This window comes from Actinomadura gamaensis, assembly GCF_042652125.1.
Classification (GTDB): Bacteria; Actinomycetota; Actinomycetes; order Streptosporangiales; family Streptosporangiaceae; genus Spirillospora; species Spirillospora gamaensis.
Genome location: NZ_JBHSIT010000020.1, coordinates 55,135 through 111,579, shown reverse-complemented (window position 1 = coordinate 111,579; position 56,445 = coordinate 55,135). Strand labels below are relative to the sequence as shown.

The following is a 56,445-nucleotide window of genomic DNA, read 5'->3' as shown; positions in this document are numbered from 1 at the left end:
CGAAGCGGTTGCGCAGCCGCCGGGTGCGGCTCTGCCGGACGGCCAGCAGGAGCGCGGCGGCGACGGCCAGGACGACCACTATGGCGATGACGACCATCACGGCGGTCGACATTGCGTCCTCCTCGAAGTGTCGACTCCGTTGTGCTCGGAACGAACGGTCCGCCGATGCCCCCGTGCTCCCCGTCGAAACGGACGCCAGGTCACGGACCGACCGTGAGTGCTAAATCGGTCAGACCCGGATTGGTGCGGCAAAGCCGGATCGACCCCACAATCCGGGGTGTTCATGGTCTGATGGGGCGGTGGCCGCGCCCCTCCTCCGGCGCGGCCGGGCGAGGGGAGGTGACGCGCGGTGCGGCACGCGGCCGGACTCCTCCTCGGCATCCTGCTGACCCCCGCGCTGCTGGCCGGGGCCGCCTGGGGCTACGCGCAGGCCGCCGAGTCGTTCGACGGCGGCGACCGGGTCATCACCGACCACACCCGCGGCTACGGCGCGTTCGCGCTGCTCGCGGCCGTGGGCCTGGTCGCCGGAGTGATCATCGTGGCGCGCTGGGCGTCGCCGCTGGTCTCGCTCGTCCCGGCGCTGGCGCTGCTCGGGCTGTCGGCGGCGTTCCTCGCCGACCCCGGCGGGGTGCTCGGCCTGCCGGCCCGGATGCACGCGCCCGGCGACCTGGACTTCGGCCTGCGCATGCTGCTCGGCTCCGGCGTGGACGCGATGCTGGGCTTCGCGCTCCTCGTCCCCACCTGGGCCCCGCGCCGCTGGGGCGGACGCGACGACGACGAGCCCCGCGTCGACTACTACTCGCCCGCCGAGCGCTGACGTCCCGAACCCGAAGACAGGACGACCGGAACCGGTGCCGCCCCCCGGACCGAAAAGGCCGTCCGGCACCGGTCGGGGGAACCGGCGCCGGACGGCGGGAGCGGGACGCGGGTGGAGGCCGCGTCCCCGTGCTGGCCGAAAAGACCTCCGGTTCCTACTTACCGGCCTTCGAGACGAACTCGGTGGTGTAGGTCTTCGCCAGGTCGATCGTGTCCTTCTTGCCCTTGACGTTCGGGGAGAACTGGGCCAGGACCTCCAGGACGTTCTTCGCGCCCTCCGCGGGCATGACGCCGTCGGCGGTGAACATGCCGATCGAGTCGCCGATGGCCTTCTTGTAGAGGGCCGGGTCGCCGCCCGCGTAGTCGGCGGGCATCTTCGCGGCGATCTCGTCCGGCTTGTGGGCCTTGATCCAGCCGAGCGTCTTGACGAAGGCGTTCGCGAGCTTCTGCACGGTCTGCGGGTTGGACTTCACGTAGTTGCAGTCCATGTACAGCGACGACGCCGGGTAGAGGCCGCCGAGCGCCTTGCGGGTGCCCTCCTCGGTGCGCATGTCGAGCAGCACCTTGCCCTTGCCGGACTGGGTGAGCTTGGCGATCGTCGGGTCGGTCGTCATGCCCGCGTCGATGCCGCCGTTGCCGAGGGTCGCGATGAAGGTCGCGCCCGCGCCCGCCTTGACCGTGGTGTAGTCGGACGGCTGGACGCCCGCCTTGACGGCTAGGGCGCGGGTCAGGAAGTCGGTGGACGAGCCGGGGCTGGTCACGCCGAGCTTCTTGCCCTTGAACGCGGCGGGGGAGGAGATCTGCCCGGCCTTGTCCGCCGAGACCATCTCGGCCTCGCCGGGGACGTCGGCGAACTGCACGACGCTCTCGATGCACTTGCCCTTGGTCTGCAGATCGATGGTGTGGTCGTAGAAGCCGACCACGCCCTGCACGTCGCCGGAGATCAGCACGTTCTCGGCGATGGCCCCGGCGGGCTCGGTCAGCAGCTGGACGTTGAGTCCCTGCTCCTTGAAGTAGCCGAGCTGCTCGGTGAGCTTGGCGGGCAGGTAGATGACCTTGTCGATGCCGCCGACCATGATCTTGACGGTGCCGCCGGAGTCGCCCGACGACGAGGACGACTTGGAGCTGCGGCAGGAGGTGAGCGACAGCGCGGTCACGGCGGCCAGGGCGGCGGCGCCGACGCGGTAGGAGGTGCGCATGGGGTGGGTCTCCAGGAACGAGAGGGGGACGGAGGGGGACAGCGGCAGGTCAGACGGGGTTGGCGTCGGCGGCCGACGGCGGGCGCCAGCGCAGCAGCCGGCCTTCGAGCATCGTCAGCAGCCACTCGGCGAGCAGCGCCAGCACGGTGATGATGATCATTCCGGCGTAGATGCCGGCCGCGTCGAAGGTGCCCTGCGCGTGGTTGATCAGCAGGCCGAGGCCCTTGTCGGCGCCGCTGTACTCGCCGACGACCGCGCCGATGATCGCGAAGCCGAACGCCGAGTGCAGCGAGGCGAGGATCCAGGACGTCGCGGACGGCACGACCACCGTCCGCAGCACGGCCCAGCGGCCCGCGCCGAGGATGCGCGCGTTGTTGACCAGGTTGCGGTCCACCTCGCGGGCGCCCTGGAAGGCGTTGAAGAACACCGCGAAGAACACCAGCACGAACGCCGTGGCGACCTTGGACTGCATGCCGAGCCCGAACCAGATCACGAACAGCGAGGCCAGGATGATGCGCGGGATGGCGTTGGCGGCCTTGATGAACGGCGCGCACACGTCCGACAGGAAGCGGCTGCGGCCGAGCACCACGCCCAGCACGACGCCGCCGAGCGAGCCGAGGACGAAGCCGAGGACGGCCTCGCGCAGCGTGTAGGAGATCTGCTCCCAGATCGAGCCCTGCGAGGTGCCGTTGGTGAACCAGTCGACCAGGCGGTCCCAGATCGCGGAGGGCCGGGAGTAGTAGAACGGGTCGATCCAGTTCCGCGCGGCCAGCTCCCAGGAGCCGAGCCAGAGCGCGACCATCACCAGCCGGACGGCGTAGATCATGGCGCGGCGGCGCAGCGCGGCGGCCTTGGCCTGGGCGACGGCCCGGGCCTCCTCCTCGGGGGTGGGCGCGGCGGCCGGGGCGGGCCGCTCGGTCTCGACGTCATGCGGCACGGCCGGCTGCTCCCCTCTCGCGGGTGATCTGGACCTCTTCGCGCAGCGACTCCCACACCTCGCGGTAGACGTCGAGGAACTCGGGGGTCAGCCGCACCTCCTCGGCGTCGCGCGGGCGCTCCAGCGGGACGTCGAAGACGCTCTTGACGGTGGCGGGCCCGGCGGTCATGACGACCACCCGGTCGGCCAGCACCAGCGCCTCCTCCAGGTCGTGCGTGACGAACACGACGGCCGCGCCGGACCCGGACCACAGCCGCAGCAGCTCGTCCTGCATGAGGCCGCGGGTCTGCACGTCCAGGGCGGAGAACGGCTCGTCCATCAGCAGGACGGACGGCTCGTTGACCAGCGTCTGGGCGAGCGCGACGCGCTTGCGCATGCCGCCGGAGAGCTGGTGCGGGTAGTACTTCTCGAACCCGGCGAGGCCGACGCGGGCGACCCACTCGCGGGCCTTCTCGCGCGCCTCGCGCTTGGCGACGCCCCGGTAGCGGGGGCCGGTCGCGACGTTGTCGAGGACGGAGCGCCAGGGGAGCACGGCGTCGTTCTGGAACATGTAGCCGACGCCGTCGGGGATTCCGGTCACGGGCCTCCCGTGCACGCGGACGGTCCCGGCGGACGGCGGCTCCAAACCGGACACCAGGGACAGGGTGGTGGACTTGCCGCATCCGGTCGGGCCGACGACCGCGACGAACTCGCCGGGCGCGACGGTCAGGTTCAGGTCGCGCACGGCGGTGTGCAGGCCCGCGCCGGACCGGAAGCGTTTGGTGGCCCCGTGAAGTTCGATCACCGGGGCGTGCTGCTGGGACATGCCCGGCAGGTTAGGAAGTGACCGGGGTCACGGGAACCCTTGCTCGCGATGCCCGCGCAATTCGCATAACCGCACGTTGAGCGTGTTGCGCGGGTTCTGCTCGTTCTGCTCGCGCGGGGCTGTGCGCAGGGTAAGCCATCAGGTACGTTGACCTGCCATGCCCGTCCGCCTCCGCCTCCCGTTCGCCCGCCAGGTGCTGATCTTGCAGATCGCCGTGGTGGTCGTCGTGGGCTGCGCGGGCTACGCCCTGGTGGCCTGGCGGCTGGACGGCGAGCTGCGCGACCAGTTCGGCCAGCGGGCCCTCACCCTGGCCCGCAGCGTCGCGGCCGACCCGGACGTCGGCCGGTCCGTGGTCGCGGGCGACCCCGGCCACCTGGTCCAGGACCGGGCCGAGCGGGTCCGCCGCCGGGCCGGGGCGCTGTTCGTCGTGGTCACCGACCGGCGCGGCATCCGCTACTCGCACCCGACCGAGGCGCTGCTCGGGCAGCGCGTCAGCACGGACCCGTCCGCGCCGCTGGCCGGACGGGAGGTCGTCCGGTTCGAGCGCGGCACGCTCGGGCTGTCGGTGCGCGGCAAGGTGCCGCTGTACGATCCGTCCGGTCCGGAGGCCGCCGGACGCGTCGTCGGCGAGGTCAGCGTCGGCTTCGACGCCGGGGCGATCGACCGCGAGCTGGACGACGCGCTGAGCGGGCTGAGCGCGTTCGTCGCGGGCGCGCTGCTGCTCGGCGTGCTGGCGTCGGCGGCGATCGGCGTCCGGCTGCGCCGCCAGACCCTCGGCCTCGAACCGTACGAGCTGGTCGAGCTCGTGCACGAGCGGGAGGCCGTCCTGCACGGCGTCGGCGAGGGCGTGGTCGCGGTGGACGCCGCCGGACGCGTCGCGGTCTGCAACGCCGAGGCGGCGCGGCTGCTCGGCACCCGGCTCGAACGCGGCGTGCCGGTCGAGGAGCTGGACGTCCCCGGCCCGCTGCGCGAGGTGCTCGCCGGGCGCAGTCCCGCCGCCGACCTGTTCGTCACGGCGGGGGAGCGGGTCCTGGTCGTCAACCGGCGCGAGGTGCGGCGGCGCAACCGCGACCTCGGCGCGGTGGTGACGCTGCGCGACCGCACCGACGTGGAGACGCTGGCCCGCGAGCTGGACTCGGTGCGCACGCTGTTCGACGCGCTGCGCGCCCAGCGGCACGAGTACGCCAACCGGCTGCACACCCTGTCCGGGCTGCTGCACCTCGGCCACCACGAGGAGGCCGCCGGGTACCTGGCGACGCTGGTGACCGACGCGTCCGGCGCCCCGGCCGCCGAGCCCGTCCCGTCCGACCCGGTGTTCGACCCCTACCTCCAGGCGTTCCTGTCCGCGAAGACGGCGGTCGCGGCCGAGCGCGGCGTCCGGCTGGACGTCGGTCCCGGCAGCTTCGTGCCCGGCCGCATCATCGACCCCCTCGACGTCACGACCGTGGTCGGCAACCTGGTCGACAACGCCGTGGAGGCGGCCCGGCAGGGCGGCCGGCGGCCCGCGTGGGTCGAGGTCGAGCTCCTCGGGGACGGCCCCGACCTGCACGTCACGGTCGCCGACTCCGGCGCGGGCGTCCCGGCCTCGCTGCGCGAGGAGATCTTCCGCGACGGCGTCACCACGCGCGAGCCGACCGGGGGCCGCGCCCGCGGCCTGGGCCTCGGCCTGGCCCGCCGCACCGCCCGCGCCCGCGGCGGCGACGTGACCTTCGCCGACCAGCCCGACCGTCCCGACCAGCCCGACCGTCCCGACCAGCCCGACCGTCCCGACCAGCCCGATCGTCCCGACCAGCCCGATCGTCCCGACCGTCCCGACCGGTCGCGGCGGCTCGACCCGCCCGGTCCGGCCGGGGCGCCGGACGACGCCCGGCACGGGACGACGGGGGCGGTCGTCGTCGCACGCCTGCCCGGCGTGCTGGGTAAGGAGGCCGACGATGGCTGACCAGGTGATCCGCGTGCTCGTCGTGGACGACGACTTCCGGGTGGCGCAGGTCCACGCGGGCTTCGTCTCCTCGGTGGACGGCTTCCAGGTGTGCGGGACCGCGCACAGCGCCGCCCGCGCCCGCGAGCTCGCCGTCGAGCTGGACCCGGACCTGGTGCTCCTCGACGTCTACCTGCCGGACGCGTCCGGCCTCGGCCTGCTCCCCGAGCTGGACGCGGACGTGATCATGGCAACGGCCGCCGCGGACCCGGCGTCGGTGCGCGCGGCCCTCGGCCACGGCGCGCTGCACTACCTGGTCAAGCCGTTCGCGGCCGAGGCGCTCACCGCCCGCCTGGTCGGCTACGCCCGGTACCGGCGCGCGCTCGCCGGGCCGGGCGAGCTGACCCAGGACGCGGTGGACGAGGCGCTGCGCGAGCTGCACGCGCCCCTGTCCGCCGGGCCCGCCCGCCCGTCCGGCCGGACGCCGGTCACCGCGCAGCTCGTCGCCGAGGCGCTGCGCCGCGCGGGCGTGCCCCGCTCGGCCGCCGAGGTCGCCGAGGACGTCGGCATCTCCCGCGCGACAGCCCAGCGCTACCTCGCGAGCCTCGCGCAGCGCGGCCGCGTCCACGTCGCTCTCCGCTACGGCGCGACCGGCCGCCCCGAACACGAGTACTCCTGGTCACCCCGCTAAGGGGCGGCCGAGGGGACGGACGGGGCCGGGCGCTCGCCCCGGTAGAGGCGGGCGATGATGTCCTCGATGCCGGTCTCGCGCAGGGCGATGTCGCGGACGTCGTAGCGGGCGGCGAGCGCGGCCACCACGGACGCGGCGTTCGCGCCGTCGGGCAGGCGCAGCGTCTGGCGCGGGCCCTCGACGTCGGTCACCGCGAGGCCGTCCACCTCGACCGGCGGGACGGGCGCGGCCAGCTCGACGACCAGCTGCCGGTCGGCGCCGGCCGCCCGTCGCAGCGCGGTGAGGCCGCCGTCGAACGCCGCCCGGCCGTGGTCGATGATGATCACCCGCCGGCAGAGCCGCTCGATGTCGCCGAGGTCGTGCGTGGTGAGCAGGATCGTCGTGCCGCGCTCGGCGTTCAGCCGGGCGAGGAACGCGCGGACGGTCGCCTTGCTCACCACGTCCAGGCCGATGGTCGGCTCGTCGAGGACCAGCAGGTCGGGGTCGTGCAGCAGCGCCGCCGCGAGGTCGCCGCGCATCCGCTGGCCGAGGCTGAGCTGCCGGACCGGGGTGGCGAGGAACGGCTCCAGCTCCAGCAGCGCGGTCAGCTCCGCCAGGCGCGCCTTGTAGGCGTGCTCCTCCACCCGGTAGAGGCGCCGCACGAGCGTGAGGCTGTCGCGCAGCGGCAGGTCCCACCACAGCGTCGTGCGCTGGCCGAACACCACGCCGATGCGGCGGGCGAGGGCCGTCCGGGCGCGGGACGGGTCGAGCCCCGCGACCCGCACCCGGCCCGACGACGGGGTGAGGATGCCGGTGAGCATCTTGATCGTGGTGCTCTTGCCCGCGCCGTTCGGGCCGAGGTAGCCGAGGAACTCGCCCCGCTCGACGGCGAACGTCACCCCGTCCACGGCGCGGACGGTCGTGCGCTCGCGGCGCAGCCCGCGGCCCGTCCGCCGGCGCAGGGTGAAGGTCTTGGTCACGTCGGTCAGCTCGATCATCGCGTCCCCTCTCAGCTTCCCGTCGAGCGGTAGCGGCGCAGCCCCGCCCGCCACGCCAGGCCCGCCACGACGCACAGCGCCGCGCCGACGGCCGGCGAGGCGAACCGCGTCCAGCCCGGCAGCCCGAGCGGGTCGGGCCGCCCGAGCACGTAGAGCCCGGGCATCCAGTTCACGAACGCCAGCGGCACGACGAAGGTCACCCCGCGCACGAAGTCCCGCGCGAAGACCGTCATCGGGTACTGGGTGAGGGACGCGCCGCCGTAGGTCAGCGCCTTGGTCGCGCCGTGGCTGTTCAGCAGGACGAACTGGACCGCCGAGCACAGCACCCAGATCCCGGCGAAGATCGTCGTCCCGGCCACCACCATCAGCGGGACCATCGCGACCCGGCCCGGCGTCCACGCCACGTCCAGCCGGGGGAGCGCGAGCGCCAGCACGAGCACCGGCGGGACGAGCCGGCCGATCCGGCGCGGCGAGAAGTCCTCGGTCGCGAGCTGGATCAGCGGGCTCACCGGACGGACCAGCAGCGCGTCCAGCGTCCCCTCCCGCACGTGCTCGCCGAGCCGCTCGGTCGTGCCGAGCAGGATGTCCGACACCGCGAACGACAGCGCCGAGGTGCCGTAGAAGAACAGCACCTCCGCCGCGTCGAACCCCGCGATCCGCTGGGCGCGGCTGAACATGACGATGATCGCCGCGACGTCCAGCCCGGCCGTGGCGGCGGTGCCGAGCGCGAGCAGCAGGAGCGACACCGGGTACTGCGCCGCCGCGCGAATCCACGTCCACGCGAGCAGGCAGTACGTCGTGACGGCCCGTCCGCTGCGGGTGACGGCCCGTCCGCTGCGGCCCAGGACGCCCGGACCGGCGGTCATCTCGCGGCTAGCCACCCTGCGCCTCCAGCCTGCGCTGGGCCACGCGGGTCAGCAGCCGTCCGGCCGCGAGCAGCCCGGCCGCCCACGCCGCCTGGAACCCGAGCGCCGCCGCGAGCCCGTCACCGGTCCGGCGGCCGAGGTACACGTCGGCGGGCACCTGCACCAGCCCCGACCACGGCAGCGCCCGCGCGATCTCGCCGAGCGCGCCCGGGAACGCCACGAGCGGCACGAGCATCCCGGAGAGGAACAGCGACAGCACCAGCGCCACCGCCTGGACGCCGCGCTCGTCGTGCAGCCAGAACATCGACAGCGTGATCAGGTACCGCAGCGCGAAGCTCAGCAGGACGGCCAGCCCGACCGACGCCGCGAACGCCGCCGCCGTGCCCGGCCCCGGCCACCGCAGCGTGAACAGCAGGCCCCCGACCAGCATCGGCGGCAGCCCGCGCAGCAGCAGCGTGGAGACCGCGCGGCCGATGTCGTCGGCGAGCCACCACGCCTGCAGGTCGACCGGCCGGTGCAGGTCGATCGCGACGTCGCCGGTGCGGATGCGCTGCCCGAGCTCCATGCCGCCGAAGATCTGGACCGGCCCGATCAGCGCCTGGGTGAGGAAGGAGAAGGTCACCGCGTCCGTCGCGTCGTAGCCGCCGAGCCCGGGGCGGGCCCGCCACAGCGCGAGCAGGACCGAGGCGCGCATGACCCCGAAGAACGTGTTGGTGACGGCTTCGGCCGCCGAGCCGAGGGGATAGGCGGAGTATCGTCGCAGTGCGTACCAGGAGACCCACGGAATGACGCCCACTGGCCACGAGCCTAGGACGTCCGGCTCGAAGGTTCCATGCCTTTTCCCGTCGCGAACGTTCCCGCCCCGGACACCGCGGGACCCCGGGGACGAGCCGCCCTCCCCGGGGTCCTGACGATGCGGACGGTTACGGAAGCGGGGGCTTGCCGGTGGAGTAGATCCAGGTCTTGAAGAAGGCGGTCAGGTCCTGGCCGGAGACCTTGCTGGCGAGCGCCACGAACTGCTCGGTGTTGCCGTTGCCGTAGCGGTGCTGCGCCGCCCAGGTGCGCAGCAAGGTGAAGAACCTGTCGTCGCCGATCTTCTCCTTGAGGAACTGCAGGACCATCGCGCCGCCGCTGTAGACGCGGGAGTTGAACATGGTGTCCCGCTGCGGGTCGGCGATCTCGACGGACCAGTAGGGGCTGCCCGCCGGGTCGGGGTAGGCGTGGCTGTTGTAGACGGTGCGGACCCGGTCGTGGACGGTCGCGCCGCCGTGCAGCTCGTCCCAGTAGTACTGCGACCAGGACGCGAAGCTCTCGTTCAGCCAGATGTCCTTCCAGCGCGCGACCGAGACGCTGTCGCCGAACCACTGGTGGGCCAGCTCATGGGCGATGGTCGAGGTGCTACGGACGGCCGAGTAGACGGGCTTGCTCTGCGTCTCCAGCGAGAACCCGAGCGGCTGCCCCTGGTAGACGGCGTTGTCGGCGATCGCACCGGTCGTCTCGAACGGGTACGGGCCCCACGTCTTGGCCCACAGGTCGGTGGCCTCCGCGGTGGTGTCGGTGAAGAACTGCACCGCGTTCGGCTGGCCGGTCTTCAGGACGGGGTCGACCGCGACGTAGTTGTTCAGCCCGCCGGGCGTCCTGGACTGCTTGACGTCCCACTTGCCGATGTCGATCGTCGCCAGGTAGCTGGCCATCGGCCTGTTCTCGCGCCACCGGAACGTGCTGGCGCGCGTGGCGGCCTTACGGCGGCTGAAGGACGCCATGACGTCGCGCCTGCCCTCCGGCAGGCCGTTCGCGACGACGGTCAGGCCCTTCGGCACGGTCACCGTGTAGTCGTAGGTGGCCTTGTCGCTGGGGTGGTCGTTCACGGGGAACCACGTGGACGCGGCGTTCGGCTCGTCGCCGATGAACGCGCCGTCCGGGGTCTTCAGGAAGCCGTAGGGCGAGCCGAACACGATCGGGGAGCCGACGATGGTCTGCGGGACGCCGCCGTAGGTCACCGCGACCCGGAAGGCCGAGCCCTTCCGCAGCCCGCGCCGCGGCGTGATCTTCAGTTCCTGGCCGCGCCGCTTCCAGGTCGCGCGGTGCCCGTCCACCACGACCCTCGACACGTCCATCCCGGACAGGTCGAGGTCGAAGGAGGACAGGTTCTGGGTGGCCCGCGCCGTCATCGTGACGGTCCCGTCGAGCTGCCCGTACTCGGTGTCGTAGGCGACGTTCAGGGAGTAGTGCAGGGCGTCGTAGCCGCCGTTCCCCTCCAGGGGGAAGTAGGAGTCGCCCACGCCCTCGGCCCCGGGGGTGAACCGGGCGTGCGAGGCGGCGGAGGCGGCGGGCGCGAGGGCCACCGCGGTGACGGCGGCGAGCGCCAGGGGAAGCAGGCGGCCGGGAGTGCGGACGGTGGGCACGAGGCGGAGGGAGCGCCTTGCCATCGGGGGTGATCCTCTCCCTTGGGGATGGTGAAGATCACCTTGCCCCCGTATGGGGCGAAAGTCGATAGATGGGCCTTAATTGGACACGGCAGAAGGCCCCTCCGGGTGTAGGACGGAGGGGCCTTCGCCGCGGGACGGTCGTGGGGGCGACCACGACCGGTGGGCCGGTCCTCGCGGATCCGGCCGGGGCGCGGCCCGGCCGGATCCGGCTCAGCGGGGGCCTAGTGGAACTGCGCCTCCTCGGTGGAGCCCTTCAGCGCGGTGGTGGACGAGTCCGGCGAGATGGCGGTGCTCACCATGTCGAAGTAGCCGGTGCCCGACTCGCGCTGGTGCTTGACGGCGGTGAAGCCGCGCTCGACCGAGGCGAACTCGCGCTCCTGCAGCTCGACGTAGGCGGTCATGCCCTCGCGGGCGTAGCCGTAGGCCAGGTCGAACATGCCGTGGTTCAGGGCGTGGAAGCCGGCCAGGGTGATGAACTGGAACTTGAAGCCCATGTGGCCGAGCTCGCGCTGGAACTTGGCGATGGTCGCGTCGTCCAGGTGCGCCTTCCAGTTGAAGGACGGCGAGCAGTTGTAGGCGAGCATCTGGTCGGGGTACTCGGCCTTGACCGCCTCGGCGAACTTGCGCGCCTGCTCCAGGTCCGGGGTGCCGGTCTCCATCCAGATGAGGTCGGAGTACGGCGCGTAGGCCTTGGCGCGGGCGATGCACGGCTCGATGCCGTTCCGCACGTGGTAGAAGCCCTCGGCGGTGCGCTCGCCGGTGATGAACTCGCGGTCGCGCTCGTCCACGTCCGTGGTGATCAGGGTCGCGGCCTCGGCGTCGGTCCGCGCGATGATCAGGGACGGCACGCCGGCGATGTCGGCGGCCAGGCGGGCGGTGTTGAGCGTCTTGATGTGCTGCGAGGTCGGGATGAGGACCTTGCCGCCCAGGTGGCCGCACTTCTTCTCCGAGGCCAGCTGGTCCTCCCAGTGCACGCCCGCGGCGCCGGCCGCGATCATGCCCTTCATCAGCTCGAAGGCGTTCAGCACGCCGCCGAAGCCGGCCTCGGCGTCGGCGACGATCGGGGCGAGGTAGTGCACGTCGCCCGAGCCCTCGCTCCACTGGACCTGGTCGGCGCGCAGCAGCGCGTTGTTGATCCGGCGGACCACGGCCGGGACCGAGTTGGCCGGGTAGATGCTCTGGTCGGGGTAGGTCTGGCCGGCCAGGTTGGCGTCCGCGGCGACCTGCCATCCGGACAGGTAGATGGCCTTGAGCCCGGCCTTCACCTGCTGGACGGCCTGCATGCCGGTGAGCGCGCCGAGCGAGTGGACGTAGTCCTCCTCGTGCAGCAGCTTCCACAGGCGCTCGGCGCCGAGGCGGGCGAGCGTGTGCTCCTCCTGCACCGACCCGCGCAGCTTGATGACATCCTCGGCCGTGTAGGTCCGCTCGATGCCCTTCCACCGCTCGTCGGTGCTCCACTGCCGCCGCAGCTCGTCCGCTGCGCCCTTGAGGCGACCTTCGGTCATTGTCCTGCCCTTCCATGAGCCGGGACGGACGGCCGGACCGCGCCGTCCCGGGATGTCGTCCCCTGGGTGCTTGCCACGACTATGCCCCGGCTCCGGGCGTTAATGAACTGGCGAGTAACGAAACTTCTGCGGATTTTTCGGTATCATCAAGCCGTGACGACCTTGCGGCCAGAAGAACCCCTTAACTTGACGAGTGACGTAGATCTCGTCACCTTCGGGCAGCGGCTCCGCCACCTGCGGCGCGGCCGCGGCATGACGCTCGCCGACCTCGGCGACCGGGTCGGCCGCGCGCCGTCCCAGCTCTCGCTGCTGGAGAACGGCCGGCGCGAGCCGAAGCTGTCGCTGCTCCAGGCCCTCGCGAACGCGCTGGAGGTGCCGGTCGAGGAGCTGCTGCGCCGCCAGCCGCCGTCCCGGCGCGCGCAGCTGGAGATCGCGCTGGAGGAGGCGCAGCGCGACCCGGTCTACCGGTCGCTCGGCCTGCCGCACCTGAAGGTCGGCAAGCGGATGCCGAACGAGGTCATCGAGCACATCCTCGCGCTGTACGGGGAGCTGCGGCGCTCCCACACCAAGCCGACCGCGAGCCCGGAGGAGGCGCGCAAGGCCAACGCCGAGCTGCGCCGCCAGATGCACGAGCGCGGCAACTACTTCGGCGAGATCGAGCGGGTCGCCGCCCAGACGCTGGACGCGGTCGGCTACCGCAGCGGCGCGGTCTCCCAGGGGATGCTGATGGGCCTGGTCGGGCACTTCGGCTTCAGCCTCCAGTACGTCCGCGACCTGCCGCGCTCGGTGCGGTCCATCACCGACCTGCGGAACCGGCGCATCTACCTGGAGCGCGAGCAGCTCGGCATGCACACGCCGCGCACGATCCTGCTCCAGACCCTCGGGCACATCGCGCTGGACCACGACCAGCCCCGCGACTTCGCCGACTTCCTGCGGCAGCGGGTCGAGGCGAACTACTTCGGCGCGGCGATCCTGATCCCCGAGCGGGCGGTGGTGCCGTTCCTGACCGAGGCCAAGCAAGCGCGCGAGCTGTCGGTGGAGGACCTGGCCGACGTGTTCTCGGTGTCCTACGAGATGGCCGCGCACCGGTTCACGAACATGGCCACGCACCACCTCGACCTTCAGCTGCACTTCACCAAGAACGACGAGAACGGCACGATCTACAAGGCGTACGCGAACGACGGCCTGGTCTTCCCGCAGGACGAGGACGGCGCGATCGAGGGCCAGCGGATGTGCCGCGAGTGGGCCGGGCGGCACGTGTTCGGCGCGGCGGACCGGTTCTCCGTCTACTACCAGTACACCGACACCCCCAAGGGGACGTACTGGTGCCTCTCGCACATCGACCCGTCGCACGAGCGCGACTTCGCCATCACCCTCGGCGTGAAGTTCGAGGACTCGCGCTGGTTCCGCGGCCGGGAGACGACCAACCGGGTGAAGTCGGCCTGCCCGGACGGCGACTGCTGCCAGCGCCCGCCGCGCGAGCTGGCCGAGCGCTGGGAGGGCATGGCCTGGCCGTCCGCCCGCGCGCACTCGCACGTCCTGTCGGTGCTGCCGCCCGGCGCCTTCCCCGGCGTGGACGAGGCGGACGTGTACGCGTTCCTTGACAAGCACGCCGAGCAATAGCCGTCCCGGACGAGCAGAAACGCCCGTCCAGGCCCTGGTACAAGGGTCTGGACGGGCGTTTCACCTGTGACCCGGGACACGTGTTACCCGCGGTAACGCGAGATGGTGCTACCGTTGGTAACAGGTGATATTGGAGGAAGGGTCAATAACGATGTCCGACACCGAGGCGACGCCGTTCTCGCTGGAACTGAGCGAGGACGTCTCCGAGGTCAAGAGCTGGGTGCACGAGTTCGCCCGCGACGTCATCCGCCCCGCCGCCGAGGAGTGGGACGAGCGCGAGGAGACCCCCTGGCCGATCATCCAGGAGGCGGCCAAGGTCGGCCTCTACTCGCTGGACTTCTTCGCCACCCAGTGGCTGGAGCCGACCGGCCTCGGCATCCCGGTCGCCTTCGAGGAGCTGTTCTGGGGTGACGCGGGCATCGCGCTGTCGATCGTCGGCACCGGTCTCGCCGCGGCGTCCGTCGCCGCGACCGGCACGCCCGAGCAGATCGCCGAGTGGGTCCCGCAGATGTTCGGCACGGCCGACGACGTCAAGCTCGGCGCGTTCTGCGCCTCCGAGCCGGACGCCGGGTCCGACGTCGGCTCGATCCGCGCCCGCGCCGTCTACGACGAGGCCAAGGACGAGTGGGTGCTGAACGGCACCAAGACCTGGGCCACCAACGGCGGCATCGCCGACGTGCACGTGGTCGTCGCCTCGGTCCACCCCGACCTCGGCAGCCGCGGCCAGGCCAGCTTCATCGTCCCGCCGAACACGCCGGGCCTGAAGCAGGGGCAGAAGTTCAAGAAGCACGGCATCCGCGCCTCGCACACCGCCGAGGTCATCCTCGACAACGTGCGCGTGCCCGGCAACCTCATCGTCGGCGGCAAGGAGAAGTTCGACGCCCGCATCGCGCGCGTGCGCGAGGGCAAGAGCGCCAAGGGCCAGGCCGCGATGAAGACGTTCGAGACCACGCGTCCCACCGTGGGCGCGATGGCCATCGGCGTCGCCCGCGCCGCCTACGACTACGCCCTGCAGTACGCCACCGAGCGCGAGCAGTTCGGCCGCAAGATCGGCGACTTCCAGGCCATCGCGTTCAAGCTGGCCGACATGAAGTGCCAGGTCGACGCCGCCCGGCTGATGGTGTGGCGGGCCGCGTGGATGGCGCGCAACGGCAAGGACTTCACCAGCGCCGAGGGCTCGATGGCCAAGCTCATGGCCTCGGAGGCCGCCGTGCGCGTCACCGAGGAGGCCATCCAGATCCTCGGCGGCAACGGCTACACCCGCGAGTACCCGGTGGAGCGCATGCACCGGGACAGCAAGATCTTCACGATCTTCGAGGGCACCAGCGAGATCCAGCGCCTGGTGATCGGCCGCACGGTCACCGGCCTCCCCGTCCGCTAGCGGAGGACGGCGGGCCGGCGCTCCCGTCCGGGAGCACCGGCCCGCCGGCCCGGCACCGGTCATGCGGGGACGCCGCCGCGCGCGACGGGCGGGATCAGCCATAGCCGATGCCCCACTCGTCGCCGGACGGCCGGGGCATCGGGAGCGTGCTCGGGTCGCCCTGCGCCGGGACGCGCGGGCTGTCCGGGCGCAGGAAGTCGCCCTCCTGACTGCCGGAGCGCAGCAGCAGGTCGCGCTCCTCCCGCTCCCACACCAGCGGCTCGCCGGTGAAGGGGGCGACCTTGACCACGGTGAGCGAGCCGTCGACGTTCGGGCTCTGGCCGCCGCTGCGCACCTCGAACTCGTAGCTGAGCGAGGTGCGGCCCAGCCGCGCCACCCGCAGCTGCGTCTCCACGACCTCGTGGCGCCACAGCCTGCGGCGGTAGCTGGCGGTGTAGTTGACCCTCGGCATGACGGGCAGGTGGTCCAGGCCGAGCCGGTGCAGCAGCGTCTGCTCGGCCGACTCGACCCACCGGATCACCGTCGAGTGGTGGTAGTGGCCGGTGACGTCGGTGTCGCACAGTTCGACGCGCTGGAGCACGCTGACGCTGGACGGTTCCCCCGGCATGGTTCGTTCACCTCGCGATTCGGCAGACGGTGGAGGGATCACCACGAAACTACGGCCCGTCGTGCACGCAGAGCAAGGAGTTGATGACTCAATGTTTCGTGTGTCGCGGTGCCGGGTATCCGCGCCCGGCCCGCGCGGCCACCGCGGACGGCCCCGGTGCCCTAGGGTGATCGCACGATGACCAGCGTGAACGGGACGGCCGGGAGCACGGCGGGACGGGGGGCGGGCCGCGATCCCGACCGCCGCCGCGCGCTGCTGGAGGCCGCCGACAGGGTGATCCAGCGGGAGGGCCCGGAGGCGTCGATGGCGGCCATCGCCGCCGAGGCGGGCATCAGCAAACCCATCCTGTACCGCCACTTCGGCGACAAGAGCGGGCTGTACCAGGCGCTCGCCGAGCGGCACGCGCGCAAGCTGATCGAGGGCGTGCGCGCGGAGTTCTCCCGGCCCGTCCCGGTGCGCGACCGCGCCCGCGGCACCATCGACACCTACCTGGCGCTGGTGTCGGCGAACCTGAACCTCTACCGGTTCCTGATGCACCGGGCGAGCGCCGAGGACGCCGCGACGCACAGCGCGATGAGCACGATGATCCGCGAGCTGGGGCGGGCCCTCGCCGAGGTGATGGCCGCCGAGGTCGAGGTGGACGACCCGGTCCGCGCCCACGTGTGGGCGCACGCGGTCATCGGCATGGTGCAGACCGCGGGCGACTGGTGGCTCGACCACATGGCCGAGGTGCCCCGCGAGGCCGTCGTGGACAGCCTCGCCGACATCGTCCTCGGCGGGCTGCCCGCCGCGGCGGGCGGGCGCGTCCCCGGCCCGTCCGGCGCCTGACCAGGGCCACCGCGGCGAGGAACGCCGGTGTGGCGTGCGTCACCTTGCTCCGCCCGGACGGGCTGCCAGGATGGCGGCATGGACCTTGATCGGCTGGCCGGTCCGCTGGGCGAGGTGCTGTCGGAGCGGTTCGGGCCCGGCACGCGGGTGCGCGGGCTGCGCCGGGGAGGCGGCGGCGCGTCCCGCGTGACCTGCGCCTTCGAGGCCGTCGCCGCGGACGGCGCGGCGGTGCCGCTGATCCTGCGGCTGGGCACGCCCGGCGCGTCCGCGAGCGGTCCGCTGACGCGGGAGGCCGCGCTGATCCGGGCGGCGTCGCGGGCCGGGGTGCCCGGCCCCGAGGTGATCGCGGCGGGCGACGCGGACGGCCCGCTCGGCGTCGAGTTCGTCGTGATGGAGCGGATCGCGGGCGAGACGATCCCGCGCCGGATCCTGCGCGACCCGGCGCTCGCCGGCGTCCGGCCCCGGCTCGCCGCCCGCTGCGGGGAGATCCTCGCGGCCGTGCACCGGATCCCGGCCGGGGAGGTCCCCGGCCTGGACGGCGGCGACCAGCTCGACGCGTGGCGGGCCGTCCTCGCCGCGGCGCCGGAGCCGTATCCGGCGCTGGAGTTCGCGCTGCGCTGGCTCGACCGGAACCGTCCGGCGGCGCGGTCGCCGGTCGTCGTGCACGGCGACTTCCGCAACGGCAACCTGATCATCGGCCCGGACGGCGTGCGCGCCGTCCTCGACTGGGAGCTGGCCCATCTCGGCGACCCGCTGGAGGACCTCGGCTGGCTGTGCGCGAAGGCGTGGCGGTTCGGCGAGCCCGAGCCGGTCGGCGGGTTCGGCGGCTACGACGACCTCGTGTCCGGCTACGAACGCGCCGGCGGCGGGCCGGTGGACCGGGACGCGCTGCGCTGGTGGGAGATGTTCGGCACGGCCCGCTGGGGGATCATCTGCGTCATGCAGGCCGGCCGGCACCGCGCGGGCGCGGAGCGCTCGGTCGAGCTGGCCGCGCTCGGCCGCCGCGTCGCCGAGAACGAGTGGGACCTGCTGCGCATGATCCCCGGCCGGCCTCCGCGGGCGGACGTCAGCGGGAGCCGGTCAGGTGGGCGTAGACGATGAGGTTGTCCCGGTAGGAGTGCTCCACGCGGTTGTACGAGCCGCCGCAGGTGATGAGCCGAAGCCCGGCATAACGGACGTTCCCGTACACCCGCCCGCGCGGGAAGTCCCACTTCGGAACCTGCTCGACGGCGTCCACGCTGAACAGGGCGGTCGTGCCGTCGGAGCGGGCGACCTTCACGATCGCGCCCGGCCTCACCTTGTGCAGCCTGTAGAAGACGGCGGGCCCCTCCCGGTCGTCGTAGTGGCCCAGCAGCACCGACGAGCCGCGCGTGCCCGGCGCGGGCCCGCCCCGGTACCAGCCGACGCGTTCGGCGACGCGGAACGGCGGCACCTCGACCGTGCCGTCCTCGTTCTGGCCGACGGGCATCACCGACGCGCGGACGTCCGCGTCCGGGATCTCGATCCGCTCGGGGGCCGCGGCGGGCAGGTCGGTGCCGTCAGGGATGCTCCACAGCGCGCGCGGGCCGCCGAGGTCGCGGTAGTGCGCGGCCTCGCCCGGCAGGTGGACGCCCCGCCCGAGCGCCACCGCCCCGAGGACGGCCAGCCCTCCGGCGACGAGGTATCCGCGGTTGGCCATGCGGCGTCCGCCGGACGGGTCAGACCCGGCCCCGCGCGGCGCGGTTCCGCAGCAGGGCGACCCCGCCGATCCCCGCCGCGCCGCCGAGCAGCGTCAGGCCGAGGCCCGTCCACGGCACGTCGGGGCCCTGCGTCCCGCCGCCGCCGGTCATCGCGCCGCCGTGCGGGCGGCCGGTCGCGTCCGGCTTCCGCTGCCCTTTGCCGATCTCGAACGAGCCGTCCTGGGAGTAGTTGGACGTGATGCACTTGGCGGTGATCGTGTAGCGGCCCGCCCTGGCCGGGGACGGCCGGGCCGACACGCTGAACCAGCCGTCGTTCACCACGCCCTTGCCGTGCACCGCGCCCGACAGCGTGACGTACCGGTCGCTGGTCCGGCAGCCGCCGGACACCGTCACCGACTGGCCCGGCCGGACGACGTTCGGTGACACGTCCAGGTCGTCGGCCAGGGCCGGGCCGCCCGCGAGCAGGACGCAGCCGGCGGACACGGCGGAACAGGCGACGGCGTTGCGCGCGGACACGATGCGCACGGTACCCCCCGAGACAGGCGATGACACGGAGTGATTCTCCGCTCACGTCGGGTCTTCCCGGCGGGAAGGGGATCAAGGGGGGATGGACGAACTCTTTACCGAGTGCCCCGGCCGGCATGACCGGCCGGGGCACCCGCCCTTGCCCCGGGCTCGGGGCGGCTACTGGATCAGCCGCCAGAAGGTGGGGGAGACGTCCGGCGCCCGGCCGCTGCTCGGCCGGAGCGCCCGGAACAGCTCACCCTGGTAGTTGACCAGCGCGCCCTGCTGGTAGGAGCCGCCCGGCTGCCAGTTCGGCACGCCCACCGGCGAGATGCGGCTGGTGCGTCCGTCCACCGCGCGGGTGCGGGTGAGGGCGGACGCGCCGACCTTCACCGGCCCGGAGTAGGGCCGCCACCGGACGCCGTCGGTGGAGTACTCGATCGCCAGACCGGGGTCGCGGACGTTCGCGCTGAGCGTCCCGCCGTCGATCTTCCCGCCGGGCAGCGGGATCCGGTAGTTCACGCCGACGCCGGGCAGCCCGACCGGACGGTACGCCGACAGCAGCGGGAAGGTGACCTGCCCGAGCGTGTTGGTGAACACGTTCCAGGCGGCGGGCATCTGCGCGGGCGCCGGGGTCTCCCGGTTCCACGCCCGCTCGGCCGCGCCGAGCAGCTTCGGGAAGGCCTGGTACTCGCGGATCTGCGGGGTCATGCCGTTCTCGCCGAACAGCTGCGCCTCCATGCCGAGGATGTTCTTGCGGCCCTCGGGGGTGAGCCTCGTCCAGGACGGGCTGGGCGTGATCGGGTTGCCCCAGCGGTCCTCGGTCGCGTTGGCGTACACGTCGAACGGCTGGTAGGTGAACGTCGACCTCTCGTCCACGTACTCGGCCCAGTAGTAGCCCGGCTCGTTCGGGTCCTTGTTGTAGGCGAGGTCCATGTAGAGGTTCGTCGCGTGCGCGAGGATGACCGGCGTCCCCTCGTTCGCGAACCGGTAGGCCCAGTCCTCGTGGCCCCAGCCCCACACGTTCTGCCAGGGCAGCGGCGCGAAGCCCTTGAGCCGGAAGCTCTTGGTCGGGTCGCTGATGTCCTCCCAGCCGGAGGTCTGCGGCGCGGCCGTGTGCGCGATGTCGTTCCACTTGGTGAAGAACAGGTTCTTCAGCGTGTCGCCGTCCTTGCCGGCGGTCTCGGGGTTGCTCTTGCACGCGGGCGAGCCGGACCACCAGGTGTCGGGCGCGCCGGGCGGCTCGTCCCCGCCGAGGCTGATCCGGTTGAGCGGGGCGCCGGCGCCGGCGTACATCTTCTTGAGCTCGCCGACGACCTTGGTGAGGAACCGGTAGGTGCCGGGCAGGCACGGGTTCGCCATGTTGTCGGTGTAGCCCTGCACGCTGACGTGCTTGGACGTGTCGTTCGGGTCGAGCATCCGGTACGTCGCGTCACCGGTGGCCCGGTAGCGGCGCTCCATCGACTGGACGGCCGCGCGCGCGTGCGCGGGGAAGTCGAACTCGGGGATGACGTCGATGTGCCGGGCGTTGGCGTACTTCAGGATGCTCTGGAAGTCGGACACCGTGTAGTAGCCGCTGCCCTTGCCGACGAAGTTCAGGACGTCCGGCTCGAACCCCTGGTACGCGGGCGGACGGCCGAGGTTCGCCTGCGTCTGGTTCCGGGCCTTCCCGGCGATGCCGTCACCGCCGCCGAGGTCGTTCACCGAGCCCATGCCCTCGTGCAGCGCCCTGGTCTCGTCCGGGTCGAACGCGCGGTGCGCGCCGAACCCGGTCAGCTCGGGCAGCCCGGGGATCTGGAGCCGCCAGCCCTCGTCGTCGGTGAGGTGCAGGTGCAGCTTGTTCAGCTTCGTGAACGACATCAGATCGAGGAACTTCTTGATCGTCTGCGCGCTCTCGAAGTGGCGGGCCACGTCGATGTCGAGGCCGCGGTAGGAGAACAGCGGCGCGTCGGCGATCGTCGCGCCGGGCACGCGCACCGCGCCTCCGCCGTGTCCGGCGGCGGCGTCCCGGTAGGACTTCGCGGGGACGAGCTGGCGCAGCGTCTGGATGCCGTGCAGCACTCCGGCGGCGTCCGCGCCGACGATCCGCACGCCGGACGCCCCGGTGGTCAGCGTGTAGCCCTCGGCGTCGGGCTTGCCGTCGTGGTCGACGTCCAGCTTCGGGTCCGTGGCGAGCGTGATCGGGGCGCCCTTGGCGCGGGTCAGGTCGCGCAGCGCCGACCGCAGGTAGTCGGCCTCGCCGCGCAGGTTCCCCGGCGCGCGGACGTCCGATCCGCCGCCGACGGCGGCCGTCCCGCCGGTCGCGGTCGCCGACAGCGGCTGCGGCAGGATGCTCTGCTTCAGCGTCAGCGAGACCTTCGTCTCGGTGTTGTCGGCGTAGCGGCGGGCGGCGTCCTGGACCGGACGGTTGTCACCGCTGAACGCCTTGGTCTGCTTCGGGTCGGTCGGGTCCTGCAGCGCCTTGGCGGGCAGCCAGTGCGGCGTGCCGCCGCCGTAGGAGATGCTCCATCCGGCCGGGGCGTCGGTCTTCTGGAGCGCCCACAGCTCCATGTTGAAGTCGATCTGGCGGCGCTCGCCGGGCTTCACCGGCTTGAACGCCGAGGTGGGGCGCAGGACGTAGAAGTCGCCGCTCTGCGCCCGGTCGGCGCGCGCGACGCTCAGTCCCTGGTCGGCGAGCTGCTTGCGGCCGATGTCGCCGGCCGTCCCGGTCAGCACGGCCGCGGGCTGCCGGACGGAGGTGAAGTACATCGCCCACCCGGACGACCCGAGCCCGCACCGGCGGTCGCGGTCGTCCAGGGTGAGGCGGGCACGGAAGTAGACGGCGTCGGTGACCGTGTGGTCGACCGGCTGGAACGTCATCTGCAGGGCGCGCGGGTCCGGGGCGCAGGCGGCGGACGCGGGCGCGGGCCCGAGCACCGCCGCCCCGGCGGCCGTCAACGCGGCGACCGGGACGAGCACCGCCGTCCGGGGCGGTCTTCTCAATGCAGGCTGCGGCATGGACAGGAAAGTAACCTGTTTATTTGCCGAGTCTTGACGATCTCCGCGCGCCTGATCCGGCCATCCGGAAACCCGCAGGCCCCGCGCCCCGGCCGCATCCGGACACGCCGGCCGGGTTGACCCCGATCGCCTTCCTTCCCGGCGTCCGTCGCCCTTTCTCGTGCTCAGCGCAGCGCGAACTCCCAGCCGTCGCCCTCGGCGTACGCGCGCAGGAGCCGGCGGGCGGTGGTGGTGACGTGCACCTCGTCCGGGCCGTCGAAGATGCGGCCCGCGCGGGCGTGCCGGTACATCCCGTCCAGCGGGGTGTCGGGGGTGAGGCCCTGCGCGCCGTGCACCTGGATGGCGCGGTCGATCACGGCGTTCAGCATCCGGGCCGCGACGACCTTGACCACGCCGATCTCGACCCGCGCCTGGTCGCCCCGGTCGATGCGGTGCGCGGCGTGCAGGGTCAGCAGCCGCGCCGACTGGATCTCGGCGTAGGAGTCGAACACGTGCTGCTGCATGAGCTGCTTCTCGGCCAGCGGGCCGCCGAACGCGGTGCGGGAGTTCAGCCGCTCGCACATCAGGTCGAAGGCGCGCTGCGCCTGGCCGAGGAAGCGCATGCAGTGGAAGATCCGCCCCGGGCCGAGCCGCTCCTGCGCGATGACGAAGCCGTGCCCGCGCTCGCCGAGCAGGTTCTCGCGCGGCACCCGGACCTCGTCGTACAGCACCTCGCAGTGCCCGCCGTCCAGGCCGAGGACGGGCGTGTCGCGGACGATCGTGTAACCCGGCGTGTCCGTCGGGACGAGGATCATGCTGAACGCGCGGTGCGGCGGCGCGTCCGGCTCGGTGCGGCACATCACGGTCGTGTACGCGGCGCGGTCGGCGAACGTCGTGAACCACTTGCGGCCGCGGATCACCCACTCGTCGCCCTCCAGCGTCGCGGTGGTGGTGATCTGCGTCGGGTCCGAGCTGGACACGCCCGGCTCGGTCATCGCGAAGCTCGGGTAGATCTCGGCCCGCACCAGCGGCTTGAGGAAGCGCTCGCGCTGCGCCTCGCTGGCGTGCTCGTGCAGCATCAGCGAGTCCTGGAGCGTGAACGTGCCGAGCGCGATCTGCCCGTACTCGCTGCGTCCCTGCACCTCGTTGACGTACACGTAGTCCAGGAACGGCAGCCCGCCGCCGCCCAGCTCCTTCGGATGGCCGAGCGCCCACAGGCCCTCGGCCTTCGCCTCCCGCTGCAACCGCGCCAGCGTCCCGCGGGCCTCCTCACCACCGCGCCGCAGCACCGGCTCGGCGGGCTCCACCCGCTCGGTCATGAACGCGTGCACCGCGTCGCGGACGGGACGCACCGACGCCGGAACCTCGAAGCTCATCCGACCACCTCCTAGAATCGCATTCTGTCCCAGTGGAGGAGGACGCGCGATGCCCGCACCGCACGATGTTCCGGGACCCGGCGAACTCGTCGCGGCCGTCCGCGAGTTCCTGGAGCGCGACGTGCTCGCCGGCCTGGACGGACGCACCCGCTTCCACGCGCTCGTCGCCATCAACACGCTCGGCATCGTCGAGCGGGAGCTGGAACTCGGCCCCGGCCACGCCGAGCGGCACCGCGCCCGGCTGCGGGACCTCGGCTACGAGGACGACGCCGCGCTCGCCGCCGCCATCCGCGACGGCGACCTGGACGACCGCCACGCCGAGCTCAGGGACGCGCTGACCGAGATGGTCCGCGACAAGCTGGCCGTCGCCAACCCCGGCTACACCCAGGAGTAGCGCCCGGCGCCCGGCCCGGAACGCGCGACGGCCCGGCCCCCCGGGAGCGAGGGGCCGGGCCGGACTCACGCCGCCGCGGGCTTCACGACGGCGTGGAGTTCACGTCGGCGTGGAGTTCACGTCGGCGTGGAGTTCACGACGGCACTGGATCACGTGCTGGAGGAGAGTTCCAGCTCGCGCACCTTCGGGTCGCCCTCGTCGGCGGTGTAGTCGTCCGGGGTGGTGACGTCCTCGCCGTCCTTCAGGCCGGCGGCCTTGAGGACCAGGGACGCCGCGACCGCCACGACCAGGTTCACCGCCAGCGCCAGGATGCCGACGTACACCGTCATCTTGGTGTCGAGGCCGAGGTCGCTGAGCTTGTAGGCCGAGCCGCCGAAGTGCGCCTTGCCCTTGGCGGCGTTCGGGATCTCGTACAGCATCCACAGTCCGGCCACCATGCCCGCGATCCAGCCGGCGATCAGCCCGCCCCGGTGGAACCAGCTGGTCACCAGGCCGAGGCCCACCGAGGGGAGCGTCTGCAGGATGATGACGCCGCCGATGAGCTGGAGGTCGATGGAGAACTCCGGGTCCAGCGCGAGGATGCAGACGACCGCGCCGACCTTGACGATCAGCGACACCAGCTTGGAGACGACCGCCTCCTCCTTGTCGGTCGCGTCCTTGCGCCAGAACTCCTTGTAGATGTTGCGGGTGAACAGGTTCGCCGCCGCGATCGACATGATCGCCGCCGGGACGAGCGCGCCGATGCCGATCGCCGCGTAGGCGACGCCCGCGAACCAGTCCGGGAACATCTTGTCGAACAGCACCGGGACGACCGTGTTGGTGTCCGGCTTGCCGCCGGTGGACAGCGGCTTCACGCCCGCCGCGATCGCCATGTAGCCGAGCAGCGCGATCAGCCCGAGCACGAAGCTGTAGGCGGGCAGCGCCGACATGTTCCGCTTGATGACGTCGCGGTTCTTGCTGGCCAGGACGCCGGTGACGCTGTGCGGGTACAGGAACAGCGCCAGCGCCGAGCCGAGCGCGAGCATCGCGTAGTTCAGCTGGTTGGTGCCGTCCAGCAGGACGCCGTCGCTCGGCGCGGGCGTCTTGGCGAACTTGGCCTGCGCCGTGTCGAAGATGTGCCCCCAGCCGCCGACCTTGGACGGGATGTACAGCACCGCCACGATGATCACGATGTAGATCAGCGCGTCCTTGACGAAGGCGATCAGCGCGGGCGCGCGCAGCCCCGACTGGTAGGTGTAGGCGGCCAGGATCGCGAACGCGATCAGGATCGGCCAGTGCCCGTTCACGCCCATCGCCTTCAGCACCGACTCGATGCCGACGAGCTGCAGCGCGATGTAGGGCATCGTCGCGACGATGCCGGTGATCGCGATGACCGCCGCGAGGCTCGGCGAGCCGAACCGGGCCCGGACGAAGTCGGCCGGGGTGACGAAGCCGTGCCGGTGCGACACCGACCAGAGCCTGATCAGCACCAGGAACACCAGCGGGTACACGACGATCGTGTACGGGACGGCGTAGAACCCGGCCGCGCCCGCGCCGAACACCAGCGCCGGGACGGCGACGAAGGTGTAGGCGGTGTAGAGGTCGCCGCCGATCAGGAACCAGGTGATCCAGCTGCCGAACGAGCGGCCGCCGAGGCCCCACTCGTCCAGGCTGTCCATGGTCTGCGGCCGGCGCCACCGGGCCGCCACGAAGCCCATGCCGCTGACCAGCACGAACAGCGCGGCGAACACCACGAACTCGGTCATGTGGTCCTTCACCGGTCATCCCCCTTCCGGCGCTTGGTGGTCTGGTAGACGACCGTCGTGCAGACGACGCCGAGCGGGATGAAGGCGAACTGCATCCAGTAGAACGCGGGGAACCCGCCGAGCCGGGGCCCGTCGTGGTTGAACAGCATGGTCAGCAGGGGCACGACCACGGGGACGACGAGCAGCCAGTTGACGGGGTGGTGGTCCGAGCGCCGCCGGGTGGGCGCCGCGTCGGGGGAGACGGAGGACGGAGCCTCCGAGGAGTCGGGGGGCGGTTCCTGCGGAGCCAAAAGGGGGTCCTCCTCGTGCACGTGTCGCTTAGCGGCCCAGGGAGCCGTCCACATGGTGAGACAGCCCCTGACCTGGGACGGGTGCCGGGAAGCCTAGTGCTTTCTCGATCACGGTGGGGTCTCGGACGCGGCACGACTGCATGGAGCGTTCCAACATGTGAAACGCCTGGTCAAGGAGGAACCAGTGGCCCGGTGGGTCAGTCGCCCGTGATGTCGTCGGCGATGTCGCGGGTCCCGTAGCCCTCCGGCGCGGGCACCTCGACGACCGGATCGTCCCGGTCGTCGAACTCCAGGCGCAGCGCCCGGGCCATCGTCGCGTGCATCTCGTACAGGCAGGTGACGTAGGTGAGCTCGAGGATCTGCTCGTCCGGCAGGTGCTTCTTCAGCGTCGCGAACACCTCGTCGTGGACGCGCCCGCCGTTGAGCACGAGCGCGTCGGCGTAGGCCAGGACGGCGCGCTCCAGCTCGTCGAACCGGTCGGACACCTCCCAGTGCGCGACCGCGCGCACCTTCTCGTCCGGCACGCCGAGCGCGCGCATCTGCTTGCAGTGCTGCGAGAACACGAACTGGCTGCCGCGCGCCCACCCGGCCCGCGTCTGGCCGAGCTCGCGCAGCACCGGGTCGAGCCCGACCTCCCGGTAGACCTGGAAGCCCTTGACGCAGTGCTTGAAGATCGCGTGGTCCAGCGCGAACGTCGTCCACCAGTCGCCGGGCGACCCGGTGGCGGTGCCCCGGCCGTCCGCCGGGTCGCGGCCCTCGCCGAACAGCCGGTCGTAGAAGAAGAGGGCGAGCCTGTCGCCGCGCTCCTCCAGCTCGGCGCGGGGAACCTGGCGGAGTCGGGGCATCGGGGGCTCCTTCGCGGGACGGGGCGTTCCGGCGGGACGCGGCGGTCAGGCGGGACGCGCGGCGGTCAGACGGTACCCGGCGGTCAGACGGTCCGGTCGGCGGCGGTCCTCGGCTCGTGCCGGACGTCCTCGGGACGGTCGAGCTCCCGCAGCCAGCAGGCGAACTCGATCAGGACGCCGTCGGGGTCCTTGAAGTAGATCGAGCGGACGAACACGCCGTCGTGCACGTCCCGCGCGACGCCGAACTCGCTGTCGTCGTGGTTCAGCAGGACGCCGACGTCGACGCCCTTGGCGATCAGCTTGTCGCGGTATTCCTCGATCTTCTCCGGCGGGACGTCGAAGGCGATGTGGTTCATCGAGCCGACCGCCGAGAGCAGCTCGCCCCGATCCGGCAGGTCCTTCGGGGCGGACACGCCGGGCACCGGTTCGGGGGCGTCCGGGAACCAGAAGAACGCCAGCGCGTTGCCGCCCCCGCAGTCGAAGAAGAAGTGCTGGCCCCAGCCCATCGGCAGCTCGATCGTCTTGATCAGCGGCATGCCGAGGACGCCCTGGTAGAAGTCGACCGTCCGCTTCATGTCCCGGCACACCAGGGCCAGGTGGTTGACGCCGCGCAGCTCGAACTCGGAGTTGGCGCGCCCGGCGCGGTCCCCGCCGGTCCCGGTGGAGGTCATGGCATCCTCCCGCCACAGTCTCGGTAAGTGAACCCTTGCGTCCATCTTGTCAGGAATGTCGGCCGTGCAGAACCCCGTTCGGCGCATGATCCGCAGTGCCGCGGGCCGTCCCCGCCGAAGATCCGGGGAGGCGGTTTCCGGAGTGTTTCCGGCGCGGCGTGGCGGGTTCGGTCCGCGAGCCGGTACGCTCGGCCCATGCGAACCGGAACCCGCCGCCAGTGGTGGTGGCGCCGCTGAGGCGGCGCCGGTATTCGCACGTTCGACGACCAGGCGATCGCCCGCACCGGCGGTCGCCTTTCGCGTTCGTCGGCGCAGGGCCTCAACAGACGAGGGGCCACCGCGGTGGAGACCGTCCAGCAGAAGCCGCTGACCAGCGAGTTCGTGACCGCCGGGGGAGTCCGGGTGCGCCGCCTGGCCACCCCGGTCGACCCGGAGCGCAAGTCCGCCGTGCTCAACGCGCTCGTCGCCGCCGTGGGCGAGCGGCGCGGCGGCGTGCTCAGTTCCGGGATGGAGTATCCGGGCCGCTACAGCCGCTGGCACATGGCCTACGTCGATCCGTGCCTGGAGCTCGTCGCGCGCGGCCGGACGGTCGCCGCGCGGGCCCTCAACGAGCGCGGCCGGGTGCTGCTGCCCGCCGTCGCGTCCGCCCTCGCGGGCACGGGCGAGACGCGGACCCGCACCGGCGACCTGGCCGAGGTGTTCGTCCCGCCGAGCGACGAGTTCTTCACCGAGGAGCAGCGCAGCCGCCAGCCGACCGTCTTCACCGCCCTGCGCGCGGTGGTCGACCTGTTCCGCTGCGACGACCCGCACCTTGGCCTGTACGGCGCGTTCGGCTACGACCTGTCGCTCCAGTTCGAGCCGCTGCGCACCCGCCTCACCCGCCCGGACGACCAGCGCGACCTCGTGCTGCACCTGGCGGACGAGATGGTCGTCGTCGACCGCAAGCGCGAGACGTCCCACCGGCTGTCCTACGAGTTCACCGTGGACGGCGCGTCCACCGACGGCCTGGCGCGCGAGACCGCGCCGACGCCGGTCCGCGAGGCGGCGGAGCTGCCGCCGCAGCCCGTCCCCGGCGTCTACGCGCAGATGGTGCGGGAGGCGAAGGAGAAGTTCGTCCGCGGCGACCTGTTCGAGGTCACGCCCGGGCACGCGATGCACGGGCGCTGCACGAACCCGGCGGCGTTCTTCGAGCGGCTGCGCGAGACCAACCCCGCGCCCTACGAGTTCATGTTCAACCTCGGGGACGGCGAGTTCCTGGTCGGCGCGTCCCCGGAGATGTTCGTCCGGGTGAGCGGCGACCGGATCGAGACCTGCCCGATCGCCGGGACGATCCGGCGCGGCGAGGACCCCCTGGAGGACGCCGAGCAGATCCGCACGATCCTCGCGTCCGCCAAGGACGAGTCGGAACTGACGATGTGCACCGACGTGGACCGCAACGACAAGTCGCGGATCTGCGTGCCGGGCAGCGTCCGCGTCCTCGGCCGCCGCCAGATCGAGCTGTACTCGCGGCTGATCCACACCGTGGACCACATCGAGGGGCGGCTGCGTCCCGGTTTCGACGCGCTGGACGCCTTCCTCACCCACATGTGGGCGGTGACCGTCACCGGCGCGCCCAAGGCGTGGGCGATGCAGTTCATCGAGGACCACGAGGACTCGCCACGCCGCTGGTACGGCGGCGCGGTCGGCTTCGTCGGGTTCGACGGGTCGATGAACACCGGCCTGACGCTGCGCACCGCGCAGATCCGCGACGGCGTCGCGACCGTCCGGGCGGGCGCGACGCTGCTGTACGACTCCGACCCGGACGAGGAGGAGCGCGAGACGCACCTGAAGGCGAGCGCGCTGCTGCGCGCCCTCGCCACGTCCGAGGCGAGCGGGCAGGCGTTCGCCGACGAGGCCGACGAGCCCGACCGCGCGGGCGACGGCATGAAGGTGCTGCTCGTCGACCACGAGGACTCCTTCGTCAACACCCTCGCCGACTACTTCCGGCAGCAGGGCGCGGACGTCGTGACGCTGCGGCACGGCTTCCCGGTGCGGCTGCTGGACGAGCACGCCCCCGACCTGGTGGTGCTGTCGCCCGGTCCGGGCCGTCCGGCCGACTTCGCGACCTCGGCGCTGCTGGACGAGCTGGACGCGCGCCGCCTGCCCGCCTTCGGCGTGTGCCTCGGGCTCCAGGCGATGGTCGAGCACGCGGGCGGCGAGCTGGCGCTGCTGCCCGAGCCCGCGCACGGCAAGCCCGGACGCGTGGAGGTGACCGGCGGCGAGCTGTTCGCCGGGCTGCCGGGCGAGTTCACCGCCGCCCGCTACCACTCCCTGCACGCCACCCCCGAGCGGGTGAAGGGCTTCCAGGTGACCGCGCGGCTCGGGGACGTGGTGATGGCCGTCGAGGACCCGGCGCGCCGGCGGTGGGCCGTCCAGTTCCATCCCGAGTCGATCCTGACCGCGCACGGCCGCGCCGGGCACCGCGTCGTCGCCAACGCCCTGCGGCTGGCCCGGAATTCCTGACGGAGGCTGTCAGCCTTTCCTGCCAGCGTGGACGCATGACGACGAACACGCCGGCAGGAAAGCCTGGAGAAGAGCGGGCGCGGAAGCCCGAAGGGACGTTGGCGGGGGAGCTGGAAGAGAAGTCGGCGGGGAAGCCCGAAGCGGCGTTGGCCGGGAAGGTCGCGCTGGTCGCGGGCGGGACGCGCGGCGCGGGCCGCGGCATCGCGACCGAGCTCGGCGCGGCGGGCGCGACCGTCTACGTGACGGGCCGCACGACCCGCGCCGGACGGTCCGAGATGGACCGTCCGGAGACGATCGAGGAGACCGCCGAGCGCGTCACCGCGGCGGGCGGCGAGGGCGTCCCGGTGAAGGTGGACCATCTCGTCCCCGCGCAGGTCGAGGCGCTCGTGCAGCGGATCGACGCCGAGCGGGGACGCCTGGACGTCCTGGTCAACGACGTGTGGGGGAGCGACCACCTCTTCGAGTTCGGCAAGCGGATGTGGGAGCTGGACCTCGACGACGGGCTGCGCCTGCTGCGGCTCGCGGTCCACACCCACCTGATCACCAGCCATTTCGCGCTGCCGCTGCTCAACCGGAACCCCGGCGGCCTGGTCGTGGAGATCACCGACGGCACGGCCGACTTCAACGCCGCCTACCGCGCGGAGTGCGGGGTGTTCTTCGACCTGGCGAAGTGGTCGGTGCTGCGGCTCACCACGGCCCAGGCGCACGAGATCGAGCCGTTCGGCGGCACGGCCGTGGCGGTGACGCCCGGCTTCCTCCGGTCCGAGGCGATGCTGGAGCGCTTCGGCGTCACCGAGGAGAACTGGCGCGAGGGGGCGAAGATCCAGCCGGCCTTCGCGGTGTCCGAGACCCCCGCGCTGGTCGGACGCGCCGTCGCGGCCATCGCCGCCGACCGGGACCGGGCGCGCTGGAACGGCCGGTCCATGGACAGCGGCTTCCTCGCCAGGGAGTACGGCTTCACCGACGTGGACGGCAGCCGGCCCGACGTCTGGCGATACATCCGCGAGGTCGTGCAGGGCGACAAGCCGGACGTCCCGGAGGACTACCGGTAGTACCGGTAGATCGGGCTACCGGTAGAGCTTCGCCGCGCGCTCGGCGGCCTCGGCCATCCGGGCGCGCAGCCCGGCCGGTTCCAGCACCTCGACCTCGGGACCGAGCCCGAGGAGCTGCGTGAACGCGACGTCCAGGGACTCCACGGGCAGGACGGCCGTGACCCAGCCGTCCGCGTCCGGCCGCCGCGCCGCCTCCTGCGCGCGCTCGACGGCGTGGGTGTCGAGATGGAACCTCAGCGAACGGAGCCCGGCCGGGCTGAGCCGGACGGTCACCTCGTCCCGGAGCATCCCGCGCAGGAACGCCGCCGTGCTCTCCCGCCAGAACTCCGCCAGGTCGAACGCCTCGTCCCGGACGAAGTGCCCGCCCGTCGGGGCGACCTCGGTGATCCGGTCCACCCGGTAGGTGCGGTGGCCGCGCCCGATCCGCGCGACCAGGTACCAGCCGCCGTTCTTCAGCACCAGCCCGTACGGCTCGACCGTCCGGGCGACCTCCTCGTCGCGCCGCCGGTACCGGATCTCGACGCGCTCGTCCGTCCAGACGGCGCGGGCGAGATCGCGCAGCGGGGCCGGCGGCGTCGCGTCGCCGAACCAGCCGGGCGCGTCCAGGTGGAAGCGCTGCCCCGCGCGCAGCGGCGCGTCGCGGAGCACCGACGGCAGCGCCGCGCGGACCTTCAGCTCGGCGGTGGCGACCGCGTCCGCGAGGCCCATGTCCCCGGCCGGGCCGCGCAGTCCCGCCAGGAACAGCGCCTCGGCCTCCTCGCGGGTCAGGCCGGTCAGCCGCGTCCGGTAGCCGCCGAGCAGCCGGTACCCGCCGCCCGGCCCGCGGTCGGCGTACACCGGCACCCCGGCGGCCGACAGCGCCTCCACGTCCCGGTAGACCGTCCGCTCCGACACCTCCAGCTCCTCCGCCAGCTCCGCGGCGGTCATCTCGCCGCGCGACTGGAGCAGCAGGACGAGGGAGATCAGCCGGGACGCGCGCACAGCACCCATTCTGACAAGTTCGTGGCAGATACCGCGCATCGCGGTATACCGGGAGGTCGGGGCGCTGTTACGGTCGCCCGCATGCTGACCGAGAACACCCCCGTGCACGCGTTCATCGACGCGCTGCCGAAGGTGGAGCTGCACGTCCACCTCGTCGGCTCGGCGTCGGTGCCGACCGTCCTGGAGCTGTCGAACCGCCACCCGGACGGCGGCGTCCCCACCGGCGAGGCCGAGCTGGACGCGTTCTACACCTTCCGGAACTTCGCCGACTTCGCCCGCGTGTACCTCGCGGTCTCCGACCTCGTCCGCACCCCCGAGGACGTGGCGACCCTAGTGCTCGGCGCGGCCCGCGACCTCGCCGCCCAGAACGTCCGGTACTTCGAGCTGACCGTCACGCCCTACAGCCACCAGCGCGTCGGCATGCCGATGCCCGCGGTCACCGAGGCGCTGGACGACGCCGCCCGCCGCGCCCGCGCCGAGCACGGCGTCCGGCTGGCCTACATCTTCGACATCCCCGCCGAGTTCGGCGCGGACGCCGCGCGCGGCACGCTCGAGCACGCCGTCCGGCACCCGCCGGAGGCGCTGGTCGGGTTCGGCATCGGCGGCATGGAGGAGGTCCGGCCCGCGCACCGCGACGCCTTCCGCGACGCGTTCGCCGCCGCCCGCGCCGCCGGGCTGCGCAGCCTGCCGCACGGCGGCGAGATGACCGGCCCGGAGACCATCTGGGAGTGCCTGGACCACTACGGCGCCGAGCGCATCGGCCACGGCATCAACTGCCTCGCCGACCCCGAGCTCGTCGCCGTCCTGCGCGACCGGCAGATCCCCCTGGAGGTCTGCCCGACGTCGAACGTCCGCACCGGGCAGGTCCCCGACCTCGCTTCTCACCCGCTGCCCCGGCTGCTGGAGGAGGGCCTGTTCGTCACGCTGAACAGCGACGACCCGCCCATGTTCGACACCACGCTCACGGGCGAGTACCGCGTCGCCGCGGACGTGTTCGGCCTCGGCGTGGACGACCTGGCCGGGCTCGCCCGCAACGCGGTCACCGCGTCCTGCCTGGACGCGGCCGACCGGAAGGCGATCCTGGACGAGATCGACACCGTCACCGCGCCCTGACGGCGAGGGCGGAGGCGCCGAGCGCGGGACCGGCGGCGGATCAGCCCCAGGCCATCCGCCGCCACGGGCTCGCCGGGTCGGTCGTCAGGATGCGGTGCCCCTCCAGCGAGCGCAGGTACCACTCGCCGAACTCGCCGTCGTCGAACCGCAGCATCCGGCCCAGGACGTACCCGGCGGAGAACTCCTCCCAGGAGTCGTAGGTGCGGTACGCGCGGTACCCGGCGGTCAGCGAGCAGTCCTGCGCCGCCTCCCCGTCGCAGTACCCGGCGTTGAGCCCCCACCGGGCCATGTTCACCGCCCGGCCGAAGTCGTACCCGTACACGCTGGTCACGTGGCCGTGCGGGCGCAGCAGGCCGTCCGCGCGGAACCGGTCCTCGTAGCGCCGCACCTGGTCCGCCAGCTCCTCCAGCTGCGCGACCGTCTTGGCCGAGATGTCCCGCTCGCCGCACCAGCGGCGGATCTCCCGCGTCCAGGCCCCGGCGTCCGGCCGGCGGCAGTCGAGGACCACCTGGATCGCCGGGTCGCTGTTCTCGGCGTCCAGCAGCCGGTCGATCTGCTCCCGCCAGCTCTTCGGGTCGGTGACGTCCCAGTCGCGGGCCAGCAGCTTCCGGTTGTGCTCCGGGCCGTCCGGGTCGGCGAGGGTGTTCCACGGGACGCCGTTGCCGACCGCCAGGTGCGCGCCCACCGCCAGCGCGTGCGCGAGCTTGCCCCACGCCGGCGCCTCCGGATCGGTGATCAGCACGTCGTGGTCCCGGTCCGGACGCCGCTCGGCCTCCGACAGCATCTCCGCCACGCGCCGGTACGCGTCCCCGCCGTGGACGAGCCGCGCCAGCAGATCGCGCAGCGGGCCCGCCGCGCCCCGGCCCGCGTCCCGCAGGATCAGCCGTCCCGCGCGGACCGCCGCCCGCTCCGCCCGCACCGTGTCCCCGGCCGCCTGGTAGGCCGCCATCGCCGCCCACGCCCGGCGGGCCGCCTCGCCGGTCAGGCCCGCCTCCGCCAGCACCTCGGCCGCGACCGCGGCCAGCTCCGCGCCCGCCGGGCCCGGCGGCAGCGACGCCGCCGCGTGCTCGGCCGCCGCGAGGATCTCCAGCGCCCGGTCCGTCCGGCCCTGCACCGCCAGCGCGTGCGCCTGCCGCGCCCGCGCCAGCACCGCCGCCGGCAGCTCCCGCCGCTCCTCCAGCACCGCGGCCGCCTCCGCGTAGGCGGCGGCCGCCTCGTCAGTGCGACCCGTCCGGTCGTACCGCCGCGCCCGCTCCAGCAACGCCCGTGGGTCGATCATGGCGGTCAGCGTAGCGGGACCGCCGCCACCTCCACGCGGGTGTCGTGGAACACCGGGCCCGCGCCGAGGTCGGTCGTCCGCTCGGCCACCACCGCGTTCGCGTTCGCGCCGCCCGACAGCCGCGGCCAGTACCCCTTGGTCGTCGCCGCGACGCCCGGACGGACCTCGTCGGTCACCGCGACGGTCCCCTCGAACGCGCCGCGCTCGTTGCTCACCCGCACCCGGTCGCCGTCCGCGATGCCCCGCGCCGCCGCGTCGTCCGGGTGCAGCCGCAGCACCGGGCCGCCGTCCGCGCGCCGCCGCAGCTCCGCGTTCTCCCCGAACATGCTGTTGAGGAAGAAGTGCGACGCCGCGGAGATCAGGATCAGCGGGTACCTCTCCGCCCGCTCCGCGTCCGCGCCCTCGCCGGACGGCACGTACCCGGCGAGCGGATCGTGCCCGAGCGCCGCCGCCGTCTCCGACCGGAACTCCAGCCTCCCCGAAGGCGTCGGGAAGCCGTCCGCGTACGGCAGGAACGGATCGGGCACCGCCAGCCGGACGAAGCCCTCCTTCCGCAGCCGGTCCAGGGTGATGCCCTCCAGGTACGGATGGCCGCCCGACAGCGCCTGCTCGGCCAGCTCCTCGTCCGACTCGAACAGCGCGGGCTCCGTCATCCCCATGCGCCGCGCGAGCCGCCGGAACGTCTCGGTCGTCGGCAGGCACTCGCCGGAAGGCGCGACGGCGGGCTCGTTCCACGCCAGGTACAGGTGCCCGTACCCGTCGTGGAGATCGGCGTGCTCGTGCTGCATCGTCGCGGGCAGGACGATGTCGGCGTACGCCGCCGTGTCCGTCGGGAACTGCTCCAGGACCACGGTGAACAGGTCGTCCCTGGCGAGGCCCCGCCGCACGCGGTTCTGGTCCGGCGCGCTCGCCACCGGGTTCGCCGCGATCACGAACAGCGCCTTCACGGGCGGATCGTCCAGGTCGAGCAGGCCCTCCGCCAGCCGCGACATCGACAGCCGCCGAACCGGACCGGGGCGCAGGTCGTCCCGGTGCAGGGCCGCCTTGTTCAGCGGGACGTGCCCGGACGTCGAGTACGACAGCCCGCCCCCGCGCAGCTTCCAGTCGCCCGTGATCCCCGGCAGGCACGCCAGCGTCCGCAGCGCCGACCCGCCTCCGCCGTGCCGCTGCAGCCCCTGCGTCGCCCGGATCGCCGTCGGACGCGTCCGGGCGATCCGCTCGCCCAGCGCCACGATCCGGTCCGCCGGGATCCCGGTGATCGTCGCCGCGACCCCCGGCGGGAACGCCGCGATCCGCTCCCGGAACTCCTCCCAGCCCAGCGTGTGATCGCGCAGGAAGTCCCGGTCCTGCGCGCCCAGCCCCACGATCACGTTCATCAGGGCCAGCGCCAGCGCCGCGTCCGTGCCCGGGATCGGCGCCAGGTGCTCGTCCGCCTGCCGTGCCGTCCGCGTCGCCACCGGGTCGATCGCCACGACGTACGCGCCCTCGCGCCGCGCCGCCTGCACGAACTTCCACAGGTGGTGCCCGCTGGTCAGCGTGTTCGTCCCCCACAGGACGATCAGCCGCGCGTGCGCGAGGTCCTCAGGGTCGAGCCCGCCCGCCGACCCCATCGCCAGCTCCAGCCCCGCGCCGCCCGCCGCCGAGCACATGTCCGCCCGGTGCGCCGAGGCGCCCAGCACGTTGAAGAACCGCCGTCCGGCCTGGCCCTCCAGCCCCTGGACGTACCCGAGCGTCCCCATGCCCCAGTACGGCCACACGGCCTCACCGCCGAACTCTTCGACGACGCTCCCGAGCCGCTCGGCGATCTCGTCGAGCGCCTCGTCCCACGAGATCCGCTCGAACCGCCCCTCGCCCTTCGCCCCGACCCGCCGCAGCGGATGCAGGATCCGGTCGTCCTGCCCGGCCCGCTCCAGCCACCGGTTCACCTTCGTGCACAGCGCGCCCCGCGTGTACGGATGCGCCGGGTTGCCCCGCAGCCCGACCGCCTCCCCGTCCCGGACGGTCACCACCCACGAGCACCCGTCCGGGCAGTCCAACGGGCAGGCACCCAGCACCTTCAGCTCGGACATCCGCTACCGACCCCTCCTGAACGCGACCTTCCCCATCAGTCTGGTGCATCATCGTCAGTACCGACACCGTGCGACGCACGTTACGCCGCGCCGGGCCGGGACTGTCGGCGCCCCCGGCTAGAGTTTCCGAGGCCGTTCAGAAGGGCCGTACGGAAGCAGCAGGAGGGGGATCGGCGTGTCCGCAGACGACGCATTCGACATCGAGTTCCGCAGCGACGTGGAGGTGGAACTGATCAAGTCCGCCGCGTCGGACGCCGACGTCCTGTGGGCGGCGCGCGTCTCCACCAAGGGCGAGAGCTCCCTCGCCGAGATCGAGGCCGACCCCGAGCGCTCCCGCGGCCTGATCAACTACCTCATGCGCGACCGCCACGGCACCCCCTTCGAGCACTCCTCCCTGACCTTCTACGTCAAGGCCCCCATCTTCGTCTTCCGCGAGTTCATGCGTCACCGCACCTTCTCTTACAACGAGGAGTCGGGGCGGTATCGCAAGCTGGAGCCGGTCTTCTACGTCCCCGGCCCCGAGCGCAAGCTCGTCCAGGAGGGCAGGCCGGGCAAGTACGTCTTCGTGGACGGCACCCCCGAGCAGCACAAGCTCGTGACCGAGGCCGCCGAGGAGAGCTACCGCCAGAGCTACCGGGCGTACCTGGAGATGCTCGACGCGGGCGTCGCCCGCGAGGTCGCCCGCACCGTCCTCCCGGTCGGGCTGTACTCCTCGATGTACGCCACCTGCAACGCCCGCGCCCTGATGAACTTCCTGTCCCTGCGCACCAAGCGCGAGGACTCGACCTTCCCGTCCTTCCCGCAGCGCGAGATCGAGATGGTCGCCGAGAAGATGGAGGAGCAGTGGGCGGCCCTGATGCCCCTCACCCACGCCGCCTTCGAGGCCAACGGCCGCGTCTGCCCCTGACCTCCGCCGGGGGCCGCGGCGGCTCCTGACGTCCGCCGGTTCGCCCGCCCCCGCCCGGCCCGTCCGCATGTGGCCCTCGACACGTGAGGCGGCCGTGTCCTGCCGGTTCGCCCGAGCAGGGCGGATTGGGGCTGGGCAGGGGTGGACGGATGGGGGAGGGTGCTGGCATGCCGGAGATCAGGATTTCCCGTGACCTGCCCGCTTACCTGGCCGTGCCCGAGGGGGAGGGGCCCTGGCCCGCGGTGGTCATCTTGTTCGAGGCGTTCGGCGACAACACGGACATGCGGGCGCAGGCGGACCGGTTCGCCGCACGCGGCTACCTCGCGGTACTGCCGGACCTCTACGAGGGTCGGCCTTGGCTGCGCTGCGTGCGGAAGGCGTTCCGGGACATGTTCGCCCGGCGGGGCCCCACGTTCGCGCACATCGAGGCGGCGCGGCGGTGGGCGGCCGGGCGGGACGACTGCACGGGACGGGTCGGGGTCGTCGGGTTCTGCATGGGCGGCGGGTTCGCGCTGGTCGCGGCGGCGAAACTCGATTTCCATGCGGCGGCGGCCAACTACGGGATCGTTCCCCGGCACGCCGAGCGGGTGCTCGAAGGGGCCTGCCCGATCGTCGCGACCTACGGCGGAGCGGACCGGACGCTCTCGGGCGCGGCGGCGAAGCTGGAGCGGGCCCTGACCGTGCTCGACGTCCCGCACGACGTGAAGGAGTATCCGGGAGCCGGGCACGGCTTCCTCACCGATTCGGAGGTGCTGGTACCGCAGCCGCTCACCATGGTCGCCCGGGTGGTGCTCGGAATCGGCAAGGGCAAGGAGCAGGCGCCCGAGGCGTGGGAGCGGATCCTCAAGTTCCTGGACGGACGGCTCGAAAACGGATCTACAACGTAAAGGCGCCAGCCGGCGAATCCACGGCGAATCCACGACGTCCGGGGCATTACCCCTCAGGTCATCGTGTTCCTGACGTGGGTGTCGATAACGTCTGCGACGTGATGACCACCACGTACTCCGAGCCCTCGACGTCCTCCTCCTACGGCGACGCCCGCCCGATCGGCGAGCAGCTGCGCGCCTGGCGGCAGCGCCGCAGGCTGAGCCAGCTCGAACTGGCGTCCGAGGCGGACGTCTCGACCCGGCACCTGAGCTTCGTCGAGACCGGGCGCTCGGCGCCGAGCCGCGACATGGTGCTGCGCCTGGCGGAGCACCTCGACGTGCCGCTCCGCGACCGCAACCTGCTGCTGGTCGCGGCCGGATACGCGCCGATGTACTCCGAGACGCCCATGGAGGAGCCCCGGATGGACGCGGTGCGCGGCGCGCTGCGTCAGGTCCTGGACGGCCACCAGCCCTACCCCGCGGTCGTCGTGGACCGCTTCTGGAACCTGGTCGACGCCAACGAGGCGGCGTCGATCTTCACCGACCTCGCGCCGCCGCACCTGCTGGAACCGCCGCTGAACGTGCTGCGGCTGAGCATGCACCCGGACGGCATCGCCCAGTACATCCTCAACCTGGGCGAGTGGCGCGCGCACATGGTCGACCGCGTCCGCCGCCACGTCGCCCTCACCGCCGACCCGGCCCTGGAACGCCTCTACAAGGAGCTCCGCGACTTCCCCGGCTCGGACCCCCTGGAAGAGGCGGCCGTCCCGTCGACCGGCCACGACGTCTTCGTCCCCCTCCGCATCCGGGTGGACGGCGCGGACCTCTCCTTCTTCAGCACCATCGCCACCTTCGGCACCCCCGTCGACATCACCGTCGCCGAACTGGCGATCGAGTCCTTCTACCCGGCCGACGCGACGACCTCCGACTACCTCCGGACCCGCGCCGGCTGGTGACCTCTCCCGCTGAACGGGTCACGGCATCGGGCACTTCCGGGCGGCAGCGGGTGTTCAGGCGGAGCTCGTGGGGCGGGTGGAGACGCGGTAGTCGGCGCGCCGCAGGATCTCTTCCGCGTCGTCGAGCGGCGGGTAGATCCACTGGGTGTTGACCTGCTGCTTGCGCGCCTTGGCGACCGCTCCGGTGGTGTGGACGATCCGGTCCCAGCCCCGGGCGGTCACGGCGCCGGCGTCGCCCAGGTCCAGGCAGACGACGTAGGGGTCGGGCGTGAACGGCACCAGGGGTATGCCGAGCAGGTCGGCCGCGACGTTGTGCCCGGCATGGCGTCCCAGTTGCAGGGCGTGCTGGCAGCTCGGCATGACCGTGTGCGTCTCGTCCGCGGGGGCCGCGGCCGTGTCGCCCGCCGCGTACACGCCGGTCACGCCGCGGACCCGCAGGTACTCGTCGGTCACGAGGCGTCCGATCCGGTCGCGGTCGCCCGGGACGGCTCGCGTCAGCGGGCTGGCCTGGACGCCCGCCGTCCACACGACGGTCCGGGCGGCGATCCAGGTCCCGTCGGAGAGCCGGACCCCGCGGCGCTCCACCTTCTCGACGGTGGCGCCCAGGTGCCGTTCGATCCCGAGCTCATCGAGCGCCGCGGTGATCGCGGGCCGGGGGCCGGGCCCGAGTTCGGGGCCGATGTCCGGTGCGCGCTCGACCAGGACGACGCGCACCTGTTCGGCGTCACCGCTGATGTCGCGCAACCGGCCGACCAGCTCGGTGGCGACCTCCAGGCCGGTGAATCCCGCGCCGACGACCACGGCGGTGAATCGGCCCTCGCCCGGCTCGTCCGGCAACGCGTGGAGATGGGCGTCCAGGGCGATGGCGGAGTCCAGCGTGTCCACGTCGTGGAGCCATTCGGCGCCGGGCATCGAAGGCCGCACCAGCCGGCTGCCGGTGGCGAGGACGAGCCGCTCGTACCCGAGCTCGCTCTCGCGTCCTTCGGCGATGACGGTGACGCGGCGCCGGACGGTGTCGACATCGGTGACGTGCGCGGCATGCCGCCGCACGCCGATCGGGCGCAGCACCCGATCCAGCGGCACCCGCTTGTCCCCGGGCCGGGCCTCGTACAGGCGCGGCCGTATGACCATGTCGTCGCTCGCCGACACGAGCGTCACGCGGTCGCCGCCGAGCAGCCGCGCGGCGCCCGCCGCGCTCCACACTCCGGCGAACCCGCCGCCCAGCACCAGCACATCCGGCATGACGAGATCTCCCTCTTGATCCAGTGATTCCGCGGACCGGCGCTCGGGCGCGTCCGCGCGGTCGTGAGAAGGCGTCGTGCTCAGAAGGCACGCACGTGCAGGAGCTTGTCGGGGTTGCGGACGAAGTCCACGCAGGTCACCCGGCCGTCGGCCACGGCGACCGCCATCACGCCCGTCACCGCGCTCCGGTGCGTGCGCAGCAGTCCGGCCCGCCCGTTCACCGTGACGGGCCGAAGCGCCGAGTCGGGTTGGCGCCGGGCGATACCGGCGAGGTAGCGGGCGACCCGCTCGGCACCGTGCAGGGGCCTGCGGGCCGCGCTCACCACGCCACCACCGTCGCTGCGCAGCACGACGTCGCTGTCCAGCAGCGTGAGCAGCGAGGCGAGGTCACCGGTGGCGCACGCCGTGGCGAACGCGGACACGACCTGCTCCTGCTCCGCCAGCGAAGCCTCGAAGCGAGGCGCCCGAGCGGCGGCGTACCTGCGCGCTCGCGCGGCGAGCTGGCGGCAGGCCGGCGCGCTCCGTCCGACGACCCGCCCGACCTCGTCGAACGGCAGACCGAACACGTCGTGCAACACGAACGCCGTGCGCTCGGCGGGCGTGAGCGATTCCAGCACCACCAGCATCGCCATGCTCAGCGTCTCGTCGAAGGTGACCCGATCGGCGGGGTCGGCCGCGGCGTCCGGACGGGACGGCCCCGCCGCGGCGACCACGGGCTCGGGCAGCCAGGGCCCGACGTACTCCTCGCGGCGGTACCGGGCCGACTTCAGCACGTCCCGGGCGATCCGCGAGACCGTCACGATCAGCCAGCCGGTCGGGTCCTCGATCCGGTCGGGGTCGGTGCTGCACAGGCGCAGCCATGCCTCCTGGACCACGTCCTCGGCCTCGTCCACGCTGCCGAGCAGCGCGTAGGCCACGCCCATCAACCGGCCTCGGATCGCTTCGAACGCGGCCGGCACCTCGTCCTCGTCCTTCATGTCAAGAGGACGAGGTAGCCCCGCGGGATGTGACAGCTCGCAGGTACCGGGCGGCAGGCGGCGGATTCGGCGACGCGGTCACGAGCGATCGGAGTGGGTGGGAGCGGCTCCGGCGGTGACGGGTTCGGGGGTCGGTGCGGCGGGTTGAGGGGTTGGTGCGGCGGGTTGGGGGGTTGGTGCGGTGGGTTCGGAAGCCGGTGCGGTGGCTTCGGACGCTCGTGCGGTGGCTTCGGCTGGTTCGGGAGCGGTGTGACCGGCGATGGGGCAGACGGAGGGCGGCGTTCGGTCGTGGGCGCGGCGCGCGAGTTCTTCGCGCTGCTCGGCTTCGAGCAGGTCGTGGTGGATGCGCTCCGGCGGGACGCCGAGCTCGTGGAGCCTGGTCGCGGTGGAGCGGATCATCGCGGCGGGGCCGGCGATGTAGACGTCGTGGTCGGACCAGTCGCGGAACCGGTCGAGGACCTCGGCGGCGGTGCCGGGCAGCGCGTTGACGCCGGACGAGCCGTCGCCGTCCCGGGCGTCCGACAGGACGGGGACGACCCGCAGCCACGGGCAGGACGATTCGAGCAGGCGCAGTTCGGCCAGGTCGTAGAGGTCGCGTTCGGTGCGGGCGGCGAACAGCAGGTGCACCTCGCGGTGGCGTCCGGCGGACGCGGCCTGCTCGGCGATCGCCCTGAGCGGCGCCAGGCCGGTGCCTCCGGCGACCAGGAGCAGGTCGCGGCCGGGGTCGGCGGTGAGCGTCATGGTCCCGAGCGCGGGACCGAGCAGGAGCGTGTCGCCGACGCCGGTGTGCCGGACGAGCGCGCCGCTGACCCAGCCGCCCGGGATCGCCCGGACGTGCAGCCGGAGGAGCCCGTCCGCGCGCGGCGCGTTAGCGATCGAGTACGGCCGCCAGACGCGGGGCCAGCGCGCCGTCTGGACGGTGATGTACTGGCCGGCCGAGAACCGCAGCGGCTGGCTCGGGCGCAGCGTCAGGACGGCGATGTCGGACGTGCGGCGCTCGTGCTCGACCACCTCGGCGACCCACCAGGGCGGGGCGTACCGGGCGTCCTGCTCGGCGGAGGCGATCATGATCTCGGCGGCGGCGTCGAAGGCGGTGGACCAGGCGGCCTCGGTCGCGGCCGTCCAGGCCTCGCCGGAGAACCGGCGCATCGTGGCGAGCAGGGCCGCGCGGACGGCGGGGTAGTGCTCGGGCCGGACGCCGAACTTGCGGTGGTCGCGGCCCAGTGCGCTCAGGTAGTGGGCCAGGGAGTCGGGGCTGTCCAGGCTCCACACGAGGGTGGTGAGCGCGTGGAACAGCCGGTCGCGCTGGAGGTCCATGGCGGGTGGGAACAGCGTGCGAAGTCGTGGATTCTCGGCGAATAACCGACCGTAGAAATAGGCCGTGGCGCGTTCTCCGTCCGGTTCGATGTGGCTGAAACTCTCTTTGACGATCCGGGGTTCCAGGGACATTGTCGAGTTTCGCCCCCCAGCTTTTCTCGGACCGGACGCCGATGTTCCCCGGCGCTTCGGGCGCCCTCGGCTTTGTCCGGCTGTCCGAGATTCTCGCACCGGGGAGCGATGATTCTCAACCGTTTCGCGCCAACTGCCGTGCATTACGTCGAAGAGTGATCGGCGCATCATTCTACGTAATCGAGAATCATCGGTCACGAGGATGCATACTGATCGGTATTGGCACCTTCGCGGAGCGGACGTCAGGACGGGCCCCGCGAGCCGTGGAGGGCTTTCGCGATTATCCGGACGGGCCGGGACGGCGGCGTAAGTCCGGCCACTCGGTGGGCGTTTCTCTACCCCGGTATGAGGTTGCAGATTTCGGGGCGAGGGTCCATGGCCGCCCGGAACCGGCTCGGCCGCGGCCCCGTCCGACGGGACGCGATGTCGGATGCGAGGTTGGACCGGCGTATGGCCGTTGGCCTGCGGATATCGGGACGATGCGGCAAGCTTGCCCGGTAGCGGGGCCAAGTGGGGTGGACGGCCAACGTCGCGCATGAAGCATCATGGCCCCGCGAATGCGGGAAAAGCGCCGCACTTCGGAAGTGCGGCGAGGTCCCGAAGGCAGGGAGGGAAAGCGCGCATGGCGGACACGACAGGGCACGCTGCCACGGACGAGCCGTCCGGCGAGGGGCGGGGCGCGGAGCCGCCGCTCATCGGGATCACCACCTATCTGGAACCGGCGCGGTGGGGCGTGTGGGTCCGCGAGGCGGCGGTGCTGCCCGCCCCCTACATCCGATCGGTCGAGCGGGCGGGCGGCGTGCCGGTGCTGCTGCCGCCGACCGGGAGCCTGCGCGGCGTCGCGGCGCTGGTGGCGGGCCTGGACGGGATCGTGTTCGCCGGCGGCGCGGACGTCGATCCCGGCCTCTACGGCGCGGACCGCCACGCCGAGACCGGCGCGCCGCAGCCCGGCCGCGACCGGTTCGAACTCGCGCTGCTGCGCGCGGCGATAGCCGCCGACCTGCCCTTCCTGGCCATCTGCCGGGGGATGCAACTCCTGAACGTGGCGCGCGGCGGCGGGCTCGTCCAGCACCTGCCGGACGTGCTCGGCCACCGCGGGCACGCCCCGGACGTCGGGGTGATCGGCCGGCATCGCGTCCGGATCAGCCCCACGAGCACGGTCGGGAAGATCCTCGGGGAGGTCGCCGACGTCCCGACCTACCACCACCAGGCCGCCGACCGGCTCGGCAAGGGGCTGGCCGCCGTCGCGTGGGCCGAGGACCAGGTCGTCGAGGCGGTCGAGCTCCAGGGCCACCGGTTCGGGCTGGCCGTCCAGTGGCATCCGGAGGAGGGGGACGACCGGCGCCTGTTCGAGGCCCTGGTCGCCGAGGCGTCGGACCGCTGACCCGCGGCGGCGCATGACCCGCGGCGGCGCGTGACCCGCGGCGGCGCGTGACTCGCAGCGGCGAAAGACTGCGGCGCTGAAAGACCCGCGGCGGCGCATGACTCGCAGCGGCGAAAGACCGTGGCGATGCATGACCCGCGGCGACGAACGCCACATGGCCGGGACGGTTGGGGCAGAGCCTTCGAGGGAAGGCGAGGGAGATCCGCCGTCGCTCCGGGAGGTGCCGCGTGTCGCCCGAACCGTCCGCCGAGGACTTCCTCGCCGGGATGCGCTCGTCCGACGGCGAGGAGTGGACGATCGAGGAGATGCGGGAGCTGAGCGAACTGCGGCTCCCGGACGGTCGGCGAGAGCTGCCGCACGTCGAGGACCTCACCGTTCCCAGGGCGGACGGCGCGGTTCCGGTCCGGCTGTATCGGCCCGTCCCGCGGGCAGCGGGCCCGCTGCCCGCCCTGGTGTACCTGCACGGCGGCGGTTGGGTGCTCGGCGGGATCGAGAGCGGGGATCCGCTGTGCCGCGACCTGGCGGCCGAGGCGGGATGCGTCGTCCTGAACGTCGGCTATCGGCTCGCGCCCGAGCATCCCTTCCCGGCGGCGATCGAGGACGCGTGGACGGTCGTCGACGCTCTCGCCCGCCGTCCGGAGAGGTTCGGGATCGCGCCCGAAACGATCGCGGTCGCCGGGGACAGCGCCGGGGGGAACCTCGCCGCCGTCGTCGCGCTGCTCGCCCGCGACCGGGGCGTCCGGCTCGTCCACCAGCTGCTGGTGTACCCGGTGACCGACACGTCCGCCGACACCGCGAGCTGGGACGCCTACGGCGAGGGATACGGCCTGGACGCCGCGACCCTGCGCCGCTTCGCCGCCCTCTACCGGGCCGGAGCCGACCCCGCCGATCCGCGCCTCGCCCCGCTGCGCGCCCCCGACCTGTCCGGCCTGGCCCCCGCCACCGTGATCACCGCGGACCACGACATCCTGCGCGACGAGGGCGAACAGTACGCCCGCCGGCTGGAGGCCGCGGGCGTTCCGATCGTGCACCGCCGCTATCCGGGCACGATCCACTCCTTCTTCCTGCTCCCGGAGATCTTCCAGGACGGCGTGAAGGCCCGCGAGTTCGCCGTCCGCCGCCTGCGCGCCGCATTCGGCACGTCCCCTGCCACCCCGACGACGAACCCGAACGCTTAACCGACCACGAACGCTCAACCGACCGCGAACGCGCAAGAACGCGCATGACGCGCACGAAGGCACAAGGCCGTGTTCGATCGTTCTTGAGGGGCTGAGCTTGGCGAGTCGCGCGGGGGAAGCCTGAAGCTCCGGTCGGAGGGGTGTGGCCGGGCGTGGGACGTGGGACCGTGAGTGAGGACATGCGGGAAGGGTGTGTGGATGAGCACTAATGCGACTGGGGACGTGCGCTACGACCGGTATGAGCGCCTGAAGCTCGACTGGGCCGCGCCGCGGGTGCTGCGTGTGACGCTCAGCGCTCCCGGGCGGCTCAACGCCGTCGACACCACGGGGCATCGGGAGCTGGCGGAGATCTGGCGGGACGCCGACGCCGATCCGGAGGTTCGCGCGATCCTCGTCCGGGGCGAGGGGGCGGCGTTCTCGGCGGGCGGCGACCTGTCCATGATCGAGGAGATGATGGACGACCACGCCGCTCGCGTGCGCATCATGCGCGAGGCCCGCGACATCGTGATGAACGTCGTGAACTGCGGGAAGCCAGTGGTCAGCGCCGTGCAGGGGCCGGCGGTCGGCGCCGGCCTGGCGGTCGCGCTGCTCGCCGACGTCTCGGTCGCGGGACGCACCGCGAAGATCATCGACGGGCACACCCGGCTCGGCGTCGCGGCGGGCGACCACGCGGCGCTGGTCTGGCCGCTCCTGTGCGGGATGGCGAAGGCCAAGTACTACCTGCTGCTCAACGACACGCTGTCCGGTGCGGAGGCCGAGCGCATCGGCCTGGTCAGCCTGTGCGTCGAGGACGACGAGGTGCACGAGCGCGCCCTGTCGATCGCCACCCGCCTGGCCCGCGGCTCGGCGGAGGCCATCGCGTCCACCAAGCACGCCCTCAACAGCTGGCTGCGGCTGGCGCAGCCGACGTTCGACGCGTCCCTGGCCATGGAGTTCCTCGGCTTCGCCGGCCCCGACGTCCGGGAGGGTGTGGCCGCGCTGCGCGAAAAGCGCCCCCCGAAGTTCGAATGACCACTCGCTGACCGTACGCGTTCAACTGCTCGTCTCCGCACTCGACTGCTCGTCTCCGCGGTCGACTGGTCGACTCCGCGCTCAGTCGACCGCCGTCCGGCCGGGCGGCTCGGTGGGGAGGGGGTCAGGGCTCGGTGGCGGCCGTCGTTTCGATGAGCGTGGCAGCCAGCTCTTCGACGGCGCGGTGGGCTTCGGTGGCGACGGCGGCGAAGATGTGGATGTCATGCCACGCCTTCGGCAGCACCTGGTACGTCACGGGGACCGCTGCGGCGCGGGCGCGCGAGACGAACTCCTGCACTTGGGGCCGCAGGGTCTCGCGCTCCCCGCAACGCACGATCAGATGGGGCAGCCCGACCAGGGAGGCACGGGCGGGAGATGCGCCGTGTCGCTGCTCCGGCGAGGCGTAGAGCCGCGCGATGCGCCTGGTGGCCCGTGCCGACAGGACGGGGTCGGCCGCACGCAGGCGATCGTCCGGCCGCGGGGCGTCGAGGTCGATCCAGGGCGAGAGCAGGACCACCGCAGGCGGTGGCGGCAGTTCCCGGTCGCGTACCTTGAGCGCCACGCTTAATGCCAGGGCCGCGCCGGCGGAGTCGCCCGCGAGGACAAGCCGCCCAGGGCGGATGTCTGATTCGGTCAGGGCTCGGTAGGCCGTCCAGGCGTCCTTCGGCGCGGCCGGATAGGGGTGTTCCGGGGCCTTGCGGTAGTCCGGCAGCTCGACCGTGCAGCCGCAGGCCAGGGCCAGGTGGCCGGCGAAGGAGAGGGAGAAGCGCGGTGACCCGGCGACGAAACCGCCGCCGTGGAAGTGCAGGACGTGCAGGGCTGAGGTCCCGGAGCGGGGCTGGACGCGGATCGACGGGATGCCGTCGAGGGACGTCCGGCGGACGGTGACGTCCGCGGGCAGGGGAAGGCGCCGTGCGATGCCCTCCAGGTAGGCGCGCCTCCAGCTCAACGGCACCGGTGCCCCGGCCACGTGCTTGAGTCCGCCGCGCGCCATCGCTCGGACGACCGGAGAGGGAAGCTTGGCCATGATGGGCTCGATGCGCCTTTTCTGAGCCTTGTCTCGCAGGTCTACCCGGTGCCGCCGTCGCCCACCCTCGGAGCGTCGACGAGGGGAGCGCAATCCGTCACCCGGACGGGACCGGCCGCCTGCCAACCGTGACCGCCGGGCCGCTGTCGGCCGATGCGGTTCTCTGGGATGGTCGAACCAGGGACCTGGCCGATCAGCGGCGGAAGGAACCTGGTGGTGCGGCATCGCGTTGTGATCATCGGCTCCGGCATCGGAGGCAGCGTGACCGCCTTCCGGCTCGCCCGGGCCGGCGTCGACAACGTCGTGCTGGAACGCGGCCGGCGCTGGCCCGTCCTCGGGCGGAAGGCCGTCTTCCCCTCCTTGACGGCGCCGGACCGGCGGCTGATCTGGCGGGACGGCGAACCGTCGTCGCTGCTGGCGACCGACCGATCGGCGCCCGTCCGGCTCCTGCGGGCGGCCGTGGCCGCCGCCTTGCCCCGTTCCACCGGGCTGATGGAGATCAGCCCGCACCGGGACCTGACGATCGTGTGCGGGGCCGGGGTCGGCGGGGGGACGCTCACCTTCGGCGGGATGCTGCCCCAGCCGCTCGCTGGACCGTTCCGCCAGGTCTTCCCCGATTCGGTGGACTACGAGGAACTCGACGACGTCTACTATCCGCGGGCGCGCCGGCGCCTGGGAGCCGTCCCGTTCCCCGACGACCTGTTCCGCCATCCTCAGTACCGCTCCCATCGGCTCTGGCGGTCGGCGCTCGACCGGTCGGGGCTGCCCGTGGAGCGCATTCCCAACGGCTACGACTTCGATGTCGTCCGCGCGGAACTCGCCGGGACCGCTGATGCCTCGGTCACCGCGGGCGAGTACATCTTCACCGGTACCAATAGCGGCGCGAAGTTGAGCGTGGACCGCACCTACCTGGCGTGGGCCGAGCGGACGGGCAGGACGGTCGTGCGGCCGCTCCACCGGGTCACGGACATATCCCAGGCCGGCGATGGCGACTACCAGGTCACCGTCGACCGGCTCGGCGACGATGGTGCGGTGGCCGGACGCTTGGTGATCAGCTGCGAGAAGCTGATCCTCGCGGCTGGCGGGGTGCACACACCGCGGATGCTGACGACCGCCCGCGCCACTGGTGCGCTTCCGGGGTTGAACGAGCACGTGGGCGCGGACTGGGGCACCAACGCCGACCAGGTGCTCCTGCTCAAGGCCCGGCACGCCGCGACGGGCCGCCGCCAGGCGGGTCCGCTGTCCTTTCTCGTGCGCGACCACACGCGCACGGCCGCGCTGACCCACATGCCGCTGCCGTGGCCGGTCGAGACGGGGCTGCTGGCGCTGGCCGGCATGGGGATCTCCGAACGTCTGGGCCGCTGGCGCCATCGGGGCGGCCGTGCCCGGCTGGAGTGGTCGGCCGACAACGACGCCGCCGCTCGGCGCCGGATACGGGACCTGGCCGGTCAGGCCGCCGGGCATGTGCCCGGCGGCGCCACCGTCGTCGCTCCGACGGCATTGGCGCCCCTCACCGTGCATCCGCTCGGCGGCGCGGTGCTGGGCCGGGCCACCGACGCCTACGGGCGGCTGCACGGCCACCAGGGGCTGTACTGCCTCGACGCGGCCCTCATGCCCGGCTCGACGGCCGGAGTCAATCCGGCGCTGACCATCGCGGCCGTCGTCGAGCGTTGCCTCGACCACATCATCGACGATTTCGTCCGGTAGCCGAGCCGCGTCCTCCCACGCGGTTCGCCGCGGGCGCCGACCGCCCCCGCGAGTGGGGATGCCGGTTTCCTCGCCCTTCCCGCGGGTCGGCACATCGTTTTCCCGGGTCCCGCGCCGGAGGTGAGGAAAATGAGGGCGCAGAAGCAAGTAATGAGTGGCGCAAAAGCTGACGATCAGCCCTCTCTGAGCCTCACGATGCAATTCATAAACGGGCGGCAATTCGCCCGTCAACGATCACTGTGTTCACTGCGGAAACGCGGGTAAGGTTCAGGAACACTGGAAGTTCGCCTTTGAAGTGATGGTGTTACGCTGCGGTGGAATGGTTCCTACGGAGGGCTGGACATGCCTGCGCGAGACAGCAGAAGCACCTACCGCCGAGAAGTGGACCGGCCGCGGTCCCGCAGCGGAATCAGCCGTTATCTGAGCAGCGTCATCGACGACACCCGGGATTTCCTGGACGATGTGCTGGATCGCGGATCGGAGGTGGAGCGGGACGTCCGGGGCACCGTCCGCCGAGCGGTGGAGACCCGGGACGGCGGGCGCCGGCGAAACCGGTACCGCAATGACCGCCGCGAAGACGATCCCGAGTACGACGAATTCGAGTACGACGAGGACCGCGGCCGTGGGCGGCGCTACGACCTGGACGCGGAACTGCGCGACCGGCTGGCCGATCTCCGAGATGACCTGGACCGGCTGTCGCGCCGGCTCGACACCCTGACGGACGAGCGCGCCGAGACGGCGGAGAAGGGCGCTTCCTAACCACCGACACGGCCACCCCACGCGGCCACCCACACGGGAGGGCCCGGACGCCGGCAGGCCGCTCGGCGAGGACGGTCGGGCGGTACCGGCTTGCTTCCGCCGCGCCCCGGAGGGACTGGAATGGACGAAGGCCGGGTCCGGCTGCTGGTCAAGGTGCTCGCCGAGGTGCTGGGCGAGGAGGTCCGCCAGCGGGCGCGGTTGCGGGGCGCCCCCGGCGGCTCGGCGTGGCTGGCCGAGCAGTGGCGCCCCGCGGCCGTGCGCAGGGCGTTCGAGGAGCTGGGCCCCTTCTACACCAAGGTCGGCCAGATCCTGTCGACCCGGCCGGACCTCGTGTCCGAGCCGGTCCGGCAGGAGCTCGGCAAGCTCCACGACCGGGTGACCCCGGAGCCGTTCGAGCGGTTCGCCCCCGTGCTGGAGCAGGAGCTGGGCGACGACTGGGCCCGCCGGTTCGCGGATGTGGAGACCGAGCGGCCGCTGGGCGCGGCGTCGCTGGCCCAGGTGTACCGAGTCACGCTCCGCGACCGCCGCCCGGCCGTGGTCAAGATCCAGCGGCCGGGCATCGCGCCGGTCATCAGGCGGGACATGGCCGTGCTGCGCCGGGCGACGCGCCTGCTGAGCCGGTGCGCGCCCCGCTTCACCGGCGTCATGGACCTCGACGCCATGCTCATGGTGATCTTCGATGCCATGCGGCCGGAGCTGGACTTCCGGCTGGAGGCCGGCAACATGGACCGGGCGCGCGGCATCGTCGCACGGTTCTCCACGCTGGAGGTCCCCGAGGTCCTCTACGCCGGCCCGCACGTGCTGATCCAGAGCCTGGCTCCGGGTGCCTCCATCCGGGACGCCAAGGCCGGGGACTTCTCGCCGGGCGAACGCCTGGCCATCGGCCGGGACCTGCTCGCGCTGATGTACCGGTGCTATTTCGTGGAGCACACCTTCCACGCCGATCCGCATCCGGGGAACATCTTCGTCGCGCCGGGGGAACGGGCGTCGATCATCGACTGGGGAATGGTGGGAAGCATCGACCGCCGCCTCAGCATCTCGATTTTCCGGGTGCTGCTGGGTGTGGTGCAGAACGACGCCCAGGCCGCGGCCAGGGCATGGATGGAGATGGGGTACGCCACCGAATGGACCGAGTTCCGGGCGTTCGCCAGCGATATGGCGGGCGTCGTCCCGAGAGTGCGCACGGCCTCCCTGGACGAACTCAATTTCGGTGTCCTGCTGGGGACGGTGCTGAAACGATCCACCAAGCGGGGAATCGCCACCAGCCCCATGGTCTCCATCCTGGCGAAGTCCTTCGCCAATATGGAGGGGTCGGTTCGCTATCTGGCTCCGGAACTGTCCATCATCGAGGTGTTCCAGGAGGAGATGAGCGGGATCCTGTCCTTTCTGGCGACCGAACTGTTCTCCGAAGCGCAGGCGGCGCGCATCCTCACCGACGTGGCGCTGGGCGCGACGACCGGCTTGGAGCAGGCCCGCGGCGTCCTGCAGGACCTGTCGAGCAGGGACCTGGCGCTCGACATCCGGCAGATGCCGCCGCGCAGCAGTCTGCTGAACCGGCTCGGCCCCGGAGCCGCCTGCGTCGCGGCCGGCGCCGTGCTCGCCCATTTGCTGCGCGGCCACCGGGACGCGCGCCGGTGACCCGCCGGCGTTTCCGGGCGAGGGGCCCTGACGCCGGGAGCGCGCACGGGCTGAGCGGCACCCGCCCGGCGCGCACCGGTCAGGGGACGGCCGCGGCGTGCAGTTCGGCGGCGGCGTTCTCCAGCAGGCCGGGAAGCAGCTCGGCCCGGGGCGCCGCCGTGTCGAACAGCAGCGAGAACACCACCTCGGTGGAACCCTCCATGATGATGACCATCCCGTGGTGGCCGGGCAGGAGCGGCGGGAAGGCGTAGACCGCGCGGGCGGACGCGCCGTCGAGATCCAGCTCCGCCGTCGCGCGGAGGGTCGACACCGCCAAGGCGGTGAAGCGGGGCGCGGTGATTCTCAGCATCGCCGCCCGCGCCAGCCGGTAGGGCAGCCTGCGCAACAAGACGCGGTCCATGGCGCGATGCCGGGCGATCCTTTCCGCACCGGTCTGCCGCTGCACCTGCCGTAGCCGCTCGATCGGTGACGGCTGATGGCAGGGCAGGGCGACGCGGATCACTCCGAGCAGGTTGCCCGGCTCCAGACCGCCCGCCCTGGGCCGCAGGTCGACCGGGACGGCCACGTGCAGCCCTCGCCCGGGGGCGCGCCCGCCGCCTGCGGCCTTCCAATCCTGCGGGGACCAGGCGCGGAACGCGCCGCTGAGCACGGCCAGGGCCACCTGGTTGACGGTCGTCCCGGTCGCTTCGGCGATCTCCTGCAGCGGAACACGGTCCAACCGGGCGATGTGCAGCGCGCGGTCGCCGGTCAGGGGGGCGCGATTGGGCGTCCACTCGCTGGTCGGCGTCAGCGGGACGCCGAGGTCGGTGAGCGCCGGCCACCGCCGCGGAGTGGCGGTCCCGGTGCCCGCGGTCTCGTGCGACCGCTGTGGCGAACCGGGGCGGAACAGGCTCTGGGCCACGCTCAAGATGGCCATACCGTCCTGAAAAGCATGGTGGGCGCGGTAGCACAAGGCGTACTCATCGGTGGCGTACCCGTGCAGGCACGTGATCCCCCACAGGGGACGCTCCCGGTCGAAGGGACGGGTGACCTCCTGCCGTCCCGCGTCGATCACGTCGTCACCGGGAGCGAGCCGACGTTCGGTCAGGTGCGCCAGGGGATCGAAGGCGGGGTCGGGCTCCCACCGGTCGGCGCGGGCGGCCAGCCGGTAACCGAGTGCGGGGATCTGCTTGATCTGGTCGGCGAGGTAGCGCTGCAACAGCGCCGTCTCGGGAGGGGGCCCGCCGAGGATCAGCAGGCCGCCGATGTGCAGCTCGGGGTGGTGCTCGGCGGGGTCGGCGGCCTCCAGGAAGAACCTGTCGAAGAAGCCGAGCGGACGCGGGCCGTCCTGCGGTGACGTGCGCTGGGCGCCGGGGCGTGCGAGGGACATGCCTACCTCTTCCGGTCGGACGATGACGTTCGGACGGGGCGTTGGAGTGGGCGTTTGGGACGGGCATTCGGACAGGGCGTTGGGACGGGGCGTTCGGGCGGGGTCAGGGGACGAGACGCAGCCCCTGGACACGGAGGAGCACCTGCCCGTCGGGAGCGGTCGCGGTGGCCTGCGAACGGTCGGCTCCGACCGCCAGCCTTAGGCCGGTGGGGTGGCGGTCGCTCAGCAGCAGGTCGTTGTCGCCGGGGATCAGGGTGACGGCGGTGATGCGACCAGGCGTGGCCAACGCTCCGGGGGTGGGGAGCGCGGCGGCGGTCTGGAGCAGGGCGTCCAGGAGGATCCACGGAGTGCGCATCCGTTCGAAGTGTTTCCGCTGGTGGTCGGGTATCTCGATGTGCCATGTCGCGATCACGCCGTCGGGAGTGTGTTCCAGGGCGTCGATACCGGCGAACACACCGGTCAGCCTGGCCACCGCGCCGGATCGGCCGTTCCCCGTGCGGGGAGGCGGGAGTGGCGGTCCGGTCACGGGCCGGCCCGGGTGACCGAGGGCGACATCGGCCGACATGTGCGATCTGCGCGTAGGCGGGGCCGAGGGATGTTCGACCCGTGAGCAGATCTCCACGCGGACGTCCCCTTGGGCCGGGTCATGGGAGGCCGCCAGTTCATAGCGCGCCAGACGGGGTCGCAGCGCGACGGGCGCGCGGAACGCCACGTCGTTCACCGTTGTCACCGGGACGGCACCGGCGAGCCTGTGCACGGCCTGGACGGCGAGCTCGACGGCGAGGGCGCCGGGAAGGACCGCGCGGTGGCCGCGCCGGTGACCGGTGAGGTAGTCGTGCCCGGACAGGTCCAGCTCCCAGGACACCTGCAAGGACCGTCCGTTCCGCTTCGCGCGCCGCCGGTGCGGCCGCGGGATCGGTGCCTGACGGGTGGGAGGGCGCCGACCGGCCCGGGCGGGGACATCGACGGATGCACCGGCGGCGTCCCGTTGGCCTTCGGGCGGCTCGTCGAGGAACGCCTCGGGCCGCGGAAGATCGGGGAACCGGTCCCGGAGGGAGCGTTGTTCGGCCGCCCCCAGATGACAGACGACGTCCTGCCCGGGAGGCCGGACGGCGCCGAGTTCGGTGAGGAACAGCCGCTGCCCCTCCTCGTCGCTGAGCAGGCTCAGGTGGCCGGTGCGCCGGGTGTGGGCGACGAAGGCCGAACGGGGCCCCAATCCCGACTCGCCCCACATCGTCCAGCAGATGGCGAGTTCGTCGCGGCCGCGGTGCGCGGCCTCGTAGCGCGCGGCGAGGTCGAGCATGTCGTTGGCCGGGCCGTAGTCGCTCTCGCCCGGCAGCCCCACCAGTCCGGCGATGGAGCTGAAGCTGCACCACCGGCCGGGCGGCGGGTGGTCGAACGCCGCCTTCAGGTGGAGGTAGCCGTCCACCTTCACGCTGCGCACGCGCCGGTAGACGTCCAGGGACTTGGCGGCGAGGCGCCGGGCGCCGCCGATGCCCGCCGCGTTGATCAGCAGGTCCACGTGGTCGGTGGTGCGGTGGACAGCCTCGGCGGCCCGCCGGACCGCTTCGCGGTCGGTGACGTCGCAGGTTTGATAGTGGACGCGGGAGGCTCCGCAGTGGTCCTTCATCAACTGGAGGGTCCGCAGTGCTTCGCGGGCGTTGCGCAGTCGGTCGTACTCGGCGCCCGCCTCGGCGACCCCGGTGCCGGGCGCCTCCCGCAACCGGTCGGCGATGTAGGTGCGCCGGTCTCGTCGGCCCAGTGCGCGAACCTGCGGGACCATCTGCTCCAAGGGGGCGCTGCCCAGTAGCCACAGGGTGGGACGCGCGGACCGCAGCAGCCCTCGCAGGGCGGTGGCGGTGATGCCGCGCGCTCCACCGGCCGCCACGATGACGCTGGCGTCGTCGACACCTGGCCGCGCGGCGGTCCCGCCGAAGCCGCTGCTAAGGCCCCCACCGAGGCTGCCGGCGGGGGCCGGCACCAGGTGTTCTTCCCAGCGGCGTCCGTCCCTGTAGTGGACGACCGGCAGGCCACGCGGACGGGTCGACTCGTCGGCGAGTTGCCGTAGCGCCAGGTCCAGGGCGCCGGCGTCGGTCACCACGGCGTAGGCGCAGAGGTCGGGCAGCTCCCAGCGCAGGCATTTGACCAAGCCGGTCAGCAAGGCCGAGTGCGGGTGCGGGACACCGCCTTTGAGCGGGTCCAGGACCAGCACGGCCAACGAGTCACCGGTGGCGCGTGGAGCGGTGGAAGTGCCCTCCGAGGGAGCGTGTCGGGACTGATCGTCTGCGGCCAGGCGTCGGGCGGCCAGGAACATCAGCTCCTGCAACGCGATCAGCGACGAAGCGGGAGACTGCGGCCAGCACAGGTCCCGCAGCGAGACGATCACTCGGATGTGCCTGGCCGCCGGAGGGTTCCCCAGCAGTCCGTCCAGCATCGCGGGCTCGGCCCAGGGGAGGGGTCCGGCCGCCGCCGCTTCAGGCCCGGTGCACACGATGCGCACCTGGTCGTTCCGCGTTCGCAGCCTGACCTGCGCGGCGATACGCGGGTCCTCGGTGAGCACCAGTGCGCCGGCCGGCAGCGCGGGGACCGCCCCACGGACGGGAACCGCCGGGCGCGGCCTGAAAACCGCCACGTGCCGTTCCATCACCGCCACCTCTGCGCGGGAGACGGATCCGTCGGCGGCAGGACGGTGACGGCGAAGCCCGACGGCCCGTCCAACCTGCGTGGCAGGCGCGGTCGTTGTTCGATGGCGCGCATCACGGCGACCACACCGTCCGCGGCGAGGTAGGTCGGACGTCCGGTGACCGCGCCCGCGCCCAGCCCGCACTCCCCGGTGGCGATCGCGGTGCTGGGGGGAGTCGTGCACGTGCTGACCAGCGCGGGAACGTTCCAGCCGCGCGCGGCGGCGACCTTACGGCGGGTCAGCGCGAGTAGGAACGCGCCCTCGGCGATCTCGTGCGGGTCCACTCCCAGAAAGCGGGCCGTCTCCCGGGGCGGGCCGGTGTTCAGTCCGAGCACCAGCGCCACGTCGAGTTCCCCGCGTCGCAACTGTCCGGACGCGACGTGGATCGCTGCCAGCCCCGAGTCCAGCCCGCAGTCCAGGATCATCGTGGGCCCGTGCAGGTCGTGGCGGTTGGCGATCCAGCCCAGCGCCACGCACGGCATCCTGCCGGGGAGGGTGTAGGGCCCGATCGGCGCGGTCCTCGCGCCGTGCTCGCTCAGGAACGCCTCGCACGCCTTCTCGTCGGGGGTTCCCGCGAACCTGCGCCGCAGGGCGTCGGCGAACCCCCGCACCGTGGAGTCGGCGCCCAGGTGGGTGGAACCGTAGTGGACGCCGAAGACACCGGTCCGCTCTTCCAAGCCGTCCCAGCACCGGCCGTGGTGGTCGACGAAATCGGCGACCGCGAGCAGCGCCAGGTGCTGGCAGCGGTCGATCTGCCGGGCGATCCCCGGTGCGACGCGGACCCGGCTGAAGGGCGGAGGATCGAAGTGCTCGCCGAAGCTGGCCGCCGGAAGCGGCGCGCCCGGATCGGCCAGCAGCTGCCGGACGGCTGCCCTGTCGGGGTACCCGGGCAGCACGGCGCTCCAGCCGACCACCGCCACCTCCTGGTCGGTGCAAGGCCGGGCCGATACCAGGCCGCCGACCGGACGGTCGGGGTGCTGCACCAGGAGATGACCGTTGATACCGCCGAGCCCGCAGGCGAACACGCCGACCAGCGGCCGTGGCGTCGGACCTGCGGCCGAGCCGTCGCGAGCAGCCGAGCCGTCGGAAGCGGCCGGTGGGGTGAGCGGCACGTCCTCGGTGGGGACACGGGCCTGCTCTTGGTCGGCGGCCCCGCCGGCCCTGGCGGTGAAACGCCGCTGCGCCGGAACGACGCCCTTGTTCAGCCCGGTGATCGCCTGGATGAGGGAGA

The 56,445-nt window shown here is 72.6% G+C and carries 48 protein-coding genes (2 of these 48 cut by a window edge); 20 read left to right on the top strand and 28 right to left on the bottom strand.

Annotation, left to right across the window (positions count from 1 at the left end):
* On the bottom strand, positions 1–112 hold the 5' end (the start) of the coding sequence (locus ACFPCY_RS41695; RefSeq protein WP_378265187.1) for a hypothetical protein. 596 nt of this gene lie to the left of the window's left edge; only the first 112 of its 708 coding nucleotides appear in the window; its start codon is at positions 110–112; its stop codon lies off the left edge, out of view.
* A gap of 237 nt (positions 113–349) precedes the next feature.
* Here ACFPCY_RS41695 and ACFPCY_RS41690 point away from each other — a divergent pair, with 237 nt between their 5' ends.
* Positions 350–817: a hypothetical protein gene (locus ACFPCY_RS41690; protein ID WP_378265185.1), complete on the top strand. Its 468-nt coding sequence runs from the start codon at positions 350–352 to the stop codon at positions 815–817.
* Positions 818–971: 154 nt separating this feature from the next.
* Here ACFPCY_RS41690 and ACFPCY_RS41685 read toward each other — a convergent pair whose 3' ends face one another.
* The 3 genes from ACFPCY_RS41685 to ACFPCY_RS41675 are packed head-to-tail and all read right to left on the bottom strand — an operon-like array spanning position 972 to position 3,757.
* Positions 972–2,015: an ABC transporter substrate-binding protein gene (locus ACFPCY_RS41685; protein ID WP_378265183.1), complete on the bottom strand. Its 1,044-nt coding sequence runs from the start codon at positions 2,013–2,015 to the stop codon at positions 972–974.
* Between the two features lie 49 nt (positions 2,016–2,064).
* A complete protein-coding gene (locus ACFPCY_RS41680) occupies positions 2,065–2,952 on the bottom strand; it encodes an ABC transporter permease (protein ID WP_378265181.1) in 888 nt (295 codons plus the stop codon).
* Positions 2,942–3,757 carry an ABC transporter ATP-binding protein gene (locus tag ACFPCY_RS41675; protein WP_378265179.1) on the bottom strand — a complete coding sequence of 272 codons (816 nt, stop codon included), beginning with the start codon at positions 3,755–3,757 and terminating at the stop codon, positions 2,942–2,944. Before ACFPCY_RS41675 ends, ACFPCY_RS41680 begins: the two co-directional genes overlap by 11 nt.
* Before the next feature lie 157 nt (positions 3,758–3,914).
* Here ACFPCY_RS41675 and ACFPCY_RS41670 point away from each other — a divergent pair, with 157 nt between their 5' ends.
* Positions 3,915–5,699, top strand: coding sequence for a sensor histidine kinase (locus ACFPCY_RS41670; protein ID WP_378265177.1), 1,785 nt, complete (start codon positions 3,915–3,917; stop codon positions 5,697–5,699).
* Positions 5,692–6,369, top strand: a complete 678-nt coding sequence (locus ACFPCY_RS41665; protein ID WP_378265175.1) for a response regulator — start codon at positions 5,692–5,694, stop codon at positions 6,367–6,369. The genes ACFPCY_RS41670 and ACFPCY_RS41665 overlap by 8 nt, the downstream gene beginning before the upstream one ends.
* Here the strand turns inward: ACFPCY_RS41665 and ACFPCY_RS41660 are convergent.
* The 5 genes from ACFPCY_RS41660 to aceA all read right to left on the bottom strand — a co-directional run bounded on the left by ACFPCY_RS41660 (position 6,366) and on the right by aceA (position 12,146).
* Entirely contained in the window at positions 6,366–7,346 is a 981-nt protein-coding gene (locus tag ACFPCY_RS41660) for an ABC transporter ATP-binding protein (protein WP_378265173.1), read from the bottom strand. The genes ACFPCY_RS41665 and ACFPCY_RS41660 overlap by 4 nt on opposite strands.
* An 11-nt stretch (positions 7,347–7,357) precedes the next feature.
* Positions 7,358–8,227, bottom strand: coding sequence for an ABC transporter permease (locus tag ACFPCY_RS41655; protein WP_378265171.1), 870 nt, complete (start codon positions 8,225–8,227; stop codon positions 7,358–7,360).
* On the bottom strand, positions 8,220–9,008 hold the full coding sequence (locus ACFPCY_RS41650) for an ABC transporter permease (protein WP_378265169.1): 789 nt from the start codon (positions 9,006–9,008) through the stop codon (positions 8,220–8,222). The genes ACFPCY_RS41655 and ACFPCY_RS41650 overlap by 8 nt, the downstream gene beginning before the upstream one ends.
* 127 nt (positions 9,009–9,135) lie before the next feature.
* Entirely contained in the window at positions 9,136–10,641 is a 1,506-nt protein-coding gene (locus tag ACFPCY_RS41645; protein WP_378265167.1) for a M1 family metallopeptidase, read from the bottom strand.
* A 221-nt stretch (positions 10,642–10,862) separates the two neighbouring features.
* Positions 10,863–12,146, bottom strand: a complete 1,284-nt coding sequence (aceA, locus tag ACFPCY_RS41640) for an isocitrate lyase (protein WP_378265165.1) — start codon at positions 12,144–12,146, stop codon at positions 10,863–10,865.
* Between the two features lie 186 nt (positions 12,147–12,332).
* Here aceA and ACFPCY_RS41635 point away from each other — a divergent pair, with 186 nt between their 5' ends.
* Together ACFPCY_RS41635 and ACFPCY_RS41630 are read left to right on the top strand one after the other, a co-directional pair.
* Positions 12,333–13,769 (top strand): helix-turn-helix domain-containing protein, encoded by a 1,437-nt coding sequence (locus tag ACFPCY_RS41635; protein ID WP_378265163.1) that lies wholly within the window; start codon positions 12,333–12,335, stop codon positions 13,767–13,769.
* Positions 13,770–13,920: 151 nt separating this feature from the next.
* On the top strand, positions 13,921–15,150 hold the full coding sequence (locus ACFPCY_RS41630; protein ID WP_378265161.1) for an acyl-CoA dehydrogenase family protein: 1,230 nt from the start codon (positions 13,921–13,923) through the stop codon (positions 15,148–15,150).
* A gap of 94 nt (positions 15,151–15,244) precedes the next feature.
* Here ACFPCY_RS41630 and ACFPCY_RS41625 read toward each other — a convergent pair whose 3' ends face one another.
* Positions 15,245–15,757 (bottom strand): acyl-CoA thioesterase, encoded by a 513-nt coding sequence (locus ACFPCY_RS41625; protein ID WP_378265159.1) that lies wholly within the window; start codon positions 15,755–15,757, stop codon positions 15,245–15,247.
* 177 nt (positions 15,758–15,934) lie between these two features.
* Here ACFPCY_RS41625 and ACFPCY_RS41620 point away from each other — a divergent pair, with 177 nt between their 5' ends.
* Positions 15,935–16,585 (top strand): TetR family transcriptional regulator, encoded by a 651-nt coding sequence (locus ACFPCY_RS41620; RefSeq protein WP_378265157.1) that lies wholly within the window; start codon positions 15,935–15,937, stop codon positions 16,583–16,585.
* 78 nt (positions 16,586–16,663) lie between these two features.
* Positions 16,664–17,686 carry a phosphotransferase family protein gene (locus ACFPCY_RS41615; RefSeq protein ID WP_378265155.1) on the top strand — a complete coding sequence of 341 codons (1,023 nt, stop codon included), beginning with the start codon at positions 16,664–16,666 and terminating at the stop codon, positions 17,684–17,686.
* On the opposite strand, the gene ACFPCY_RS41610 is transcribed toward ACFPCY_RS41615, so the two are convergent.
* From ACFPCY_RS41610 to ACFPCY_RS41595, 4 genes are all read right to left on the bottom strand, one after another.
* Positions 17,652–18,263, bottom strand: a complete 612-nt coding sequence (locus ACFPCY_RS41610; RefSeq protein WP_378265153.1) for a class F sortase — start codon at positions 18,261–18,263, stop codon at positions 17,652–17,654. The two genes, ACFPCY_RS41615 and ACFPCY_RS41610, sit on opposite strands and share 35 nt — an antisense overlap.
* A 19-nt stretch (positions 18,264–18,282) precedes the next feature.
* Positions 18,283–18,780: a hypothetical protein gene (locus ACFPCY_RS41605; protein ID WP_378265151.1), complete on the bottom strand. Its 498-nt coding sequence runs from the start codon at positions 18,778–18,780 to the stop codon at positions 18,283–18,285.
* A 168-nt stretch (positions 18,781–18,948) separates the two neighbouring features.
* Positions 18,949–21,765: a family 20 glycosylhydrolase gene (locus ACFPCY_RS41600; RefSeq protein ID WP_378265149.1), complete on the bottom strand. Its 2,817-nt coding sequence runs from the start codon at positions 21,763–21,765 to the stop codon at positions 18,949–18,951.
* A 164-nt stretch (positions 21,766–21,929) separates the two neighbouring features.
* Positions 21,930–23,120: an acyl-CoA dehydrogenase family protein gene (locus ACFPCY_RS41595; RefSeq protein WP_378265147.1), complete on the bottom strand. Its 1,191-nt coding sequence runs from the start codon at positions 23,118–23,120 to the stop codon at positions 21,930–21,932.
* Between the two features lie 49 nt (positions 23,121–23,169).
* Here ACFPCY_RS41595 and ACFPCY_RS41590 point away from each other — a divergent pair, with 49 nt between their 5' ends.
* Complete coding sequence (locus ACFPCY_RS41590; protein WP_378265144.1) at positions 23,170–23,514, top strand: DUF6285 domain-containing protein; 345 nt, start codon at positions 23,170–23,172, stop codon at positions 23,512–23,514.
* A 149-nt stretch (positions 23,515–23,663) separates the two neighbouring features.
* On the opposite strand, the gene mctP is transcribed toward ACFPCY_RS41590, so the two are convergent.
* The 4 genes from mctP to ACFPCY_RS41570 form a co-directional block, all read right to left on the bottom strand.
* Positions 23,664–25,259: a monocarboxylate uptake permease MctP gene (gene mctP, locus ACFPCY_RS41585; protein WP_378265142.1), complete on the bottom strand. Its 1,596-nt coding sequence runs from the start codon at positions 25,257–25,259 to the stop codon at positions 23,664–23,666.
* An 8-nt stretch (positions 25,260–25,267) separates the two neighbouring features.
* Positions 25,268–25,549, bottom strand: a complete 282-nt coding sequence (locus ACFPCY_RS41580) for a DUF3311 domain-containing protein (RefSeq protein WP_378265140.1) — start codon at positions 25,547–25,549, stop codon at positions 25,268–25,270.
* A 197-nt stretch (positions 25,550–25,746) separates the two neighbouring features.
* Entirely contained in the window at positions 25,747–26,394 is a 648-nt protein-coding gene (locus tag ACFPCY_RS41575; RefSeq protein WP_378265138.1) for a carboxymuconolactone decarboxylase family protein, read from the bottom strand.
* 83 nt (positions 26,395–26,477) lie between these two features.
* Positions 26,478–27,065, bottom strand: a complete 588-nt coding sequence (locus ACFPCY_RS41570) for a VOC family protein (RefSeq protein WP_378265136.1) — start codon at positions 27,063–27,065, stop codon at positions 26,478–26,480.
* A 342-nt stretch (positions 27,066–27,407) separates the two neighbouring features.
* Here ACFPCY_RS41570 and ACFPCY_RS41565 point away from each other — a divergent pair, with 342 nt between their 5' ends.
* Together ACFPCY_RS41565 and ACFPCY_RS41560 are read left to right on the top strand one after the other, a co-directional pair.
* Positions 27,408–29,567 carry an anthranilate synthase component I gene (locus tag ACFPCY_RS41565; protein ID WP_378265134.1) on the top strand — a complete coding sequence of 720 codons (2,160 nt, stop codon included), beginning with the start codon at positions 27,408–27,410 and terminating at the stop codon, positions 29,565–29,567.
* A 35-nt stretch (positions 29,568–29,602) separates the two neighbouring features.
* Complete coding sequence (locus ACFPCY_RS41560) at positions 29,603–30,619, top strand: SDR family oxidoreductase (protein ID WP_378265132.1); 1,017 nt, start codon at positions 29,603–29,605, stop codon at positions 30,617–30,619.
* 15 nt (positions 30,620–30,634) lie between these two features.
* On the opposite strand, the gene ACFPCY_RS41555 is transcribed toward ACFPCY_RS41560, so the two are convergent.
* Complete coding sequence (locus tag ACFPCY_RS41555) at positions 30,635–31,600, bottom strand: helix-turn-helix transcriptional regulator (RefSeq protein ID WP_378265219.1); 966 nt, start codon at positions 31,598–31,600, stop codon at positions 30,635–30,637.
* Between the two features lie 81 nt (positions 31,601–31,681).
* On the opposite strand from ACFPCY_RS41555, the gene add reads away from it, so the two are divergent.
* Positions 31,682–32,713 (top strand): adenosine deaminase, encoded by a 1,032-nt coding sequence (gene add, locus ACFPCY_RS41550; protein ID WP_378265130.1) that lies wholly within the window; start codon positions 31,682–31,684, stop codon positions 32,711–32,713.
* Positions 32,714–32,753: 40 nt separating this feature from the next.
* Here add and ACFPCY_RS41545 read toward each other — a convergent pair whose 3' ends face one another.
* Both ACFPCY_RS41545 and ACFPCY_RS41540 read right to left on the bottom strand, forming a co-directional pair.
* Positions 32,754–33,992, bottom strand: a complete 1,239-nt coding sequence (locus ACFPCY_RS41545; protein WP_378265128.1) for a DUF1266 domain-containing protein — start codon at positions 33,990–33,992, stop codon at positions 32,754–32,756.
* 5 nt (positions 33,993–33,997) lie between these two features.
* Entirely contained in the window at positions 33,998–36,061 is a 2,064-nt protein-coding gene (locus ACFPCY_RS41540) for a molybdopterin-containing oxidoreductase family protein (RefSeq protein ID WP_378265126.1), read from the bottom strand.
* A 175-nt stretch (positions 36,062–36,236) separates the two neighbouring features.
* Between ACFPCY_RS41540 and thyX the strand changes: the two genes are divergently transcribed.
* The 3 genes from thyX to ACFPCY_RS41525 all read left to right on the top strand — a co-directional run bounded on the left by thyX (position 36,237) and on the right by ACFPCY_RS41525 (position 38,790).
* Positions 36,237–36,968, top strand: a complete 732-nt coding sequence (gene thyX, locus ACFPCY_RS41535; RefSeq protein WP_378265124.1) for an FAD-dependent thymidylate synthase — start codon at positions 36,237–36,239, stop codon at positions 36,966–36,968.
* Between the two features lie 167 nt (positions 36,969–37,135).
* Entirely contained in the window at positions 37,136–37,855 is a 720-nt protein-coding gene (locus ACFPCY_RS41530; protein WP_378265122.1) for a dienelactone hydrolase family protein, read from the top strand.
* Between the two features lie 101 nt (positions 37,856–37,956).
* Positions 37,957–38,790 (top strand): helix-turn-helix domain-containing protein, encoded by an 834-nt coding sequence (locus ACFPCY_RS41525; protein ID WP_378265217.1) that lies wholly within the window; start codon positions 37,957–37,959, stop codon positions 38,788–38,790.
* A 54-nt stretch (positions 38,791–38,844) separates the two neighbouring features.
* Here ACFPCY_RS41525 and ACFPCY_RS41520 read toward each other — a convergent pair whose 3' ends face one another.
* The 3 genes from ACFPCY_RS41520 to ACFPCY_RS41510 form a co-directional block, all read right to left on the bottom strand.
* On the bottom strand, positions 38,845–40,032 hold the full coding sequence (locus tag ACFPCY_RS41520) for an NAD(P)/FAD-dependent oxidoreductase (protein ID WP_378265120.1): 1,188 nt from the start codon (positions 40,030–40,032) through the stop codon (positions 38,845–38,847).
* An 80-nt stretch (positions 40,033–40,112) separates the two neighbouring features.
* A complete protein-coding gene (gene sigJ, locus ACFPCY_RS41515) occupies positions 40,113–41,009 on the bottom strand; it encodes an RNA polymerase sigma factor SigJ (protein ID WP_378265118.1) in 897 nt (298 codons plus the stop codon).
* A gap of 78 nt (positions 41,010–41,087) precedes the next feature.
* Positions 41,088–42,458: a globin domain-containing protein gene (locus ACFPCY_RS41510; RefSeq protein WP_378265116.1), complete on the bottom strand. Its 1,371-nt coding sequence runs from the start codon at positions 42,456–42,458 to the stop codon at positions 41,088–41,090.
* A 622-nt stretch (positions 42,459–43,080) separates the two neighbouring features.
* Between ACFPCY_RS41510 and ACFPCY_RS41505 the strand changes: the two genes are divergently transcribed.
* The 3 genes from ACFPCY_RS41505 to ACFPCY_RS41495 all read left to right on the top strand — a co-directional run bounded on the left by ACFPCY_RS41505 (position 43,081) and on the right by ACFPCY_RS41495 (position 46,031).
* Positions 43,081–43,842, top strand: a complete 762-nt coding sequence (locus tag ACFPCY_RS41505) for a gamma-glutamyl-gamma-aminobutyrate hydrolase family protein (protein ID WP_378265114.1) — start codon at positions 43,081–43,083, stop codon at positions 43,840–43,842.
* Positions 43,843–44,069: 227 nt separating this feature from the next.
* A complete protein-coding gene (locus ACFPCY_RS41500) occupies positions 44,070–45,020 on the top strand; it encodes an alpha/beta hydrolase (RefSeq protein WP_378265112.1) in 951 nt (316 codons plus the stop codon).
* 198 nt (positions 45,021–45,218) lie between these two features.
* Positions 45,219–46,031 (top strand): enoyl-CoA hydratase/isomerase family protein, encoded by an 813-nt coding sequence (locus ACFPCY_RS41495; RefSeq protein ID WP_378265110.1) that lies wholly within the window; start codon positions 45,219–45,221, stop codon positions 46,029–46,031.
* Between the two features lie 124 nt (positions 46,032–46,155).
* On the opposite strand, the gene ACFPCY_RS41490 is transcribed toward ACFPCY_RS41495, so the two are convergent.
* Complete coding sequence (locus ACFPCY_RS41490) at positions 46,156–47,058, bottom strand: alpha/beta hydrolase (protein ID WP_378265108.1); 903 nt, start codon at positions 47,056–47,058, stop codon at positions 46,156–46,158.
* A gap of 216 nt (positions 47,059–47,274) precedes the next feature.
* On the opposite strand from ACFPCY_RS41490, the gene ACFPCY_RS41485 reads away from it, so the two are divergent.
* The 3 genes from ACFPCY_RS41485 to ACFPCY_RS41475 all read left to right on the top strand — a co-directional run bounded on the left by ACFPCY_RS41485 (position 47,275) and on the right by ACFPCY_RS41475 (position 51,162).
* A complete protein-coding gene (locus ACFPCY_RS41485) occupies positions 47,275–48,765 on the top strand; it encodes a GMC oxidoreductase (RefSeq protein WP_378265106.1) in 1,491 nt (496 codons plus the stop codon).
* A 381-nt stretch (positions 48,766–49,146) separates the two neighbouring features.
* Positions 49,147–49,524 carry a hypothetical protein gene (locus ACFPCY_RS41480; RefSeq protein ID WP_378265104.1) on the top strand — a complete coding sequence of 126 codons (378 nt, stop codon included), beginning with the start codon at positions 49,147–49,149 and terminating at the stop codon, positions 49,522–49,524.
* 120 nt (positions 49,525–49,644) lie between these two features.
* Positions 49,645–51,162: an ABC1 kinase family protein gene (locus tag ACFPCY_RS41475; protein ID WP_378265102.1), complete on the top strand. Its 1,518-nt coding sequence runs from the start codon at positions 49,645–49,647 to the stop codon at positions 51,160–51,162.
* A gap of 79 nt (positions 51,163–51,241) precedes the next feature.
* Here the strand turns inward: ACFPCY_RS41475 and ACFPCY_RS41470 are convergent, their stop codons facing one another.
* The 3 genes from ACFPCY_RS41470 to ACFPCY_RS41460 form a co-directional block, all read right to left on the bottom strand.
* Complete coding sequence (locus tag ACFPCY_RS41470; protein ID WP_378265100.1) at positions 51,242–52,531, bottom strand: wax ester/triacylglycerol synthase domain-containing protein; 1,290 nt, start codon at positions 52,529–52,531, stop codon at positions 51,242–51,244.
* A 103-nt stretch (positions 52,532–52,634) separates the two neighbouring features.
* The gene (locus ACFPCY_RS41465; RefSeq protein ID WP_378265098.1) at positions 52,635–55,163 is read right to left on the bottom strand and encodes an SDR family NAD(P)-dependent oxidoreductase; all 2,529 of its coding nucleotides are present in this window, start codon (positions 55,161–55,163) and stop codon (positions 52,635–52,637) included.
* A gap of 11 nt (positions 55,164–55,174) precedes the next feature.
* On the bottom strand, positions 55,175–56,445 hold the 3' portion of the coding sequence (locus tag ACFPCY_RS41460) for a beta-ketoacyl synthase N-terminal-like domain-containing protein (protein ID WP_378265096.1). The gene runs 1,168 nt beyond the window's last position; 1,271 of the gene's 2,439 nt are visible here — the last part of the coding sequence; its start codon lies beyond the right edge, outside the window; its stop codon occupies positions 55,175–55,177.

What these genes read in the sequence shown, in the direction of transcription:
- ACFPCY_RS41470 (WP_378265100.1), bottom strand. Translation starts at nt 52,531, where the DNA reads ATGTCCCTCGCACGCCCCGGCGCCCAGCGCACGTCACCGCAGGACGGC.
- ACFPCY_RS41560 (WP_378265132.1), top strand. Translation starts at nt 29,603, where the DNA reads ATGACGACGAACACGCCGGCAGGAAAGCCTGGAGAAGAGCGGGCGCGG.
- ACFPCY_RS41575 (WP_378265138.1), bottom strand. Translation starts at nt 26,394, where the DNA reads ATGCCCCGACTCCGCCAGGTTCCCCGCGCCGAGCTGGAGGAGCGCGGC.
- ACFPCY_RS41620 (WP_378265157.1), top strand. Translation starts at nt 15,935, where the DNA reads ATGACCAGCGTGAACGGGACGGCCGGGAGCACGGCGGGACGGGGGGCG.
- ACFPCY_RS41645 (WP_378265167.1), bottom strand. Translation starts at nt 10,641, where the DNA reads ATGGCAAGGCGCTCCCTCCGCCTCGTGCCCACCGTCCGCACTCCCGGC.
- ACFPCY_RS41570 (WP_378265136.1), bottom strand. Translation starts at nt 27,065, where the DNA reads ATGACCTCCACCGGGACCGGCGGGGACCGCGCCGGGCGCGCCAACTCC.
- ACFPCY_RS41545 (WP_378265128.1), bottom strand. Translation starts at nt 33,992, where the DNA reads ATGATCGACCCACGGGCGTTGCTGGAGCGGGCGCGGCGGTACGACCGG.
- ACFPCY_RS41600 (WP_378265149.1), bottom strand. Translation starts at nt 21,765, where the DNA reads ATGCCGCAGCCTGCATTGAGAAGACCGCCCCGGACGGCGGTGCTCGTC.
- ACFPCY_RS41590 (WP_378265144.1), top strand. Translation starts at nt 23,170, where the DNA reads ATGCCCGCACCGCACGATGTTCCGGGACCCGGCGAACTCGTCGCGGCC.
- ACFPCY_RS41595 (WP_378265147.1), bottom strand. Translation starts at nt 23,120, where the DNA reads ATGAGCTTCGAGGTTCCGGCGTCGGTGCGTCCCGTCCGCGACGCGGTG.
- ACFPCY_RS41540 (WP_378265126.1), bottom strand. Translation starts at nt 36,061, where the DNA reads ATGTCCGAGCTGAAGGTGCTGGGTGCCTGCCCGTTGGACTGCCCGGAC.
- ACFPCY_RS41665 (WP_378265175.1), top strand. Translation starts at nt 5,692, where the DNA reads ATGGCTGACCAGGTGATCCGCGTGCTCGTCGTGGACGACGACTTCCGG.
- ACFPCY_RS41495 (WP_378265110.1), top strand. Translation starts at nt 45,219, where the DNA reads ATGAGCACTAATGCGACTGGGGACGTGCGCTACGACCGGTATGAGCGC.
- aceA (WP_378265165.1), bottom strand. Translation starts at nt 12,146, where the DNA reads ATGACCGAAGGTCGCCTCAAGGGCGCAGCGGACGAGCTGCGGCGGCAG.
- ACFPCY_RS41625 (WP_378265159.1), bottom strand. Translation starts at nt 15,757, where the DNA reads ATGCCGGGGGAACCGTCCAGCGTCAGCGTGCTCCAGCGCGTCGAACTG.
- ACFPCY_RS41475 (WP_378265102.1), top strand. Translation starts at nt 49,645, where the DNA reads ATGGACGAAGGCCGGGTCCGGCTGCTGGTCAAGGTGCTCGCCGAGGTG.
- ACFPCY_RS41505 (WP_378265114.1), top strand. Translation starts at nt 43,081, where the DNA reads ATGGCGGACACGACAGGGCACGCTGCCACGGACGAGCCGTCCGGCGAG.
- ACFPCY_RS41615 (WP_378265155.1), top strand. Translation starts at nt 16,664, where the DNA reads ATGGACCTTGATCGGCTGGCCGGTCCGCTGGGCGAGGTGCTGTCGGAG.
- ACFPCY_RS41630 (WP_378265161.1), top strand. Translation starts at nt 13,921, where the DNA reads ATGTCCGACACCGAGGCGACGCCGTTCTCGCTGGAACTGAGCGAGGAC.
- mctP (WP_378265142.1), bottom strand. Translation starts at nt 25,259, where the DNA reads ATGACCGAGTTCGTGGTGTTCGCCGCGCTGTTCGTGCTGGTCAGCGGC.
- ACFPCY_RS41685 (WP_378265183.1), bottom strand. Translation starts at nt 2,015, where the DNA reads ATGCGCACCTCCTACCGCGTCGGCGCCGCCGCCCTGGCCGCCGTGACC.
- ACFPCY_RS41670 (WP_378265177.1), top strand. Translation starts at nt 3,915, where the DNA reads ATGCCCGTCCGCCTCCGCCTCCCGTTCGCCCGCCAGGTGCTGATCTTG.
- ACFPCY_RS41610 (WP_378265153.1), bottom strand. Translation starts at nt 18,263, where the DNA reads ATGGCCAACCGCGGATACCTCGTCGCCGGAGGGCTGGCCGTCCTCGGG.
- ACFPCY_RS41530 (WP_378265122.1), top strand. Translation starts at nt 37,136, where the DNA reads ATGCCGGAGATCAGGATTTCCCGTGACCTGCCCGCTTACCTGGCCGTG.
- ACFPCY_RS41675 (WP_378265179.1), bottom strand. Translation starts at nt 3,757, where the DNA reads ATGTCCCAGCAGCACGCCCCGGTGATCGAACTTCACGGGGCCACCAAA.
- ACFPCY_RS41525 (WP_378265217.1), top strand. Translation starts at nt 37,957, where the DNA reads ATGACCACCACGTACTCCGAGCCCTCGACGTCCTCCTCCTACGGCGAC.
- ACFPCY_RS41660 (WP_378265173.1), bottom strand. Translation starts at nt 7,346, where the DNA reads ATGATCGAGCTGACCGACGTGACCAAGACCTTCACCCTGCGCCGGCGG.
- ACFPCY_RS41490 (WP_378265108.1), bottom strand. Translation starts at nt 47,058, where the DNA reads ATGGCCAAGCTTCCCTCTCCGGTCGTCCGAGCGATGGCGCGCGGCGGA.
- add (WP_378265130.1), top strand. Translation starts at nt 31,682, where the DNA reads ATGCTGACCGAGAACACCCCCGTGCACGCGTTCATCGACGCGCTGCCG.
- ACFPCY_RS41520 (WP_378265120.1), bottom strand. Translation starts at nt 40,032, where the DNA reads ATGCCGGATGTGCTGGTGCTGGGCGGCGGGTTCGCCGGAGTGTGGAGC.
- sigJ (WP_378265118.1), bottom strand. Translation starts at nt 41,009, where the DNA reads ATGAAGGACGAGGACGAGGTGCCGGCCGCGTTCGAAGCGATCCGAGGC.
- ACFPCY_RS41510 (WP_378265116.1), bottom strand. Translation starts at nt 42,458, where the DNA reads ATGTCCCTGGAACCCCGGATCGTCAAAGAGAGTTTCAGCCACATCGAA.